This window comes from Candidatus Zixiibacteriota bacterium, assembly GCA_019038695.1.
In the GTDB taxonomy this organism is placed as follows: Bacteria; Zixibacteria; MSB-5A5; order GN15; family FEB-12; genus B120-G9.
The window spans coordinates 115,344-157,033 of sequence record JAHOYZ010000023.1 but is presented as its reverse complement, the minus strand read 5'-3'; the positions used below and the strand labels follow the sequence as shown (position 1 = coordinate 157,033).

The following is a 41,690-nucleotide window of genomic DNA, read 5'->3' as shown; positions in this document are numbered from 1 at the left end:
TTACGGAAATATTTCTATCCTTGAGACGGAGGAAAACAAAATCAAATGGGGGGGGGGAGGCTATAGATTGAGGGGCTGAGCTGGAGGAAACTATTTTGAGTAAGCTTTCATTACCCCTTGAACAACAGGAGCAGCGAACAGAGCGTAACTGTGACCGGGAGGGTTACAGAAAAAGAGTATGGTGTAACAAACGATACAACCGCCGCCACTCCAACGGCCGGGATGACTAGGTATTTGACGGCGGAAAAACCGATCTTGGCCACACGACTGATAACGAAAAGTACAATCACGCCCAGAGCGATATAGGCTGCAATAAGGCCATTTTCGCCAAAATGTTCGACGATCAACTCTCTAAAGGAACCTAACGACCCGGTGTACTCCTCGGCCTTGCTCGAAGCCTTATCGGCCATGTCATTGAGTTGATTCTGGAGTTCAGTACTGATCATACTGTTCCTCGTCGATGGGCTCGATAGTCAGAGATGATTCCCCGACCCGCATCAGACCCACCATGCGTCTGGTGAGAAAGTTCTTGGAAGTAATCCACTGGTGCGATAATTCCAAAATCTCGGATTGCTCCATATCGGATTCCCAGTCCAGAATCAAATGGTCAATATCCTGATCATCGACCAGTAAATCATCCATTGTCAATACAAACTTGACTCTCATGGTTTTCGGTCCTGCAACGGTGTTCGTGTTGTCATGGTCAGAACCATTTGCAATCATGATGCCAGTACTGAGCAGGCTTCGCCTGTCGATTTCTATATGTGTATGTGTCAATATGTTACCGGAATAAATGTTCAACATTTGATCAGGAATGACTGTGTTTTCGGCTTTGTACGGGTATGGATAAGAGGGGATCAGCCCCTACAGTGTCGGTCCAAATAGAGAAGCCCGACTGTCTTAAAGACAGTCGGGCCAATCGCATTACGGATGTCAAATTCCAGTATGAAACACATTGTGCGGCTTCTGATCGGAGCGGACCACGCGAATCCTATATTGGCAAGCGAGCGTGCGCCGGATTCTTGGCTGTCCGCCTAGCCTGGTCTTTCCTTGGCTGGATCTCTCCTTGACCAGCACCTTCCCTGACCGGTGTCTTTTCCGATCAAGCAGCCACTTCGAGTGTTTCAAGCTCCGCGAGAGTGTGGTGTGATCTCTCTTAGAACCTGCATCAGTTCGCCGGTGAAAACGACAATCACATCGCCGTCCGGCGAACTCACCTTTCCATGGGCAGTTCCTCCCTATGCTAAACGTTTCCCTCATAGCGGTAAACTGGTAAGGGGGGATAATCAACATCAACGGCACTCGTTTTGTGAGCGCTTATAACGTATACACTAGGTGGGAGGCGCCGTTTGTCATTCGTGGTGTGGCTCAGTCCGGCTAACCTACAATTAACATAACTTCTGCTCTCTGTGTTGTCAAGTCAAAACTTGATCGGAAGATCCATCGGATCACTATCCCCTTGATAACAGCATCTATGATGCTTACCTAAGTAGTATGCGAATAAGAACAAAGCGAGTTTGCTATGTTGCCCTGATCCCGGTTGCACTCTATCTCGGGTTGACCATGGTCGGTGGAGGATGGGGCGATAAGGAACCTTTGCCACTATCTTTTACAGATGCTCCCCGACCGTTGTTGCTTGCGCACCGGGGCGCAACAATTTGCTATCCTGATAATAGTTTGGGAGCCATCGAAGATGCTACCCGACTCGGATTCCCTGGCGTGGAACTTGATATCCAGTTCTCAGCCGACAGCCAATTCTTTCTTTACCATGACCTTCACTTGACAACCGGAACCGGTGAGCTTGTGCGAACATGCAGTCTGACCTCCGACGAACTTCAAAGCCAGAGCCTGAGTTTTGAAGGGATAGCCACAGATCAATCACCTCCCATGTTGGCAAGTATTATGGAGAAGTATGGCGATCGATCGTTGTTCTATCTCGATATGAAACGATACGGCCATGACAACATCCTCAAGTTGGCCCATGACATTGCTGCGTTTATTGAAAAACGTGACTTATACGACCGGGCTATTGTTGCCAGCGCACACGTTTGGTTCATAGCCTCCCTGGAATATTCCCATCCTCGTGTTCTGACTGTGCTGGAAGGATTCTCGACCGACAACCCATGGCTGCTGTCACTAATACCGCGAAAGTTCAAACCGGATTTTATTGCTTCACGTCAGGCGATGGTCAGCGATAATTTTGCATGTTGGCTCAGGGAGACTGGAATGCAGGAGCGGTACATTGTATACCATGCCGACGAATCAACGTTTGGTTCCACACTGGAACAGGGCATTGAAATATTCATCGTAGATTACGGTTCACACCTCGTCCCATATCTTTCGCCTCCGATTAACGAGGAAACGTCTGTGACACGTTGATGGCTCGAAACAATGCAGGAGAATTGGCTCACTTCATAGGAGAATGGCGAGCTTGCCAATCTGAGTCTGTCCGTCTTCGCTCTCGACAATCCAATAGTATAGCCCGGAGACTACCAGCTGTGTGTTGCGTGAGATCAAGTCCCATTCTGCGTAGGCAGAGTTGGGATCGTCGGCATCCTCGTTGTGCCATATCTCCTTGATAAGGTCACCGTCCAGTGAGAAAATACGAATCCAGCATCGGGCAGGAAGGTTGGCAAACGTAATGCGGCGTACTCGATCACGCGAACGATCCCATTCGCCCCGTCCTTCCATACCTCTCTGGCGATACTGGTCATCCTGGCGATATGGATTGGGGTAAACATAAATCTGTCCAATTTCGTTGGGACTCTCATCCCATTCTGTGTTGGGATATATCTCCGTTGCATTGAGCAGTACATCCGATTCCAGCGACTGCAAGCCGGTGCGCCGTGATCCGAAATCAAACGATGTTATGCTTACCCAATAGGGAACGGTCGGCAACAAGTCTTCAACGATATACTCGTACTCATAATACTTGGGGTACCCGTCTTCAGTAAGTTGCTCCGGCTCAAAGCCCTGATCCATTACTGGAACCGGTTCGTCAGGATAGAGTTTGCGAATACCGGTAGTAACGCCAAAATCGTATTGGTTATAATTATGTTTGGCGAAGAAGAAAAGAGAGTCTGGAAACTGGCTGTGGACGTACGGAGAGAGCCTGGTGAAGAGTAGCGGATCAAAGGCGCTGTCACTACACTTGTCCTCAGAGAAGGAGTATAGACAGCGTAGTTCTTCAAGGGTGAAGGGATCATCAACGATCAGGTACCTATCATCCTGGTTGGGAGCGACGTCGATTACATATACATACTTGTCGTAGTCGCGTCGATCGTACGAGGCTAACAGCGCGAAACTATCCTCCCGATCATCGCGGGCGATAAAGACATGGTATCCCTCGAAGTCGATCCTGGATGAGAAAATATCTGGTGTGGTTTCCGACTTCCAACCGTTGAAACGAATCCTCACACCATTGCGAACCGGGCTAACCCAGAGTTTCGGAGCTGGCGGTGGTGCCTCGGGATTTAGATCCGGGGTACCGTCCCCTCGGTAGTAGAAAGTATCGTCGTTGCAGACCATGAAATCCCCAGCGTAACCGTCACCATCAGAATCGAGGCCAGGGGTGTCATAGGCTCGACCGGCAGCCATGGCATTATGCATAAGATCCGAAAAATCCTGTTGCGCCAGATAATGATCAGGCCAATAGTAATATCCCACACCGATATCGTAATCCCACTTACTCTGGTGGATACCTTGTCCTCCGACATAGGCAAAGGGAATAGTCAGGGAAGCACCGGGCTGAAGATCGAATGGCCCATTCGACAGTACACCCTGGAAATCGAAACCTCGCGTAATGTCACGAGCGATATCGGAACGCGGCTGGACCCACTTCTGATCGATGGGCTGGATGGCAAAGGCATAGACAGGATCATAGTCGATATCACCACTGCTCAACATTGCATATTTATTGCGGTCACCATAGGGTGTTCCGGTACCGTTGCCCATCAGTCTATAATCCTGTTTAGTCTGAGGGCCTATGTCCCAGGTGGAGCTATAATTATAGCTCCACCAGTTAAAGGCGACATTCCAGTTTGGAGGGAATGAACCAAGAAACATCAAAGCCGTGACATCGTTCAGCAGGAAATTCTGGTCCGATGGTTTTCCGTTGGCATCGGCCGTCCAAATCATAGCTACGGTGTCGATGAAATCGCATCCACGGTACTCAAACGGAATCTCGGAAAGAAAGCCGCCCTGATCATCCTGCCCATTGTGAATTTGATTCTTTCGTCCATAGGGGTCCGGGGGACGGAGGAGGTTAGCTCCACCCTGGTAGACGTCAGGATCCCAATAGAGCCCCACATAAACATCTTTGAGGTACTTGGTTCCTATATTCTTGATCTTGTAGTCTATGAGAACGAAATCATCTGTATGAGCATAAGACCAGGCAAAAGAACGTTGGATCACCTCGATTCCCAGGGGCAAGTGTGGACGATAGTCGATAGGGTCAAATGACGAATTGGGAACACCGCTAGTGAAAGTATCGACGTAGATAGCTATGAACTCCTGCTCGGCGTTAGCGTTCTCGACCTCCGGTGAGTTTACATCAAGCGTTGATCGTCTGATCATGGGAACTACTGGATGAAACTCGCGTGCTTGATTGTTGAGTTCCGCTCCCACTGAGACCAGAGTGTCGTTGCCAACAACGGCGCCAACCCATAGCCCACCCTTATAGAAACAGGTATTACCACTCCCTCTGGGATATAGTCCCAAGCCTACACCCTTGCCAGTTAAGCAGTCGGCGGTGACGCCTTTGCCTTCACCGATACCGACCATGCCAAAATTGGTGATACCAAACTGAAGTCGTCCAATATCGTGTCGGACGATACAATAGGGCGGTGTGGTGGACTGAGTAGCAAAGGACCTCTCGTCCGTTTCCACTCTTTGCGAAAACACATTGGCGGTGCAAAAAATGATGGTGAGGAGAGCTAACGCCCAAGGTAATCTCATAGATGTCATCATGATCTCTGTATCTGTGCTAATCTAATTTGTATACGAGCACTCTCACTCCAAGTTGGAGGAAAATAGGCACAAACCGTCGATTCTGCAAGAGAGTTCTGAAGATAGACAAACATAGACAAAGGATGGCCGAGAAGCTTAGATCTGAGTCATCCGAGTTAGGTGCCTGATGAACCGCTACAGTAGTTGTGAGATTATTCTCGGAGAAACTCTTGATCGTCTATCTCAGGCAAAAAAGGAGGGGTGCGCAGCCCGAAGCGGAGTAAGCCGCGCACCCTTGGAAAGGAGTCTTTGAAAAAACTTGTCAATCAATATCGGCTGTAGGGATAAGAGACGATTGTCCGGCTAGCCGGTGACTCCATCCGCACAACTAATCAGTAATTCATCTCCGAAACCATGACAAGGCAATATGAGGTTCCCTTAGATAAACGCGGCGGCTGTTTTACCAGCCGCCGGATGTTTCCCCAGATGCGTATCGTACGCGTTGCCCGCCTTTTAATAGCGTCAGTCATCTTCTCAGGTTGGCCGACGCACTAAGCCCCCTTTTGTCAGCAAGCCCCTTTTATCATTGCGGGATTGCCCCCTTCAACCTTCAACCATACCCCCTCCTGATGGCCGAAAGCATCCCATGCACATCTCGCAACGAAAGTCCCCCAGTCCAGTGCAGCACCTCCGTTAGCCCCCTTAGTGTCGCCCTGGTATTCCTTTGCAATGACCTGTTGGTGGTCCCCTCTGCGCCTTAATCGACTCTCTACTGTCCTTGTGAACTTCACCAACATCGGTCTGCCCTTTCTAGTATCATTGAACGGATAAGACTTCCGTTGAGGGAAGTGTTTCCGTCTCTATTCTATTACTCGGACATCCGAGTGATAGACTGGAGGGGGTATAATGTGGGACAGAAGGAGTATATCGAGTACTCCCCCAACCTCGCTACAGCCACAGAGAATACTCAGAGATTGCCATAACCTGTCAACGTTTGCGACGGACGGCTCTCGTGATGACAGGTCTAACAGACAGGACTTATAGGCTCTGGAGAAATGAACTCAGGTTGGTGTTGCTATTGGTTAGATTCAGCTTGCGGCGGATATTCTGACGTTGCTTGCGAACTGTTTCCAGGGAGGTGTCGAAAGCGGCGGCGATGTCTTTGGAGGTCTGGCCGTTGCGGATCATGTTGCAGATCTCAATCTCTCGCGGTGATAGATGCGAATACATGGCCTGCATCTCATTTGCAAACGGTGAGGTTATGTCTTCAAGACTTGTACGTAGCATGTCAAGATATTCGCGTTCAGCAGGTTGGAGCTTCTCGTCAAATTTACGGACTAAGGGCATGATTATTCTATCAACGTTGGCTTGAATCTGGTGGGCAATCTGTCGCTTTTCTTCCTCGATCTGATTAAGCACCTGGGACAGGGCAATATTCTTTTCAGTTAGCAGTTTGTGACCAGTTTCCAGCCGCTCATTTGCATTGCGAAGCGCTTTCTCCTGGTCCTTGTGGTCAGTGATGTCCCGCGTGACGCCGACCAGTTTGGTGGGTTGTCCGGCCTCATCGTTGAACATCTGCGCTGCCGGTGTAATGACATACCGTAGCTCACCATCAGATCTAATGATGCAGTATTCAAGTGATACCGAATCCCCCCTGAGGGCTTGATCGAATGCTTCTCGGATACGATCCCGGTCGTCGGGATGAATCCGTTTAATTGCCTGATCGGTCGTGATAACATCAGAGTCGACACCGTAAATATCCATCATGGTAGGAGACATCTTCATCATGCGATCACGTATATCAATCTGCCAACTACCGGTTAAGGCCATTCGCTGTGCTTCGTTGAGAACATGCTCGTTCTCCCACAACTTCTTCTCGGCCACCTTACGTTGCGTAATGTCAACAGCGATATGACAAGCTACGAGCCTTCCATCCGGCCAGTAGACGATTTTGCTAATGTTTCGGAACCAGAGGCCTGAGCGATGATGTTCGAACTCGAAGACCTGTGAATGGCCAAGAGTCTCAGAGGCAGGCATCGGGCAGAAAGCACAGTGGGAATTCTGATTAAAGACTACTTCGTAGCATTTTCGTCCCGCGCTGTGTCCCCAGATCTTGTTGAAAGCCTCGTTGGACCAAATGATTGTGTGTTCCCTTGGACAGACCACGTAGATTGGTTCGCTAATGCTGTCCAGCACGGTGAGCTGATGTCGGCATAATGTATCGATAACGTGAGTCATCCGTTTTGAACTGGTAATATGGCTGAGTTCGTGGGCAGCAAACATGGCCACGCGGCGCATGGTTTCAATTCCTGGGTCGGGACATTTGGATAAAGTTGTGGGAAAATGCAATTCCAGTCGGCCTACTCCTTCGCCGGATACGACTATTTGGGCAATCTCGGGCTGACTGCATTCTGAGAAGTCCTTCGATTCGTATGTACACCCCTCAATAGCCAATCTGATCGCCGGAGCCGCCGGGGAATTTGAGAGAATCCTGATGGTTTCCGTATAGAACCACTTGGACCCGGTCCGGGGATCATCGGATATATCCGACAGAGCAAACATGGCATCAAAAGCCCACGCCTGCAAATCGGGATTGGTCCGTAATCTTTTCGCCAGACGCAACGTTTTTCGACTCTCGGAAGTAGATGGGGAAAGGGCGGGGAGCCGATCATCTCCCTGCAGTTGTTTCAATGCAGTTTTATCCGAACTCAAGGGTTGGGCAGTTCTACATTTGTCAATTGTCTTTCGTACCGGACACATAAGCTATTGTTCCGTCTGACTCGCAGACATCTTACTGTTGTTAAGAGACATCGGCAGAACTGTTCAAAAACTAAACAGCATAATCATTACCGGCCTGTTCGTCGACTTCGTGAGGGACATGACACAAATGCGATTGCTTTCCCTCGCAGGAGTCATATATTCGGGGCTGCATTATGAACCAACTATTGGAAAATCTCAATGAAGCCCAACGTGAGGCCGTGACCACTACTGAAGGTCCTCTGTTGGTTATCGCCGGTGCCGGTTCCGGCAAAACACGCGTCCTGACTCGTAGACTGGCTTACGTTCTTACGCAACAAATGGCCGCTCCACACCAAGTACTGGCGGTAACATTTACCAACAAAGCAGCCGGCGAGATGCGCGAACGCGTGGCAGCTCTTCTGGGCGGAAGTCTGCCCGCAATGTTCGTCAGTACCTTCCATTCCTTTTGTGCTCGGCTCCTTCGCCAGGAGGCGGAGGTGATAGGTTATGATAGTCGCTTCATCATTTATGATGCTGCTGATTCTCTGACCCTGATCAAGAACTGCCTCAAGAATCTGAGCCTGTCCACAACTCAGTTTACGCCCAAAGCGCAGGCGCGGAAGATATCGACGGCCAAGAATCAGATGGTCAGCGTGGAGGAGTTTGCCGCCCAGGCATCAGGGTACTTCGAGTCTGCGACCGCTGATATCTATTCCCTCTATCAGGAACGGTTGCGTGAGTGCGGGGCTATGGATTTTGATGATCTGCTGTTTAATAGTGTACAACTTCTCACCCGCCACGAAGCTATTGGCTCGTCATATCGTCAGCGTTTTCGCTACATAATGGTTGATGAATATCAGGACACAAACCGTGTTCAATATATGTTGCTAAAATGTCTGGTGGGCGAACACAACAACATCTGTGTTGTGGGTGATGAAGATCAATCCATATACGGCTGGCGAGGAGCCGACATTCGCAATATCCTCGATTTTGAGGAGGATTTTCCCGGAGCCAGACTGATCAAACTGGAAACGAACTACCGCTCGACAGACATCATTTTGAAGGCGGCCTCAGGAGTGATTGCCAACAATATGGCGCGCAAGGAAAAGGTGCTGCGCACTGACCGTACCGGTGGTGACAAAATCAAGCTGTTCCTGGTTGATTCCTCTCAAGATGAAGCCATCCACATAGTCGATGAGATAGAGAACTGTCACCCGGATATCGCCTTGAAGAACATGGCCATATTGTATCGGACGAATGCCCAGTCGAGGCCGTTTGAAGAAGAGTTGCGAAAGCGCAATCTGCCGTATCAGATTATCGGCGGCATTTCCTTCTATGCCCGCAGGGAGATCAAGGATGTCCTGGCCTATCTCAAGTTGATTTCCAGTCCCAAAGACGATGTATCGTTTGAACGGACGGTTAATTATCCGAAACGCGGCATAGGCCAACGGACGGTTGGAGTGATTTCAGCTATCGCGCAACGGGAGAGACTGTCGCGATATGAAGCAACCCTGCGAGCTGATGAGTGGCCTGAACTGGCCTCTCCTTCCAAACGACTGAGTGTTTTTACGGAAATCATCGAACGGTTTCGTTCCCTGCGGGAGACCACACCTGTCGATATTCTTACCCAGGACCTCATCAAAGAGCTTAAACTTGTTGAGGAACTTCAAAACGAAGACAAGATTACCGGCCAGACGCGGGTTGAGAATATAGCTGCCCTCATTGACGGTATGGCTGAATATGTCCGGGGTCAGGAAGTACCCACTCTGGATGACTACCTGTCAGAGATTTCGTTGTTTACCGATCTGGACAACTACACCGAGACCGACGATAAGCTCCCCCTGATGACCATTCATAGCGCCAAGGGACTTGAATACGATGCCGTATTTTTAGTCGGGTTGGAAGAGGGACTCTTTCCGCTTGGTCGAGCAATCGCTGAACCGATGCAACTGGAAGAAGAACGAAGGCTGTTTTATGTTGGTGCAACTCGAGCGGCATGGAAACTCTGTCTATCTGCGGCATCGGCTCGCTATCGATTTGGAAACGGCCCCTCGATTCCCTCCCGGTTTATCGACGAAGTACCCGAGGAATTGCTGGACAAGTACGACCGTCGTGTAGCCACAAAATACCAAACCCGATGGTCATCAATCTCAGATCGCCAAAAATCCGCCACTAAGGATGTCGCCATAGAGGGTGTCCATTATGAATACGAGGGGCATGAAGCTTACAAGGTTGGTCGCATTGTTCAACACTCAACCTTCGGTCGCGGTAAGATTATTGAGGTTGAGGGGTACGGCGAGTCGCTGACGCTAAGAATTATGTTTTCCGGTCTGGGGGCAAAGAAGATTATGGTCAAATACGCCAAGCTCACGGTAGTCGGCTAAAGATTGTACTTTAGGCCAACGGGATATAAAAAATGAGGCTTGCCTCTCGCCTCTACTCGTAGCGCAATGCAACAATCGGATCGACCTTAGCGGCTCGCCAGGCTGGATACATCCCGGCCAATATACCGGTACCGGCAGACATACACAGAGCGATTACAATCCACAGAGGTGACAGGAAGTATTTCCATTCCAGAAGCGATGTCACCAGCAGACCGATACCCGCCCCGAGAAGAATCCCCACAATTCCACCTAATCCGGTAAGGGTGGCGGCTTCGACCAGAAATTGAAAGAGAATATTCCCGCGCTTTGCTCCCACTGCTTTGCGAATACCGATTTCACGTGTGCGCTGTGTTACGGCTACGAGCATGATATTCATAACGCCAATTACGCCGACCATTAATCCCACGCAGGCAATTGCGGTGGCACCCAACTGAATATTGCCGGTGATTTCCCGAACCTGGCTCTTGAAACTATCTTGAGTACGAACTCCGAAGTTGTTAGGCTCGTCTGGTCTGACATGGCGCACTCGTCGCAGAGCATTGACCACCTGGTCAAGAGCTTCGCCAAACATCTCGCGCGAAACGGCGCTGACCACTAAATAGACGCGCTCCGTGTTCGGATAATAACGCTCGAATGTGGTCATGGGGATAAAGATAAAATCATTTTCACTGATATTGAACAGGTCTTCGATCTCTTCCTGAACGCCAATAACGGTGAACTTCCAACCGTTGATCTGGATTTCCTTACCAACCGCTTCGGAGCGATCATCGAACAACCCATCCGCAATATCGGGACCAATGACACAAACATGGGCACATCGCTGCAAGTCGTTGTCGTCGATAAAGCGTCCATACGAAACATCGCGGTTTGCCACTATTGTCTGGGATGGCCAGCAGCCACGCAGATCATCGGGATTGCGAATGGATTTGTCTTTGTACTTGGCGACATTGTTGTACGCCTTTTTTTCGGGCGACACAGCCTTTACCAGCGGGCACATTTCCTGAACCGCCAGTGCTTCGTTCATGCTGATATTTTTTCGCCGGCGTTCTTCATCGGTGAGATTGTCAAAATCGGTGCTCTCTTCCCATTTGGTGACGTACATCACATTGCTGCCGATTTTGTCGATCGAGGACTCTGCGTATTCGGAGAAACCATCCATGATTGTATTCACGAGGATCACCGCCCCGACACCGATCATCACGCCAACGATGGTCATCAGCGACCGAAACTTGTTGGCCCTAACGGCGTTCAACGCCAGACGTATACCTTCCCTGGTCTCCGCCAGAGATTTCATCCATTTACTCATAGCTTAGCGCCTTTATGGGATCGAGTCGGGCCGCTTTCATGGCCGGATAGATACCAAAGAACAGACCAACCGCGGTCGAGATTCCGAATCCGAGAATAACCGCCATAGTCGTGGGAGTAATATATATCTCCAGCAGGTCGGTAAGAATTTTCTCACCCAGGTACACTCCGAAGACAATCCCCAGTACACCGCCAACCAGCGACAGGATTATTGACTCCCATAGAAATTGCGTAAGAATGTGACGGCGACTGGCCCCTATCGATTTGCGAATACCAATCTCGCGCGTTCGTTCCGTGACCGAAATCATCATTATGTTCATTATGACAATACCGCCAATGACAATAGAGAGCAGTGGCAGCGCCACCAACAGCGCTCGGAAGGCGGCGGTGATGTCGTTGACAAAGCTCAGGATAGCATCAGGTGTAAAAATGGCAAAATCATCATCTTCCTCATACTCCAACCGTCGATTGGTACGGAGCACCGTGCGCACCTGATCGATAGCCCGTTCGCGTCGCTCCAGAGTAACGGAACTAATCACGAGATTCACTGGATTGCCCGGTTGCTGATACATTTTCTGATGCGTCGAGAGCGGAATAGCGGCGAACTCATCCATCCCCTCGACCATCGCCCCATCCATTTTCTCGGCCACACCAACAACGGTGAACTCCTTGCCACCAATCTTGATCTTCTTTCCTACCGGGTCCTCGTCGGGGAAGAAACGTTCCTTTATTTTGAATCCGACGAACGCAACCTGACGGCGACGATCTTCGTCCTCCCAGGTCAAGTAGCGTCCTTCCAACACATCAAAATCTTTAACGTACATTATGTTGGGTGTCTCACCCCGAATCTGCACCCAGCGCAGACGGGCACGACCATACTTCAGATGTTCTGAAGAATACCCTTCGGCGGCGACATGCTCGCAGTCGGGACAGCCTTGCTCAATAAGGGGAATTAACTCGCGAGTGAGTTTCTTGCGTTTCATTCGCTCAAGATATTGATTCCAGGTAAGATTGAATCCAAATCGAGACACGATAAACGTCTTTGCCCCCAAAGAAGCAAAGACATCCTCGATCTTCGATTGCATCCCCTCGACGGTCGAGACTATGGCGATCACTGATGTTACTCCCATGACCATGCCCAGAATCGTAAGGAAGGAGCGTAAGCGGTTGGCCCATAGAGCCGCCAATGATTCTTTGAGTAGCGAGAGTACAATCATATGCTTGTATCCAGTCTCATAGTTGGCAAGGGTTGCATTGGATGATCAATGGTCGCCCATTCTCAATGGTCGCCGTTCTCCATCTTCTCCAGCGACAGCTCGTCGATTTTCACTTCGTCGCTGTCGGATAGCTTACGCAACGTCTGGAACGTACCTGATATGATTGTGTCACCTTCATTGACACCACTCAGGGCTACGAGGTTGCGTTCATCGGCAATACCTGTCGTCACTTCCACGAACCGGGCGATACCGTCGCTAATCACAAACACACCGGTTTTCTTGACCTTCTCCGACTTCTTTTTCTTCTCGTCGGAGACCTCCTCTTCGGTCACGTCATCGGCTTCGGCAGCATTAACGGTTTGTACCAGCCCTCCACTGTCGTCGTCATCATCCTTAGCTTGGAGTGAATCAACATCTATCTCGCGTGTAACCACCGACGCGTATGGAATCAGCAACGCATCTTCGACTCTGTCAGTTGTCACATCGACAGTCGCCGACATACCTGGTCTGAGGACAGCATCTGTCTCGGCGAAACGAACCTTGACACGGAAACTGGTTGTGTAGTTCTCGGTTCCCTGTCCTGTAATAGTTGCCGAATTGCCGATCTCCACTACCTCGCCAACAAACGAAGTATCCCGGTAGGCATCGACACGTATTTCGGTTTCCTGTCCAACATTCAGCATGGCGATTTCGGTTTCGTCAACATCGACCTCGACTTCAAAGACTGACAGATCCGCCACAGTCATGAGTGTTTTTCCCTGGGTAAACGATGTCTGTGCCTGGGCGATTTCACCCACCTCGGCGTTCAGGTAAGTAATCACACCATCCATTGGAGCCATAATTCGTGTTTTGCTCAACCGATCGGCGGCCTGCTCCAGACGAGCACGCCCGGTCTTGGACTGGGCCACCATCGCTTCGAGGTTGGCCTTGGAGTTTTCAGAGGCGAACTTCACGTTGGTGTATACCGTCTCTGAAGTCAGCTCCTTATCGTACAGGCGAGACTGCCGTTCAAACTCCAGTTCACTCTGCTTAAATTGCGACCGCGCAGCTTCGGTGCGTGCCAGGATTTCTTCGAGACTGAAACGTGCCTGAGCCACATCGGCCCGAAGCTGAATTGTGTCCAGAAGAAGTAATGGCTGACCTTTGACAACGAGATCACCTTCACTAATGTAAATCTCTACGATCTGAGCCGAAACCTCGGCGGTAATATCAACCTTGGTTTGGGGCTGTATTCGTCCCGAAGCGGTGACAATTTCGGAGATGTCGTCAACATAGGCCAGGTCGGCCTGAACCGATGTTTCATTACCGTTCGAGGCGGTGAGATTGAGTATAACAATGGCCGCAACGACCACCACACCCAGGCCGATAAACAGAGTTTTCTTTGATTTGAGTTTCATAGTTATCCTTCAGATTCCATAAATGGCAGCATGTCGTTTGTCTTCCGTATTCAATGTCTTTTCAGGTTTCCAACCCAATACCAAAGTGGGCACAGCATTCTGCCAACCGGCAACACTATCTGACCGGGCGAAATCCTCTTGTTAATAGTATTTGACGGACCAGCGGAGAAAAGGTTGCGCGGCAGGATTGGAAGAATGGAATTGGGGGAAGTCGGTCAGGTTCTTTTCGGTCCTGACGAATGCGTCAGGTTGCAAGTAACCTGACCTGCAAGACTCAGTTGAACGGGTTCGGAAAGTTCTGATACAACTTATACTCGGTTGGCAATTCATCTTCCTCACTGGTTTGATCCGTGTTCTCAGTACTCATTCCCTCTCTCACATCTTTGTCACCACTTCTTTGAATGGCATCAGAACCGGGATTTGAGACGGATACACAATCCAATTCTACCGGAATCCAAGTGACGGTATAGACATTCTGTCCACTGGTCACCACTGAGTCGAAATACATATACTTCAATGGCCACGTGCTGGTATCGGTCAGGACAAAACGAACAGTGTCAAGGATGTCAAACGTGCCTGCCAACTCACCTATTTCACTCATTCTTGGTTGTGGTCCCAGGTCATAAGTGTTCGGAAAATACGGCCGATGGGTGGTTTCGAATACTCCGCTGGCGTTGGTGTAACCGATTGAGTCCCCAAGAATAGAAAATTTGTGGAGATATGCGTATTTGGTATCACTCCAATCAGAAGCTTCAACAGTGTACTTGTAGGCACCACTATGGAGACCATCGGCCGACCACTCAATCTCGTAGACACCAGCGTCTCCGGTGCCATTGAATGAATTTAGTTCGCTGTTATCAAGGTCGTGGATACCCAGCGCATAATCACTTGCAACAGGTAGCGCGAAACTGATCGTGGTAGTGCTCATTGGCACCATTGATTTTTGTGATACTCCAGATGTGGAGATATTATCGTTGTTTTCAATCCATGCGATGTGATTCCATGAACTGACACGCAGATTGGGCACAGCCACGCCAATGCTATCCAAGACATCAAGTCTGACAATGAAAGTCGTTAGGCCGTTCAATCCCGTTTCGGTTGTGTCTTCGTCGCAAGCAAGCACGGAAAGGGCAACGCCCAATAGAATAAGACTCACCAGATGCTTCATTACACTCCCTCCCACGCAATGAGTTTACCGACACCCTGTTTGGCAACCGCTTCGAATCTAATGGACGGACAGGAGAAACGCAATTATTATTCCCCGGCAAGCCCGTCTTCTGTGTTAACATTCAACTGGAAATTAGCTGTTGAATTGATCCGATAAACCGTACAATAGGGTGAAGAGGATCTTATGAAAGTACAGTTATTCACGTTAAAGAATAAAGGCAAGAAACTTCATGCCACTCTATTCATTGATGAAAGTAAGGTAAAATGTATTCTTGCGATTAAAAAAGAGCTGATGTCTGATGCCGAGTTTATTGCAAGATATGGAGATGATATAGAGGATGTTGATCCAACTACAGATCCAAAAAGGTTTTTGAAAGCTGTTTTGAAAAAGTATGACGGTACCTATTTCTGGGCAGAAGAAGTTAAATAGTAAGGAGCAAATGGTATGACTGATGAGAAAAGACCTCCAAGTGAAATGAAAGATCAAGGATAGTCAGTCTTGTCTCTGAATGTCAAAAGTCAGACCGCCGGATCAACTTCAATTATCTGGACAGGGTTCGGTGTCTTGTGATTTTGAGCTTGGACAACAATCTCGCATAAGACAATCAGGACAGTCAGGATTCTCCGGTCTGCACCATTTCCGACCAATCTCAAAACATGGGAAATCCAAAAGTCCCGGAAAACCAGGTGAAAGCGAACGGGCTCGAAAAATTATCTGCTCGCTGGTTGCACCGTCAGGGACTAATCCAAGTCTCTGAAACACGCGTCTTATGTGCCGGTCAACAGATATGTCAATGGAGTAATAATCACTCATGGGGATTTTTAGTTCCCGAGCTAGTATGTTTGTTGCCATGGTTGCTATCTTTGGTCCCATACCCTCAAACTCAAGAAACCGGTAGACAACTTCCGCACTGGACGGGGAACCTGTCCATATTAGAGATGCATCCCCCGCGTATTCACCTTCAATACGTCTGATCGCCCGAAAGGATCGTTGGGCAACGACGCGCCAGAACCGATGTCCAGAATCTTGCATCATATGTATGATGTCGCTCTCCGACTGCCGGGACAGCACTGAGAAATCAAAACTTCCAAGCTGGTGTTTCAAGTGATAAGGCACACCCCACGCTACTTCTGCTTTGACCTGAAAATCAGCCAAACAAGCCAGCACATAGGCATGAGGGAAGTGCTCAATATCGTTAACGAGCGCATTCGCATCAGGATCATGAGTAAACAGGTTGTCCTCTATTCGTTCCGATTGAAAAAGCACTCGGCCCTGCTCCACCAGCCTGTCTCCTATGTTCTCCTCCACATTCTTGCTTGTCGCGTTGATGGGTTGTGATAGGAACTGAAGCTGTCTTCCGATAGTGAGTCCCTCCATCGGCACAGAGAAGGTGGTGATATGTGGAAGAAGATGCTTTCGATATTTCTCGGAAGCCAGAAACGTGAAGTGATCGTGTTGAAGGTCCGCAACCTCTCCGAGCTGTGATAAAACCCAATTTCCCCACTCTCTTACATCCCTAGCAGACATCTTATTCAAGGTCAATTCATACGGGTCAATAACGGTATCAAGCTGTAGCAGACCGTGTTTGGCCGACAGAACAAGAATCTCGTCGGGTTTCATGTGACGAGCATAGTCGAGACTTTTCTTGAAGAGAGGGCTTATGTATAGCTCTCCTGCAGGCTTCGCGGTCGCTCTTTTCTTACTTACACACGATATCAGAACAATATGTCGCATGATCCTCCCCCTACATGTCCAATCCCAGGGTTCTGAATATGAAACACCAAGTGTCAACCTTGTCCTCTATCCGTTTACTGGTCGGTTTACCCTGACCATGACCAGCCTTGGTTTCCAGACGAAGCAGGATCGGATTGTCAGGACCTGTTTGTGCCTGCAACAGCGCGGTCATTTTGCGCGCGTGCATAGGATGAACGCGGCCATCTGATTCCGAGGCCTTAAACAAAATGGCGGGATAATCTGCGCTCTTCTTGACATTATGGTAGGGTGAGTAGGCATAAATGAACTCAAACTGGGTCGAATCTTCACTCGATCCATACTCCGGTATCCATAGCCGAGCAATCAGAAATTGATGGTAGCGAATCATATCCAAAAGCGGCACTGAGCAGACGACTGCCTTGCAAAGATCGGGTCGCTGGTTGACAACCGCTCCGACCAGAAGGCCACCGTTGGAACCACCAGACAGCAGGAGATGTTCGGGAGATGTGTACCCCTCGGCGATCAGATACTCGGCGGCGGCGATGAAATCATCGAAGCTATTCTGTTTGTTTTCAAGCATTCCCGCTTGATGCCATTCCTCACCATACTCTCCACCACCGCGCAGATTGGGTAGCGCATACACACCTCCACGATTAACCCAGAAAGCGATCAGGCGCGAGAAATACGGCGTCTCGTTGACATTGAATCCGCCATAGCCGCTCAGGTAGGTTGGGTTCTGACCATTCAATGCTACATCATCACGATGGACCACAAACATTGATACCGGTGTGCCATCGACTGACTTGTACCAGACCTGGGTCACTTCAATAGATGACACATCGATGCCAGCCGGAACCTGGTCAAAGGTGTCGATAGTGTCCCGATCAAAGTCATATCGCAATACCGTAGATGGATTGTTGAATGACGAGAAACGAAAAAACAGTTCATGACCGTCGTGTTCGCCGCTTAGTCGAGAGGCCGTTCCTATTGTTGGTAGTTGTAGTGTCTTTACTGGCCCACCATTAGTATCGAATATCTCAATCACCGTATGCGCTTTGCTTAGGGATCGCAGAACTATCAGACTATCAACCACCATGAAGGACTGCGCAATAGACTCGCGCTCGGGGATAATCACCTGCCAGTGCTCAGCCCCTGGCTGGTCATAGGTTCCTTTCAGCAGTCGGTAGCGGGGCGCCTCGTAGTTTGACCGGACAAAGAAACAATCATCGAGAGGATGTGCGCTCAGATTGCCCTCGTGCGAACCATTGATTTTCACCAACTTTGATTCCGGATCAGATAGGTCTTTGAAATAGAGATCACTCCGCGACCAGCCCTGAAAAACAGAGATTACCAGCTTGGTACCGTCCGGAGAAAGGCTCACTCCTGGCCAGGCTGTCTTGTCATCTTTGTTCTCATAGATCAGAGGATCATTCTCCCAGCGCTGCCCAATGGTATGCAGGAATACACGACGGTAATAATCGTTGTCCTCCTCGGGTACTTCGCCGATTGTCGCGAACCGTGTGTAGTAGAAACCACTGTTGTCCGGCAACCACGCCAGCGACACTCCCCGGGTAAAAGGAATTGTATCAATCAATAGTGATTGGTCATCGGTTCGCATCAGAAACAGCGTCGAACGTTCGGAGCCTGAGTTAGATTTCCCGTATGCCGTCAAAGAGCCGTCCGGAGATAAGTACAACCAGTCCAGCGCTACTGTGCCATCCTCGGAAAAAGTATTGGGGTCGATAATCACTTCCGGCTCGCCATTGAGGCCATGTTTCCGGTAAAGAATCGAATGGTTCTGGTCTCCATCACGACGGTAGTAAAAGTAGTTATCACCTCGCACAGACGGGGATGATACCGACCCCACTGTCATCAGTTCACTTATTCGCCCAGCCAGCTTGGCCCGGCCGGGATAGCTATCGACATATGAGCGAAAGTACTGGTTTTGTTTTTCGGTCCAGGCGATAACCTCGTCCGTCTGGCTATCCTCAAGCCAACGGTATGGGTCCTCAATCGCCACGCCGTGGATTGTATCCACAATCATTCCTACTCTAGTTGAGGGCGGACCAATATGCCCCTGGCTGAACAAATCGGGAGATGCTGTCAGAATCAGCAGAAGGACCAAAAGAATTGAAGTGAATCGCATTCGGATGTTCATCTTGATGCCACCGAGTTTCGTGTGTCTGTCTCTACTACGGTCAATATAGTGTATAAGGACGAGGAAGGAAAGTTAGACAAAAAAAGGGCCGACAAAATGTCGACCCTTGAGAAGCTCTCCACAGGGGAGATAGCTATTCCATGTGTTTGGATACCAGTTTGGTCATCTCAAACATCGAGACCTTCTTCTTGCCGCCGAAGAGCTTTTTCAGCTTTTCGTCAGCGTTGATCATCCGACGATTGATGTTGTCCTGAAGCTCGTTCTTCTTGATATAAGCCCAGAGCTTCTTGGTGACCTGCGTGCGAGGTATCGCCTTCTTGCCCACCACTGCACCCAGCGCATCAGAGAGAGTCATCGGACGCATGAAAGCTGCGTTCGGTTTCCGCTTCGTGGCTTTCTTCTTGGTCGTGGCCTTTTTCCTTGGGGCAGCCTTACGAGCAGCTGGCTTGCGCGTCGTGGCTTTCTTGCGCGTGGCTGTCTTCTTGGCAGCAGCTTTCTTCTTCGGGGCAGCCTTCTTGGCGGCTACCTTCTTCTTCGGTGCGGCTTTCTTCTTCGGGGCAGCCTTCTTGGCCACTCTCTTCTTCGCCGCTGGTTTCTTCTTCTTTGCTACTGGCATCTGTTGCTCCTTAAGCACTAAGGTTTATCAGTCAGCTTTGCGTATATCTTTCATTCCTCTATGAACGTCGCGGAACAAGACACTAAGATAAACCAACCCTACCGACGTCCTCACAAAAGTTCCAACTTTTGAAAAATCTTTGCAAGCTAAAAAGTGCACGCTTAGTAAAAAAAGAACATCAATTATTATGCAGTGTCATAGGGGAATCGGGGTTGATCGAAGGCCACTATCACGCTCGCCGAAGCTCAATAACAGGTGCCTCGGGTGGACAACCCAGTCGGAAGGGGAACCAGTGTCCTGCTCCTGCGGACGTATAGAGGTGGGTTGTCTCATGTTGATAATGTCCCCAGAGATAGCGCTCTGGCCAGAGTGGTTCAAAGACCGACCGTCCCAAAAAGCCGATCTGTCCGCCATGCGTATGACCGGCCAGGACAAGATTAATGCCTCTGGATGCTGCAACTTCGAGCACCTCGGGACGATGGCTCAATAGAAGAGTAAAATCGGCGGTGCGATTACTGATCCTGGACGCCTCAAGGCTGCGATCAAAGAAGGAATCATCAGCGACATTCAGGAAGCGGGGATCGTCAATTCCCACCAGCGCAAAGGTGCGACCATTCCTCTCGAGGTGGATCGTTTGGTTGACAAGAAGCGGTACTTGCGATGCCTCGTGGATGCGGCGAACCTGCGTAACACCGCGAAAATATTCGTGATTACCCAGGCAAGCATACGCCCCCAGGGGCGCTCCAAATCCGGAAAGAACATCCAGTGTCTCGGGTAGCAGAGTCAGATCGTCGGCAACATCACCGGTAATAACTATCAAATCAGGTTCAAGCTCCGATGCCCCAGCAAGGACTTCATTCATGATTAGTGTCGAGAAGGGGCGCAAATGCAGATCCGACAGGTGAAGGATTCTCAGCCCCTCAAGTTCTGATGGCAGGCTATTAATTAAAATTGGAACGAGGTGAATATTGATATTGCCCATTGCCCGCCCTATTCCGGTGGTTCCCAATCCCAGGGCTCCGACAGGGATAGTTGCCGCTACGGTTTTAAGGAAAAAACGTCGCTTTTGATTGGTACGTTCTGTTACCTGAGGCATATGTGTCGAGAAACAGCGATCGGTCAACCATCTGATAAAGTGCACCAGTCCTGTCACAGGCAGGGAGAGCATCAGGGATACCAGAAGCACTGCACCAATAAAAGCGGCAACAGCGGACACAAAGGCCAACAACTTCATACTATAGTATTCACCCAGTCCCCAACCGACAACCGCCAAAGCGCAGAAGACTGGTAATCCCATCGCAACCAGGCGAATGATACGAATTCGCCACCAGTCTCGATTTAGAAAACGCAGCAGGGCCAGTTCGATCAGACCCAGAACCAGCGCCAATCCGGCAGCAAAGATAACGGGCAAAAACACACGCATTGTTTCGTTCATATCTCCATGAGGATCACATTATTTATATATATACACCGATTGAGCAAGATTGGTAACATCGAATTTCAGACAATAACTCGACAGGTAGAATGGGCATTTAATAGCTGGCTACATCAGTAACTGGTTACTTCCGCCAGGTAGCCACGCGCAGGACGATCAAAACCGTGAATATCTCCAGACGCCCCAGCAGCATCGACACCACCAGGACCCACTTGCCGGGAGTAGGGATCCAGGCGTAGTTCTCCGTAGCTCCGATTCCCGCCAAGCCGGGACCGATATTACCTATTGTGGCAATCGAACAGGAAACAGCCGTGGTCAGGTCGGGCACGAACATCGAGATAAGACCGGCAGTGATCACAAACAGGCCTGAGAACAGAATGAAGAACGAGACAATATTGATGACTTTTTCTTCTTCCACGGAAATGCCATCAAGCTTGACGGTTGCCACCAGACGCGGTTGCACGAGTTTTCGCAACTCAAGAATAGCGGCCTTGAAGACAATCATTATCCGAATGATCTTCATTCCGCCCCCTGTCGAGCCTGCGCAGCCGCCGAAGAACATTAGAAACACGAGCATCAACCTCAGGAAATCCGGCCAAAGATCGAAGTCGGCTGTGACAAAGCCGGTTGTGGTGATGATCGCCAGCGCCTGGAATGACGCAATGCGGAAGCAGTCATAGAGTTGATCCAACTGGTCACTCTGCTGCACGTAGTGAGCGTGGAACTCTTCAGCCGTCGGATCCCCAGCCCGGTAATGCTGGGCCGCCAATTCTTCAGGAGCCGGTCCATTGACATAGAGTACGGTTGTAATCACCAGAATCGCCGTCAGGATCACACCACTGTAAAACAGGAATTCGCGGTTCTTAATGAGTGATTGCAGGTCTCCGCGGAGGGCTTTGAAATGCAGCACAAAATTAATTCCGGCAAAAAACATGAACAACGTGACGATCCACTCAATCAGGTCCGATTCATACCCGGCGATTGAGGCGTTGCGGGTTGAAAAACCACCGGTCGCCATCGTGGCGAATGAATGACACACAGCATCGAACCAATCCATACCGGCTACCATAAGCAAAATCATCTGTCCGGCGGTTAGAAGTCCGTACACGCCCCATAGTATCTGGGCCGTTTGAGACAGACGCGGACTAAGACGATCCTTGGATGGTCCCGGCACCTCGCCGCGAAACATTCCGTAGCCTGACACACCCATAGCTGGAAAAATCACAATTGCCAGAGTGATAATACCCATGCCACCCAGCCAGTGCGTAAGAGCACGTAAAAAAAGCAGGGATCGTGGAACAACTTCGATATCGGTGAGAATCGTTGCACCGGTGGTTGTAAATCCGGACATTATCTCAAAGTAGGCATCAGTGAAATTGAGCAACATCATGTCAAAGCCAGCCCCTCCGCGTACCTGACTGAAATATATGAAGAAAGGAATCGCCCCGATCAGGGCTAATCCGAGCCAGCCTAGAGTTACTATGGCATAGCCTTCCTTCAACCCCTGGCGATCACGACCCGACCGAAACAAAAGAACCAGCGCGGTCCCGCACAATATCGAAACAGCAAATGCCGTGAGAAAACCGGAAACATCAATCGCCGAAAGCAAGTCAGCATAGCCAAGGGCGCGACTATCCCACACGGCAATACCCAGAGGAGCCAGTAGAGTAACCCCCATCACTTGCAGCAGCTTACCGATTGCGTAGCCGACGGCGTTCTTACGCATCCACTTACTCCGTTAAGAGTGGCCTTTAAAAAGTTTGGCCAGTGATGGTAGATTCTTGTGACGCGTGATCATAATCACATGGTCGTCATCTTCAATAATCGTCTCTCCGTCGGGTAAGAGCATTTTGTCACCTCTTACCACGATGCCGAAGATCGAATCCCGTTTGAGCTTTCGGGCCAACTTTTTCACCGAGCTATGACCCACCTCACTACCCGGTTCGACCGTAAACCGCACCGCTTCAATATCAACATCCGACAGTTGCACCACGGCTCCGATATGACCACGCGAAATCATCTCCAGTATCCCACGAGCGGTGATAATCCGAGGATTGGTCACGTGATCAATCCCGATGGATTCGAACAACTGATCGTGCCGGGACTCTGTACTAATGGCGATTACTTCGCGGGCTCCCTCCGCCTTGGCCAGTAAAGAAGAAAACATATTGTACTCGGCGGCACTGGAGGTGGCAATAAAAAATGATGTGCTGTCGATGTTCTGCTCGCGAAGCAGGTCAATATCGGTGCAATCGCCGTGCAGCACCTGGATATTGGAGAACCTCTGGGCTGCCTTTTGGGCATGTTCAAGATCGGGATCAATCAGTGTGATATTGTTATCGGTGTCGTCAAGTGCCCCGGCCAATTCCAGGGTCGAAAAGTTATCCCCGGTGATAATGATCTTGCGCTGTTTCTTGTACTCCACATTCACCAGTTGTAAAAACCGTTCCAGCGATTCACGAGGGAACAGCGTGTAGACTACATCGCCGGGTAAAATAAGCGTGTCGCCACCGGGGATCATCCCCCTGCCGTCACGAACGATGGCCGCAAACAGGACCTGCTCGGAATCCATCCCCTGTCGAATTTCAAGCGGTGTTTTGTTGGCCAGTTCCATATCCTCGGTAATCCGATAGCCACGCATGAGAATACGGCCGTCCTCAAAATCAGCCACTTCGACTGCGTGAGGGGTAGCTAAAAACTGGAGAATATGGTTCACCTGGGCTTTCTCGGGGTGAATTACCGATGTAATCCCAAGTTGCTCCAGATCGACGATTTCACTCTCCTGAGAGAACTCCCTGTCACGCAGGCGGGCAATCCGCCTGGTTACTCCATGCTGCGCCGCCAGAGCACAAACAACAATGTTTATTTCATCGTTAGGCGTGACCGCCAATACCATGTCCGCATCCAATAGACCAGCTTCCCGAAGACACTCTGGCGATGAACCCGACCCGGTAATAATCTGGACATCGAGTTTCTCCGACAGTATCTGGCTCAGCCTCGCATCCGATTCGACCAGTGAGAGATGGTGCCCACTGGGAAGAAGATGCTCGGCCAGTGAACAACCAACTACTCCTCCACCCACGATAATAGTCCGCATATATTTGCTACCTCGGTTTTTCCGTCCCATTCAAACTGGGACAAACGTCTCCAGCTAACGTAATTTGGACGCAAACCTAGTTATAATCAAACATTAAATTATAGGGGTAAGAACCAAATCAGTTTCAGATAGGGCTTCGTTGTATCGGTCAGGTTTTACCCAATTGGGTCTTGACAGCCGGTACCAGGCCCCCGGTTTCGATGATTTGCCGGACAGACTTGGGGTATGGGGCAAAAGTTGTCTCCCCTCCAGCATAGGTAATTGTACCTTCAGCGAGATTGACGGCTATACTGTCTCCGTTGGACAATTGTCCCGCCAACAGGTCGGCCTCGACCAGAGCCAGGCCACCATTGATTCCCGTGCGGTAGAACCCTCGTTCAAAGTTGACCCCGATAACGCACTTAATACCGGCTGCAAGCAGCGCGCGCACGGGGACATCGCCGACCATGCCGCGACCGAAGCTATCCCCTACAATCAGAATGGAAGCCGGTGCAATCTTCTCGGGTACTCCGTTGTCCAGATTCTCAAAAAGATGTTCCGCCAGTCGTGCTGGATCATGCTCGTTCTGGTGTTTGGAAGAACAGATCATATCGGCAGTGACGGTGTCCTTGATTGCAATGAAAGAACCTTTGATGTCGTTCATAATGCCTCGGTTGTTGCGGCCAATGGCGCCGTCGTCGATCTACGGCCTGAGTCCTTAATCCCTGATTCTGAATCGAAGGGATTACTTGCCTGCCACCCTGTTTTGCCGGTAGCCCGGAATCGCAACAGGCGACGGATTGCTATTTCGGCCATAATGGGGTCGCTGTCGAAAGTGATACAGCGTCGGTTCTGCAGTTCGCAAGCCAGCAACGTAGTCCCCGAACCGGCAAAAAAGTCAGTGACCAGATCACCTTTGGCTGACGAAGCCGACACAATACGTTCGATTGCCGCCAGCGGTTTTTGGGCATAGCACCCACTGACATTCTCCGCCAGACGATAGAACACTTGTTGTAAATCTACCCAAACATTGCTCGCTCGAATATTTCCTGATCGACTGCGCTGGAAATTCTCAGTACGCTGGCCATCAATTTCCTTGTAATAGCCCCGCAGTACTTTTGGAATATCGGTGTACTGGACATCAAATGACGGACGGCCAAGCGTATAGTACAACAATTCCTGCCGCACAGCCATCCAATTGCTCTGGGTTCCGTAACCTCGCTGGTTCCGCATGGTAATGAACGATCGCGATTTGAATTCGCTGGACATCATCATTGCCATAAACTGCGGCAAAGGCTGAAAATGATCGTTCTGGTCCGCACCCAGCCAGACATAGAGCGACGAGTCGCCTGCCAGAACTGATCGACAGCAGTCTACCCAAACCAGGGACCAGGCGATATACTCCTCGATCGATTTGGTCTCGAATGCCACCAGATTATAGGGCGGGTCGTGGACTGCGAGCGATGCCCGGGAGCGGCCAAACAACTGCTGTACAAATGCTCGGTCAGTAGCATCCCCACAGGCGACCAGATGGGTTCCATCGGGATCTTCCCATACTTCCCCTTGCTTCAAACGACATAGGGGGAGAATCCGGCGTCGAAGGCCGGTAGTGTCATTGTCGAGACGCGGCAGTGAGTTTCGCAGCATGGAGATATGCTACAGTGCAGTCATGGACGGTTCAACAAAAATAGTAGAATACCACTTTCCACTTCCGATTCTTCAGAATGCCACCGCGCTCACAAGTACAGATATATGACTGTGGTTGTAGTCATCGGTCCGTTCCGAGGTCTTACCTGTAGACACATAGACTCCTACCTGAAAATGCCTTGCAAATTCGTATCCACCTCCGAGAAGCAGAGCAGCGCCAGGATCGTGTGCTTCGAATCCCCACCACTGTGACCACCCATCTTCAAAAACATAGAGTCCCAAACCAACGGCTGTGAAGAATGATCTCCCTTGCGGACCATAATAGTGATACCATGAGGCACCATAGAACCCTTGCATGACGGTTCGAAAAGGGAGCCAGATGTAAGTTTGATTCGAAGAATAACTTGCAATATTTCCTTCGCAGACGAGCATATTATGTTCATCCCAGGCATAACCAATCACCAGATTCAAGCCAAGACCTGATCCATTGTCCTCGGTATCTGGGCCGTCCCTGTCGATGGAGCTGGTCGCAGTGGGCGCAAAACCAAGTCCACCCCCGACTACGAACCCCTTGCGATTTCCATCAAATGCAAGAGAACTGCTGGCCAAGAGAACCATCATCATAAGAGAAACCGGTAACATCCGCTTCATAGGGACCTCCCATTTGATTGACCAACTTACATACGAAAGAATACGAACAGTCTATGATACGGATTTCTTGCGACAATGTCAAAGTTGCAGATTCAATCAAACGTACTGCCCATCAACGAGTTCACGAAAATTACTACAAAAAATATGGTGATCGCTTGGCAGAGCCGTGAAATCTGCGTATCATATAGCACTATGGTAGACAAGATGATATGGGCACCGTGGAGAGCAGAGTTTATTCTGAGTGAAAGAGAGAAGGGTTGTATCTTTTGCAACCGGCTAGAGAGCGAGGACTCTGTAGAAAATCTAATCCTGCATCGCGGCGATAAGTGTTTTGTTATTCTCAATAAGTTTCCCTACAACTCAGGTCACGCTATGGTCGTGCCCATCCGACATGTAGGCCAGCTTGAAAAATTGACCGAGGAAGAAGGAAATGAGTTTTTCTCCCTGACTCGTTTGACTGTCAGAATGATCAAGCAAGCGCTCAAGCCTCATTCGCTCAATATCGGCATGAATCTGGGTCGAGAATCCGGAGCGGGAATTCCCGAACATCTTCATATGCACATTGTTCCCCGCTGGACAGGCGACACCAATTTCATGCCGATCATCGGCAAGACCAACATCGTCTCGGTCGGTCTGGAGTTGGTCTACGAGGCAATCAGAAAGGAATTCGACAAACTGTGAGTCCCCGCCGCAAAATGCCTACCAAGGCCGAACTGATGCAGCTTCAGAAACTGTATCGGACCGACGAGAAAATCGGTGAACGGCTGGGAGGGGTGCCCGCCTACCTCGTCGCGTACTGGCGTCGCAAGAAGAACGTTCCCAAACACTCGCAGCCGAAGTTCTCTGATAGCGAAGTTCGCAACTTGTGGGAACGGTTTGGTGATGATGATCGGTGCGGACTCGAACTCGGCATTTCCAAAGCCGCTTTCTATAATTGGCGACGTCGTTATGGTATTAGGGAAAAACCGGCGTTCCTGAAGTTGGAACAACTCGAACTGAATCTTCCCGGCGTGGATCAGCGTAACCATGTTGCTCCCCTCTACGGAAAACAGACCGTCGCTCAAAAGATTCTCGCCCGGGCGGCTGGACTGGAGAAAATAAAAATTGGCGAACTAGTGGTTGTTGAACCGGACCAGGTCGTTGTGAATCGTGATATCGCCAGGGTCATTAGTACCTTTAAGGATATCGGCGTTGAATTTGTCTGGAATCCTGCACGAATAGCGGTGAGCCTGGATGGCACCGATCCATCACAGACTGAAGACCCTGCCAATCTCAAGCTGGCACGCGATTTTTGCCGACGACAGAAGATCACCAATTTCTATGATACGCACCAGGGAACATGCCATCAGTTATCAATCGAGAATGGCCATATACTGCCCGGACAGTTAGTTCTGGGGACTGACCGACAGACCGTGTCGCTGGGTGCCTTGAGCGCCTTCGCAGTCGGCATTGATGCTGTCGAAATGGCTACGGTTTTGGCCAGTGGACGGTTATGGCTGAAAGTACCGCCATCGATTCGAATAGATATCAGCGGCCGACGACCACGCGGGACTTATGCCAGGGATATCGCCATGACTATTATCAAACAATTGGGGACTTCCCGGGCTGAATACAGTGCTATCGAGTTTCATGGACAGGCGGTAGCCAACATGAGTATCAGCGAACGTGTAACACTGTGCCAGCTGACGGTTGACATGGGAGCCAAAGCAGCCATGTGTCCTTTCGAGGCAGTTACTCGTCGCTATTTGACCGGTCGCAACGACAGTAACTACCGGCCGGTCATTGCCGACAAGGATGCCGTCTATGACGAAGCCTACCAGTTCAACATCGATCGGCTAACACCACAGATAGCAGGACCGGAAGGGATCAGCACGATCAATCCAGTCAGGGAACACGATGGTCTCAGTATTCATCAGGTCATCATCGGTACTTTCAACAACGGACGGTTCGATGACCTTCGGATCGCGGCCAACATTCTCAAGGGGAACAAGGTGGATCCACAGTGCCGGCTGATAATTCTGCCCGGATCTCACCAGGTCTATCTGGAGGCTCTCAGGAAAGGGTTGATCAGAGTTCTGGCGGAAGCTGGAGCAATGATAATCAGCTCTTCGAGTACATTTCTCGCCGGACGGTTCCATCAGATGCTGGCCCCGGGTGAACGTGGCCTGACAACAGCTGACCCGACAACAGCCTACTCGGGACAATCCGACTCCGGTGAAATGTACCTTTGTTCTCCGGCCACAGCAGCTGCCTCAGCCCTCAACGGCCGTATCACCAACCCCGAACCATACGTCAAATAAACAGACAAGATTATTGTGGTTCAGACAGATGTCGGCTAGGATTCTCAATTTCTATGTAGTTCAGAAAATTGTACCTGTTGATTATGGAATATCCGTCGCTCTGGTCCAGAAGCTTGTCCGCGCTTATTCTTCCCCGACGATCAAAGTCGTTATAAATAATCTCATTGGTTTCTTCGTTGTATCCGACCAACAATATGAAGTGATCGCAATCCCAGAAAAAATGACGATCAGGATATATCTTCAGTCCCAAGATAATTGGCGTGCCCTGCTTGATTTTCTCAATCACAACATCATACAGGAACTCCCTGTATTCCTCTGAATGCGAAGAGAGATAATTAACCGGATTCAGGAATGATATTGCATAATCAAAATACGATCTGGTCATATGATCGACGTAGACAATATTATGTTTGTCGAGGGGTCTATGCAGTTCGTTGCTGTGCAATCCTCTTCCGGGATAACCGCCGTCATTGTTTATCTCAATCTGTGAAGTTACGAAACCGTTGGCATTGATTACGCTCCAAAGACAGGCTTCCCCACAACTGCCCTCGGGGATATCATACTTGAACTCGGGCGGAAGCAATCCGGGGATGATTTTGTCGCCATCATAGGCGATGCCATTCAATACATACTGCACCGAGTCGGCACCGATGGCCTCCCTGCTGTTCTGCGACTGTTCTGCCTCTCGGAAGAATCCTACAGCGTCATCGTAACTCGCCGCTACTCCAATGCCATTGGCATACATGTTTCCCAACCGGTGTTGGGCGGCACCATAACCTCGCTTCGCCGCCCGAGTGAACCAGTCTATTGCCTTACCATAATCTTTTTCATATCCCCAACCATGATAGTGTTTGTAGCCCAAAATGAACTGTGCACGGGGATAATTTGCTTTGGCTGCTTTTTCATACCATCTAAGCGCTTCCTGAAGGTCTGCATCAACACCGGCACCAATTTCCAACAAGTAGCCCAAATTTACCTGGGCTACGGGATCACCCTGGAGGGCCAGTTGAAGCATTGGTTCATACGCTTGAGCGTAGAGTGTATTGGCTAACGCGGTGTCTTTGCCAACGAATTTCCCAGATTCATACAATGCCGCCAGGTTGTACAGTCCAATCGGGTTACCATTATCAGATGATAGTTTCAGCCACTGATACGCTTTTTCATAATTAGTCTCACCTGTTTCTCCCCGGCGGTATATAGCCCCTAATACACCCTGGTAGTACGCGTCTCCACTCTCCGCTCTCCTAACGATAGGCTCCAAATCAATTGAATCAGCGACTGGGCAGGCTACAGGACATATTAGAGCTATGCTGATTATTATTAGTGCTCTTGTGGGTTTAGTCATGTGATCTCAGATTGTACTCTCTATTGTGAAACAAGATTAGCACCAGGTTACGACAGACCTAACATCAATGTTAACAACGGCGAACCATACGCATACGTCAAGTAGCAAGACACCAGTCGTCAAGCCGCAGACCGCTATTCGATTCGATCCATGAACGCCGGCATAGCATCGAAAAAAGCTGTCGACATCGCCACTACTGATTGACTGACCAAACCTTTGATCTTAAGCAAATCCCCCCCCACTATACCTATCCGATGGCAAGGCACATTGCCATCTTTGAACAACTTCTCAATACCTGATGCTTTGTCAGGTGCACAACTGATTATCACCCGTGATTGCGTCTCACCGAACAGGAGAGCATCGGGGCGCATGTCGTCATTCAGTTTGATATCTGCACCTATCTGATTATCCTTGTCTGACACACAGCACTCGGCCAGAGCAACAGCCAGACCACCGTCACTAGCATCATGGGCTGATTGAATCAGGCCTGTTTGAATAGCTTTGAGTAATGCAACCTGCAGTTTTTTCTCAAATGCCAGGTCCAACGGTGGTACCGCACCCCGGTTCTGCCCATAGACCGTGTGAAGATACTCCGATGCTCCCAGGTGTTCCGTGTTGTCACCCAGTAGAAAAACAATGTCTCCGGTCTCCTTAAACGACTGGGTAGTGACATGATCGATATCTTTAACCAGCCCGATCATGCCAATAGTAGGCGTGGGGAATACTGCTCGGTCGGGATCTTGATTGTAGAACGAAACATTGCCACCCGTTACCGGTGTATCGAATACCCGACAGGCCTCGCCCATACCAGCCACCGCCTCAGAGAAACCGTAGTAGATTTCAGGTTTATACGGATTCCCAAAATTGAGACAGTTGGTAATTGCCAACGGAAGTGCTCCGGAACAGACGATATTACGAGCGGACTCCGCCACAGCACTTTGTGCCCCAAGCCGCGGGTTGATGTAACAATAGCGACCATTGCAGTCGGTGACCATAGCCAGTGCTTTGCGTGTTTTTCGGATGCGGAGAATGGCAGCATCGGATCCCGGTCCTACGGCTGTATTGGTACGGACCATCGAATCATACTGATCATATACCCAGGCCTTGTTACATATATTCGGAGCCGCCAGCATAGTCAACAAATCGGCATTCCAGTCACGGTCGGTGGCATAGTCGGTCATGTTGAGCTTGACGATCTGATCCATATAAGCCGGTCGTTTGGTTTCGCGATGATAGATCGGTGCTCCGCCACCCAGCACAAGCACTTCCGATGGAATCTGTGATACGACTTCGCCATGCAGCTTCACGGTAAAAAGACCGTCCGAAGTTACTTTGCCGATAATCGTCGAATCCAATCCCCATTTGTCAAACACCTCGGTCACTGCCGCTTCTTTACCCTTTTTCACACAGACCAGCATACGCTCCTGCGATTCGGAGAGAAGCGTCTCATAAGGGATCATGCCCGGTTCACGCACGGGAACTTTGTCGATATCGATCTCAATACCGGACTCCCCCTTGGCGGACATTTCAGTGCAGGAGCATGTGATCCCAGCCGCGCCCATATCCTGAATACCAACAGCAAAATCTTTCTGAATAATCTCCAGTGTTGCCTCGACCAGCAACTTCTCGGTAAACGGGTCGCCCACCTGCACCGACGAGCGTTTTTCTTCGGATTCCTCGGTGAGTTCTTCGGAGGCAAACGTCGCCCCGTGGATTCCATCGCGTCCAGTGGTGGAACCAACGATCATGACCGGATTGCCCTCACCCTTGGCCACGGCGGAAATTATGCCATCGGATTTCACAAGTCCAACCGCCATAGCGTTGATTAAGGGATTGCCGGTGTAGGCTTCATCGAAGTAGACTTCTCCGGCCACCGTCGGAACGCCAAACGAGTTGCCGTAGTCACCAATGCCGCGTACGACGCCGTCCACAAGATATCGAACGCGAGGATTATCCGGTGAGCCAAAGCGCAGGGAGTTAATCGATGCTATCGGACGAGCGCCCATAGTGAAGATGTCACGCAGAATGCCACCGACACCGGTTGCCGCTCCCTGGTAGGGTTCCACGGCAGAGGGATGGTTGTGTGATTCTATCTTGAACACGACCGCTAACCCATCACCGATATCGACTGCTCCTGCGTTTTCCTCACCCGCTTCGGTGAGCAGGTTCTTCCCTTCGCGTGGGAAAGTCTTCAGCAAGGCAATCGAGTTCTTGTAGGAACAGTGTTCCGACCACATCACTGAGAATATACCCAGTTCAGTGTAGTTGGGTTCACGCCCAAGGATTTTCTTAATCCGAGCGTATTCTTCCTCGTTCAGTCCGTGTTCCGTCACCATCTCCGGTGTGACCGGCGGTTGCTTGTAGGCCGTTTCCAAAGCACCTCCTTCAGTTTAAGGAGATGAATATAGTGGGGAAGACACCTGCGGTCAACGTTGAGAAGTAGCTAAAAGGAAATGAGCCGGTTGTTTGTCTTCCAGAAGAATATCGAATGTACTTAGAAACAACGAGGGAAACGGAGGTTTGGCGGAAGATCGGTCTCATGCACTGTGATCTCATTCCCGTACCGATCACGGTCTGGAGTTTCCAGGTTACTCATACCAGCCAATGTCCAACCACCGGGATGGTTCCGAAAAAGAAGGAAAGTATGCCTGACCTGTGACTGCTGCCGCCCCAGATTAGTCCCCGGGCCTGACAGGGACAGGCGAATATAGTCACCGGAGGCTTTCAACTCTCGGTAATTGAGAGTGTCAAGATCGGGCCAGTTATGATAGTGCTGCCTGATGTACGAGGAGATCGAAACGTACCCGTGTTGGCGGGCAAGAATTTGCAGGTCAGCCGCTTCAGTTGGATCGAGTAATGCGAAAAATCGCTCCTCATTGTGCTCCATCGCAGCTTGTTTCAACTCTGAAAACGTTGCCTTGAGGCTATCGACTACCATTGGAACAGCAGGTAAATCCTGCTTCTGCTTGCACCCGCTGGTTATTAATAGCAACCCAAGAAAGATAAGTGTTCTTATTTTCACGCATCAGACTCCGTTTTCGGTTTTATCGACCCGGTCTGACGCTACCATTAGAGTGACAAAAGAGATGGAAGCCTTGCTCACAAAAAAAAGAAGCCTGCTAGTGGGCATAATCGGGGGCAGAGGGGGAAGTCCCAGACCATGTGGATCCAATAACAGACTTCGAAATGTCACCACATTATAAGAACCGATTTCCCGTTTGTCAATCTCTTTGGTTGTTATCAGGAAAGGGCGAGGGTGGACAGGACAAGTTTCGAGAGCATGGCGTCTTGAGGAACTAACGCACGCTTGTAATGCACTGTATCACAAAATGTTATAAACAGCGTTCAGTCTCGACATGGTCTTGATAAGATATTGTGAAGTTATCCTCTGATCAGCGCCTGTGGCATTGCTCCGGCTAAACGACACCAATTTCCGGCTAGATCGTCGGAAAAAAACGAAAAACAGAATTGAACAGACGTTTTGGCATAAGCGTTAAAAAAACAGAAAAGGACTTCTTTTGGGGTTGTGCATAACACTTCCCCCATATATATTCTTTGACTGAAACTGAGAATGTGAGGAGCAGATTGAATATGACGAAGATTGCTGTATGTGTTGTAGTAGTTGTTGTTGGTGCGTTGATTGCCAGTTGTGCATCGGACATAGTGTTGCCGAAGCCACCATCACTGGCTGGTAGCTACTACGGCTGGTATTCGAGAACAGACGAAGGTGGCAGTGGCGTAACTCAGGAACAGCGGATTCTCTGGATATTCACGGATCAGAAGTGGATTCTGGATGTTGATACCGATAACATGACGGATTTCTGTATCTGCGAATCTTCGGGTCGGTACGCACTCGAAGATAGAGTACGGCTGACAGTTGATGCCTCTGATCCGTTGGGAGCGTTGTGTGTAGCGTGTATTGAGAGTCAAAATCCGGTCGGTCTGTTTGAATTGGATCGTTCTACCGACACGCTCAAGCTGAGACAGTTGCTCGACGAAGGCGCCGGTTCGTCGATCCTTGTAGAAATCAAGCTTCTACCTGTAGCGAGTACCGAGTAAGAAGGTGCCCACACCTTAGCATAGTCATTCTTGATTATGCAAGAGTTTTTGGCAGGGATGATGTCCCTGCCTTTTTTTATTAAACACGATTGTGTCGTGTTTCAGAATTATCGGCGGCGCTATTTCCGGACCTTGTTGGCATATTCCCGAACAAAGGCCATGCGACCGTCCAGCGCAGGGTGATCGTAGAACCAGAACTCAATGATGGGGTGCGGGGAAGGATCGGACAGATTAAATACTGATAGCTTGTCAAAGGCGAGAGCCGCCGATTCACCATCGATATCCGTGATGTCAATACCATAAGTATCGCAGGTATGCTCCATGTAGCGGCTGGCCCCGTTTGTAATCGGTTGAAATACGAAGGTGATAATTGACATGAATATCAATACAAGCGGCAATGAGGCAATATCAGCCAGACGGTCGAATTTGAAACGCTGCTTGAAGCGCCCTATTACTATGTGAATAACCCGATCAGTCAACCAGAGCGCGAACATTATGAACACCACAGACAATGCCAATCCCCACCATATATGCTGTTTCACATAGTGGCCCATTTCGTGACCCATAACGAACATTATCTCATCATGAGTGAAATTGTCGATCATTGTGTCGTAGAGAACAATCCGTTTCGACCCGAACATACCGGTGACATAGGCATTGATCTTGGTTGATTGCTTTGAGCCGTTGACCTGAAAGACATCCGCTCCATCGATTCCAGCCTTAGAAGCCAGCGTTTGCAGCTTGATTTCGAGCTCCTTGTCTTTCACCGGTTCGAACTCATTGAACATGGGGGCGATTACAACCGGTACGAGAACAACCAATAGAATCAGGAATGGAATGGACCCGATGGAAAATGCCAACCACCATCTCTTCATACAACCCACGAGCCGATAGAAAAACCACATGGGGATAATGGTAATGACGGCCAGAATCAGGAGGCCGAGCAGATCTTCCCCCCACCACTCCATAAAGGTCTGGTTCATGAAGCCGTAATTTGATTCAACAACAAAACTACGGTAGATAGAAAACGGCAAATTCAGCAGGTAGTCAATAACCAGAACTAGAATTACATACAGCCACATGATAAAGAAACGGGCGCGAGCAATCTGCGCCAAGTTGCGAAGCCGGGCAGATAGCCCCGAGAACAAAATAACAGCCAAGATTCCAATACCGATAAAGAAATTAACAAAACGCCAGATGTTCTTGAACCGCGAATATTCAATCAGTCTCTGTTTGCGTTCCTGGGACATAGGATAAAGAGGAGTCTCGGACTCCATCTCTGTTGCAGTGACAGCTATCACCTCAGACGCAAGTGAGTCATTAGCCGGATTGGTCACACTGTCCTCTACTGTATTGATTGACATATCCTCTGCAGCCACTGTCCTTGAGATCAATGTTACCGATAGCAGTATTAGAGTCAGGAGGGCGAATTTTGACATGATATTCTCCAAGCTTGAGGCTGGGGATCTCGATCTGAAAGCAAGTATACGGAGAACTCTAGTCAGTTGCAACGGACAACATTTGACATCTGTGAGTTTATGGACAGAACATTGATATGAGCTTTTCTGGTCGAGGAGCTTGACGGTCTAGTTTTTCTATATATATTGTGACATAGGTTTTAGTGGAGAAAAGTATTCATACCGACTGTACCTCGCTTAGAAATCCAGCCGCCTGATGGAGCGACAAAATGAACATCGGAGGAGACATGAAACGGACCGTTCTGAATGTAATGGTATTCAGCTTGGTGCTGATGCTGTCAGGGATTCTGGTAGCCCAACCACCCAGCAGTTATGATCTGCGGGATGTTGGCGGTATCAACTACGTAACAACGGTGAAAAATCAGCAGGGCGGTACTTGCTGGGCTCACGGCGCCTTTGCCGCTATGGAAGGCAATATGCTAATGACTGGAGCCTGGGCGGCGGCTGGCGAAGCAGGCGAGCCGGCTCTGGCCGAATATCACATGGATTGGTGGAACGGGTTCAATGTACACAACAATGACGATGCGTCTCCGCCTACTGGAGGCGGCCTGGTGGTTCACGAAGGTGGTGACTACATGGTTACTCAAGCCTATCTGAGCCGGCGCGAGGGAGCAGTCCGGGAGATCGACGGACAGTCGTATAATGAACCCCCGTTGCGATTCGACACAAGCTATCACTACTTCTATGCCAACGATGTGGAATGGCTGGTGGCCGGACCCAATCTGGAGAATGCGGATGCCATCAAGGAAAAGATTATGTCCGATGGCGTGATAGGTACCTGCCTCTGTTACGACGGTTATTTCATGGATGGCACTGTTCATTATCAGCCGCCCAGTAATAGTCTTGATCCCAACCACGCTGTTGCAATAGTAGGGTGGGACGACAACAAGCCCACTCAGGCTCCGAACCCAGGCGCATGGTTAATCAAGAACAGTTGGGGATCGGGCTGGGGCGAGAGTGGTTATTTCTGGATATCATATTATGACAAACATTGCTGCCAACACCCTCAGATGGGGGCAATTTCCTATCAGGGTGTCGGCCCCATGCCGTACGACTACGTTTACTACCACGACTATCACGGTTGGCGCGAAACCAAGACCGATGCTGTCGAGGCGTTCAATGTATTTGTTGCCGGGGGAGGACAGAAGCTACAAGCCGTAAGTTTCTATACGGCCGACGACAGTGTCGATTATGTTGCTACGATCTATAGTAGCCATGAGGATGGCGAATTGGCGAATCCCCTGTCAACCATGTCTGGCAGAGCCGGATTAACCGGTTTCCATACGATTGATCTTGACGATCAATTCATTCTCAAGCAGAGTGATACTTTCTATGTCTACCTGCATCTGTCCCATGGCGGGCAAGCCTATGATTGTACTTCCGATATTCCGGTTCTGCTGGGTGCGAACTATCGAACAATTGTCGTTTCTTCGGCTAATCCGGGCGAGAGCTTTTACCGATCCGGCGGCGACTGGCTGGATTTATATGACTTCAATAATTCCGCCAATTTCTGCATCAAAGCATTGGCCGAAGTTGGGCTTGGATTCCAGACAGATACGCAGGTTGGATGGTTACCGCATAATGTCGATTTTACATCTACTTCCAAACTCAATCCTGATACCTGGACCTGGGCTTTTGGAGATGGCGATTCGTCTACCACCCAGAATCCCAGTCACACTTATACCGAACGTGGTCTCTATGATGTCACGCTGGAGATTAACGCGGCAGGTGACATTCGCTCTCTGACCAGGCACGGTTATATTGCGGCTGTAGCCGATACGATGGAAGCTGATACCGTCAACTGTTCGCCAGGACAGCAAGTTGTAGTGACCATCTCGACCTACAATTCTATACCGACTCGGATTACAAAGGTACCGATCGATTACTTCGGCGATCTCGACCTTACCCTGGACTCTGTCTCTACGGTTGGATGCAGGACTGACTATTTTGACACAATTGTAGTAAACCACAGTGACCCATGGGGGAAGCACGAAACATTCTCACTGATCAGTTCCGAGGATGGTTCTCAACCGGAGTTGCCTAGCGGCGAAGGGCCAATTCTCAAGGCCTACTTCACAGTGGATCCTGGCGCTGCCTGGGGTGAGTCTACGACAATTAACGTAGGCGGCTACAGTTCATACATACCAAGTTATTTAGGAACAATGGCCGAATACGATATCCCGGGAAAACCCGGACTGGTAATAATTGGCAGTTGCTGTGAAGTTCGTGGAAATGTGGACGATCTCATGGAAGGCGAAGGTCCAATTAATATTGGCGACCTCACGTATCTTGTGGGCTATCTATTTACTGGCGGTCCTCCTCCTCCGTGCGAGGATGCCGCCAATGTTGATGCGCTTAGTGATTCCGGTGGTCCTATCGATGTAGCCGATTTGACCTATCTGGTAGCCTATCTCTTCACCGGTGGACCACCACCGCCTGATTGTTAGCGATAAGCCTACGAAAAAGGCCGATCCCTTTGGGGACCGGCCTTTTTTATTTTATACCTGGATGCCTGGTTAGTCTAATGATTGCCTCCTGGGGATGTCCGGATTTCGAAGGTCGCATCGCTCTGATCAAACAACAGACCATCCTGAGTAATGACCTTCAGTAGAAAAGTCCCAGAAATAGCTCCCTCGGGATTTAGATACCAACTATAGGATGTACTGCTGACCCCGGAGACAAGCGGTACCCACTGTAATCCATCATTACTGGAGAGGAAGATGTCAAAGCTTCCCTCCCATCCATAAACAGTCCAGTCAATCAGCCGGGTTTCGCCCCAGTACCAAATCTCACCACCGTTAGGACTGGTAACAGTAAGTTCTGCAATCGAGAACCAACTATCCGAAACATCATTACAGGCTGTGTTCGAGGCTTGAGTGACTCTGAGCCGGGTTTCCAATCCGGCATAATCCGGCACTGCCCATGTATAAGAACCGGTATTGGGAACACCAACTGCAATCGACTGCCAACCTTCAGGTTCGATGTAGATATCGACCGCCTCAATTGACCCAATAGTCTCCCACTTGATATCTACACTGCTGCCGACTTCAAGAGTCTCCCCACCGTTTGGATAAGTCACCTTGAACCCGGCAATTGTAAAGGGTGCATCACTCTCATCGAGTAGCCCCAGTTCGGTCCCGTAGGCCCGGATGGCTCCATTGTTGGTAGGGATATTGGGAACGGTCCAGGTGTAAGAACTGCCATAATTGGATGAGGAGATCAGCGTCGAGTCCGCCCAATCAGTGCTTGAGAAGTAGAGATCGACATAGGGGGCGCCATAGGCATCGAATACAGCAAATTGGATTGTCTGCATGCTGCCAACCAGCCATTCTTCTCCACCATTGGGAGACAGTATCTGAACGCCTGTCATGGTCAAGCCACTAATTTCAGCGAGTGTCTGCTCATCATCGGCATCGCGGAAGCGCAGTTTGAAAATACCCGAGGGGATATTCTGCGGTACTGCCCAGCGGTAGGAACCAGTGTTGGGAACGATAGCAATATCGTGCCAGTTGGAGCCGCCATCCTGGCTATACTGGAGTAGCACACTGCCGGAATTACTGCCGCCAACAGTCCACGATATAGTAGTATCCGCGCCGCCGATAAGCTCATTCTCAACGCCCGGGAATACAGGGGTCAATGATTCATGCACTACCGAAATCTGCCAGCCAAGCGTGTCCATCGGACGGCCATCGGCATCAGCATCCATCACTCCGACTTTCACACTGTAATTGAACCCCAGGTCCCTCGGGTAGAAATCATATGATCCGGTATTGGGGACTGGGACCGAGGTGTAAGATATGGCAGACGAGGCTGTATGCTCACGCCACCAGATCTTGACCTCATCAATTCCCTCCGATTCCCAGGTAATTGGAATTGCCGTCGAATCGGTGCCGTCCAGATCGTATGCGATCTCGTAGGCCCAAACCATCGTGTCCGGTCCGGTTAGTTCGATACCACCCAACGTGAACGGTTCACTGAGCCAGATGCACCCGCCGCTTATGTTTTGCAGACCAATCCGGGCTTGGGTGGAGAACAGCGTATCGTAGAGTGAAGCTGCCTGCGAACCAGCAGTAACACTTGCGAATTCGTAAGCCGTGTCCACAAAAGTAGCGCCGTTGTCCAGCGAAAGGTAGTAGTTGAGAGTGCTGCCGTAATTGGTATTAGCTGGGTGAGCGTAAGTCCATATGACTGTCCCAAGGGGGCCTTCAAATCCACTCGTAGATTCATTGGGAGTTATGACATCAATATACGGCAGGAGACGAAGTGTGTCGTAGGCGGCGTTGCCGGAATTGTCACGAATCGTTACAACCAGGAGATCACCCGCGCCGCAGACACCAGCAGGGACTCTGATGAAAGCGCCGTTGTCATTGCGGTAATCGCTGTTCCAGGTCCAGTTCACCGATGACGCCGGCAACACGTAGTTTTCATCACCGCCCGCTTCAATGAAAGAGAAGACAGGGTTGCTGGTTGTCTGGCAGTATTCGAGCGTACGATCAAGGCTTATGGAATCATCAATGAACTCAGTTCCAGGGATGTTGTCGGCATCGCCATATGTGTGGACCATTTCGAATACGGGTGGAGTGGAATCGCTGAGGGAAACATACGGCGTGAAGAATGGTCCCATTCCAAAATTGTTGTATGCTCGAATGCTAAACTCTATAGCAGTTGAATTACAAAACGGTGTCTGAATGGCGTCGGATAGATCACTGTCGAACTGAGTCGGCAGTGTTACCCATGCCTGTTGAAACTGAAGATAGTCGGCATGGACTACATCAGCGACCTGGACAAAGTCAGTATTGAGTCCGTTGTCTCGTGCGTAGATATAATAACCAGTTGCCCCGTCCAGGTTTGACCATCGGAATGCTATCTGAGTATCATCCCAGTCGGCTTTCCAGCCAATCCCCATGCTGTCATAATCAATATCGAACTCAGCTATTCCGATCTGAGGGAAGAAATAGACCGAATCGATATTTGATATTGGCGACATGTTGCCGACCGTGTCACTGCTTCGAACGGCAAAGTAGTTCCAGCCATCCGGCAGATCGTACACCCAGAGAGATTCCGATGTGCCCGCCACATGTGGAGTTGGTTCGCCAGCCACCTGCAAAGCCGAAGTCCAATCAACAAGAATACTGTACTCGTGGGAGTACCGTATATCGTACTGATCTACCGTACCGATATCACCATCATCCCCCGGTGCCGTCCACGTCAATAGCACGGTACCGGTTGTGGAATCCGCGATCAGTAGATCTTCGATAGCAGTCGGTGACATGACGTCTCCCGTAGTAGTGAAACGCCAGTTGTCCGACCAATCCGCAGGTCCATAATCATTGTGAGCCTGTACTTGCCAATAGTATGTCGTAGCGTGGGTAAGATTGGTCAGCTGGTACGATGTTGTCGTCAGGTTGGTGGCGATGATCCACGTCGGGCTGAATGAGACATTGGTCGATACTGCGAGATCATACAAATCTGCGCGCTCGCTGGCCTGCCAGGTCAGGAGTACGCTCAGGTCGGTCTCAGTAGTCATGTCCGAAGGCGTAAGAAGAGCCACCACTGCTGGTAAAGTGTCCGCAACCCAGGTTGTGTCTTCCGTTATCCGTGCCAGACAACTGTCAAAGATAAACGGCTCCTCGATAACCGGCACTCCCCCATCAAGGGCATACATATTCACGGTATCAATTCTTAGATAAGTCGAGTCCACAACACCGACAATATCACGAGCCACAAACGAAAGCCCGGCCAGAGTAGCACTTCCGCTTGAGTCTACCAGCAACACACTGCCATCAATGTACGAAATGTTGATCTCTGCATAGGATGGATCTGCTTCAACGAGGGAATAGGAGAAATCAAGATGGCTTGCATTGAAGTGGGTATCCGGCTCAACACTTACCGATTTTAGTACAGTCGAATCATAGTATACGCGGAACGTCAGATCGTACAAATCCAACACATTGAAAATGCGAGCATCGACGCTAAACGCCTTCCCTTCATCAATCTCTACATAACGTGGCTGCAACTTGAGAAGGGAGACTTCCGGTTCCAGCATAACCTGCAC

Annotated in this window: 29 protein-coding genes (1 of these 29 only partly in view); 7 read left to right on the top strand and 22 right to left on the bottom strand. The window is 49.9% G+C overall.

All coding sequences use genetic code 11. From position 1 onward, the window contains the following. Positions 1-110: 110 nt before the first annotated feature. Together KOO62_08340 and KOO62_08335 are read right to left on the bottom strand one after the other, a co-directional pair. Positions 111-446 carry a hypothetical protein gene (locus tag KOO62_08340; protein ID MBU8934004.1) on the bottom strand — a complete coding sequence of 112 codons (336 nt, stop codon included), beginning with the start codon at positions 444-446 and terminating at the stop codon, positions 111-113. Continuing rightward, positions 433-666 carry a hypothetical protein gene (locus tag KOO62_08335; protein ID MBU8934003.1) on the bottom strand — a complete coding sequence of 78 codons (234 nt, stop codon included), beginning with the start codon at positions 664-666 and terminating at the stop codon, positions 433-435. The genes KOO62_08340 and KOO62_08335 overlap by 14 nt, the downstream gene beginning before the upstream one ends. 828 nt (positions 667-1,494) lie before the next feature. On the opposite strand from KOO62_08335, the gene KOO62_08330 reads away from it, so the two are divergent. Next, positions 1,495-2,379: a hypothetical protein gene (locus KOO62_08330; protein ID MBU8934002.1), complete on the top strand. Its 885-nt coding sequence runs from the start codon at positions 1,495-1,497 to the stop codon at positions 2,377-2,379. A gap of 33 nt (positions 2,380-2,412) precedes the next feature. Here the strand turns inward: KOO62_08330 and KOO62_08325 are convergent, their stop codons facing one another. Together KOO62_08325 and KOO62_08320 are read right to left on the bottom strand one after the other, a co-directional pair. Further along, entirely contained in the window at positions 2,413-4,956 is a 2,544-nt protein-coding gene (locus KOO62_08325; protein ID MBU8934001.1) for a hypothetical protein, read from the bottom strand. 1,029 nt (positions 4,957-5,985) lie between these two features. Then, the gene (locus KOO62_08320) at positions 5,986-7,638 is read right to left on the bottom strand and encodes a PAS domain-containing protein (GenBank protein ID MBU8934000.1); all 1,653 of its coding nucleotides are present in this window, start codon (positions 7,636-7,638) and stop codon (positions 5,986-5,988) included. 242 nt (positions 7,639-7,880) lie between these two features. On the opposite strand from KOO62_08320, the gene KOO62_08315 reads away from it, so the two are divergent. After that, entirely contained in the window at positions 7,881-10,070 is a 2,190-nt protein-coding gene (locus tag KOO62_08315) for a UvrD-helicase domain-containing protein (GenBank protein ID MBU8933999.1), read from the top strand. A gap of 52 nt (positions 10,071-10,122) precedes the next feature. Here the strand turns inward: KOO62_08315 and KOO62_08310 are convergent, their stop codons facing one another. The 4 genes from KOO62_08310 to KOO62_08295 all read right to left on the bottom strand — a co-directional run bounded on the left by KOO62_08310 (position 10,123) and on the right by KOO62_08295 (position 15,157). Next, complete coding sequence (locus KOO62_08310) at positions 10,123-11,376, bottom strand: ABC transporter permease (protein ID MBU8933998.1); 1,254 nt, start codon at positions 11,374-11,376, stop codon at positions 10,123-10,125. Next, a complete protein-coding gene (locus KOO62_08305) occupies positions 11,369-12,592 on the bottom strand; it encodes an ABC transporter permease (GenBank protein MBU8933997.1) in 1,224 nt (407 codons plus the stop codon). The genes KOO62_08310 and KOO62_08305 overlap by 8 nt, the downstream gene beginning before the upstream one ends. Before the next feature lie 62 nt (positions 12,593-12,654). After that, positions 12,655-13,989, bottom strand: a complete 1,335-nt coding sequence (locus tag KOO62_08300) for an efflux RND transporter periplasmic adaptor subunit (protein ID MBU8933996.1) — start codon at positions 13,987-13,989, stop codon at positions 12,655-12,657. A 274-nt stretch (positions 13,990-14,263) separates the two neighbouring features. Further along, positions 14,264-15,157 carry a hypothetical protein gene (locus KOO62_08295; protein MBU8933995.1) on the bottom strand — a complete coding sequence of 298 codons (894 nt, stop codon included), beginning with the start codon at positions 15,155-15,157 and terminating at the stop codon, positions 14,264-14,266. A 183-nt stretch (positions 15,158-15,340) separates the two neighbouring features. Between KOO62_08295 and KOO62_08290 the strand changes: the two genes are divergently transcribed. Then, the gene (locus KOO62_08290; GenBank protein ID MBU8933994.1) at positions 15,341-15,586 is read left to right on the top strand and encodes a hypothetical protein; all 246 of its coding nucleotides are present in this window, start codon (positions 15,341-15,343) and stop codon (positions 15,584-15,586) included. Between the two features lie 108 nt (positions 15,587-15,694). Here KOO62_08290 and KOO62_08285 read toward each other — a convergent pair whose 3' ends face one another. The 9 genes from KOO62_08285 to KOO62_08245 form a co-directional block, all read right to left on the bottom strand. Beyond that, positions 15,695-16,465, bottom strand: coding sequence for an iron-sulfur cluster loop (locus KOO62_08285; protein MBU8933993.1), 771 nt, complete (start codon positions 16,463-16,465; stop codon positions 15,695-15,697). A gap of 436 nt (positions 16,466-16,901) precedes the next feature. Next, complete coding sequence (locus tag KOO62_08280; protein ID MBU8933992.1) at positions 16,902-19,016, bottom strand: prolyl oligopeptidase family serine peptidase; 2,115 nt, start codon at positions 19,014-19,016, stop codon at positions 16,902-16,904. Between the two features lie 145 nt (positions 19,017-19,161). Further along, the gene (locus KOO62_08275; protein MBU8933991.1) at positions 19,162-19,644 is read right to left on the bottom strand and encodes an SWIB/MDM2 domain-containing protein; all 483 of its coding nucleotides are present in this window, start codon (positions 19,642-19,644) and stop codon (positions 19,162-19,164) included. A 229-nt stretch (positions 19,645-19,873) separates the two neighbouring features. Beyond that, the gene (locus KOO62_08270; protein ID MBU8933990.1) at positions 19,874-21,079 is read right to left on the bottom strand and encodes a metallophosphoesterase; all 1,206 of its coding nucleotides are present in this window, start codon (positions 21,077-21,079) and stop codon (positions 19,874-19,876) included. 124 nt (positions 21,080-21,203) lie between these two features. Beyond that, on the bottom strand, positions 21,204-22,805 hold the full coding sequence (locus KOO62_08265; protein ID MBU8933989.1) for a TrkH family potassium uptake protein: 1,602 nt from the start codon (positions 22,803-22,805) through the stop codon (positions 21,204-21,206). Positions 22,806-22,817: 12 nt separating this feature from the next. Next, positions 22,818-24,176: a Trk system potassium transporter TrkA gene (trkA, locus tag KOO62_08260; protein MBU8933988.1), complete on the bottom strand. Its 1,359-nt coding sequence runs from the start codon at positions 24,174-24,176 to the stop codon at positions 22,818-22,820. A gap of 148 nt (positions 24,177-24,324) precedes the next feature. Then, a complete protein-coding gene (locus KOO62_08255) occupies positions 24,325-24,819 on the bottom strand; it encodes a hypothetical protein (protein MBU8933987.1) in 495 nt (164 codons plus the stop codon). Further along, positions 24,816-25,802 carry a site-specific DNA-methyltransferase gene (locus KOO62_08250; protein ID MBU8933986.1) on the bottom strand — a complete coding sequence of 329 codons (987 nt, stop codon included), beginning with the start codon at positions 25,800-25,802 and terminating at the stop codon, positions 24,816-24,818. Before KOO62_08250 ends, KOO62_08255 begins: the two co-directional genes overlap by 4 nt. A gap of 72 nt (positions 25,803-25,874) precedes the next feature. Further along, positions 25,875-26,453: a hypothetical protein gene (locus KOO62_08245; GenBank protein ID MBU8933985.1), complete on the bottom strand. Its 579-nt coding sequence runs from the start codon at positions 26,451-26,453 to the stop codon at positions 25,875-25,877. A gap of 192 nt (positions 26,454-26,645) precedes the next feature. Between KOO62_08245 and KOO62_08240 the strand changes: the two genes are divergently transcribed. Together KOO62_08240 and KOO62_08235 are read left to right on the top strand one after the other, a co-directional pair. Next, positions 26,646-27,134, top strand: a complete 489-nt coding sequence (locus KOO62_08240; GenBank protein MBU8933984.1) for an HIT domain-containing protein — start codon at positions 26,646-26,648, stop codon at positions 27,132-27,134. 14 nt (positions 27,135-27,148) lie between these two features. After that, entirely contained in the window at positions 27,149-28,753 is a 1,605-nt protein-coding gene (locus KOO62_08235; GenBank protein MBU8933983.1) for a 3-isopropylmalate dehydratase large subunit, read from the top strand. Positions 28,754-28,763: 10 nt separating this feature from the next. Here KOO62_08235 and KOO62_08230 read toward each other — a convergent pair whose 3' ends face one another. The 3 genes from KOO62_08230 to KOO62_08220 all read right to left on the bottom strand — a co-directional run bounded on the left by KOO62_08230 (position 28,764) and on the right by KOO62_08220 (position 33,120). Further along, positions 28,764-30,098 carry an SEL1-like repeat protein gene (locus KOO62_08230; GenBank protein ID MBU8933982.1) on the bottom strand — a complete coding sequence of 445 codons (1,335 nt, stop codon included), beginning with the start codon at positions 30,096-30,098 and terminating at the stop codon, positions 28,764-28,766. A gap of 134 nt (positions 30,099-30,232) precedes the next feature. Beyond that, the gene (gene purL, locus KOO62_08225; GenBank protein MBU8933981.1) at positions 30,233-32,434 is read right to left on the bottom strand and encodes a phosphoribosylformylglycinamidine synthase subunit PurL; all 2,202 of its coding nucleotides are present in this window, start codon (positions 32,432-32,434) and stop codon (positions 30,233-30,235) included. Between the two features lie 158 nt (positions 32,435-32,592). After that, complete coding sequence (locus KOO62_08220) at positions 32,593-33,120, bottom strand: hypothetical protein (protein ID MBU8933980.1); 528 nt, start codon at positions 33,118-33,120, stop codon at positions 32,593-32,595. Positions 33,121-33,689: 569 nt separating this feature from the next. Here KOO62_08220 and KOO62_08215 point away from each other — a divergent pair. Continuing rightward, positions 33,690-34,157: a hypothetical protein gene (locus KOO62_08215; GenBank protein MBU8933979.1), complete on the top strand. Its 468-nt coding sequence runs from the start codon at positions 33,690-33,692 to the stop codon at positions 34,155-34,157. A gap of 119 nt (positions 34,158-34,276) precedes the next feature. On the opposite strand, the gene KOO62_08210 is transcribed toward KOO62_08215, so the two are convergent. Then, entirely contained in the window at positions 34,277-35,596 is a 1,320-nt protein-coding gene (locus tag KOO62_08210) for a M48 family metallopeptidase (GenBank protein ID MBU8933978.1), read from the bottom strand. A 266-nt stretch (positions 35,597-35,862) separates the two neighbouring features. Here KOO62_08210 and KOO62_08205 point away from each other — a divergent pair, with 266 nt between their 5' ends. After that, a complete protein-coding gene (locus KOO62_08205) occupies positions 35,863-38,082 on the top strand; it encodes a PKD domain-containing protein (GenBank protein ID MBU8933977.1) in 2,220 nt (739 codons plus the stop codon). Positions 38,083-38,156: 74 nt separating this feature from the next. On the opposite strand, the gene KOO62_08200 is transcribed toward KOO62_08205, so the two are convergent. Beyond that, positions 38,157-41,690, bottom strand: partial view of a hypothetical protein gene (locus KOO62_08200; protein ID MBU8933976.1) — the 3' portion only. It continues 384 nt past the right edge of the window; only the last 3,534 of its 3,918 coding nucleotides appear in the window; its start codon lies beyond the right edge, outside the window; it ends in the stop codon at positions 38,157-38,159.

Coding starts and splice junctions, on each gene's coding strand:
- KOO62_08215 (MBU8933979.1), top strand. CDS start 33,690: ATGACGAAGATTGCTGTATGTGTTGTAGTAGTTGTTGTTGGTGCGTTG.
- KOO62_08340 (MBU8934004.1), bottom strand. CDS start 446: ATGATCAGTACTGAACTCCAGAATCAACTCAATGACATGGCCGATAAG.
- KOO62_08335 (MBU8934003.1), bottom strand. CDS start 666: ATGAGAGTCAAGTTTGTATTGACAATGGATGATTTACTGGTCGATGAT.
- KOO62_08310 (MBU8933998.1), bottom strand. CDS start 11,376: ATGAGTAAATGGATGAAATCTCTGGCGGAGACCAGGGAAGGTATACGT.
- KOO62_08240 (MBU8933984.1), top strand. CDS start 26,646: ATGGTAGACAAGATGATATGGGCACCGTGGAGAGCAGAGTTTATTCTG.
- KOO62_08205 (MBU8933977.1), top strand. CDS start 35,863: ATGAAACGGACCGTTCTGAATGTAATGGTATTCAGCTTGGTGCTGATG.
- KOO62_08255 (MBU8933987.1), bottom strand. CDS start 24,819: ATGAACGACATCAAAGGTTCTTTCATTGCAATCAAGGACACCGTCACT.
- KOO62_08280 (MBU8933992.1), bottom strand. CDS start 19,016: ATGCGATTCACTTCAATTCTTTTGGTCCTTCTGCTGATTCTGACAGCA.
- KOO62_08250 (MBU8933986.1), bottom strand. CDS start 25,802: ATGCTGCGAAACTCACTGCCGCGTCTCGACAATGACACTACCGGCCTT.
- trkA (MBU8933988.1), bottom strand. CDS start 24,176: ATGCGGACTATTATCGTGGGTGGAGGAGTAGTTGGTTGTTCACTGGCC.
- KOO62_08230 (MBU8933982.1), bottom strand. CDS start 30,098: ATGACTAAACCCACAAGAGCACTAATAATAATCAGCATAGCTCTAATA.
- KOO62_08270 (MBU8933990.1), bottom strand. CDS start 21,079: ATGAACGAAACAATGCGTGTGTTTTTGCCCGTTATCTTTGCTGCCGGA.
- KOO62_08330 (MBU8934002.1), top strand. CDS start 1,495: ATGCGAATAAGAACAAAGCGAGTTTGCTATGTTGCCCTGATCCCGGTT.
- KOO62_08300 (MBU8933996.1), bottom strand. CDS start 13,989: ATGAAACTCAAATCAAAGAAAACTCTGTTTATCGGCCTGGGTGTGGTG.
- KOO62_08275 (MBU8933991.1), bottom strand. CDS start 19,644: ATGCCAGTAGCAAAGAAGAAGAAACCAGCGGCGAAGAAGAGAGTGGCC.
- purL (MBU8933981.1), bottom strand. CDS start 32,434: ATGGTGACGGAACACGGACTGAACGAGGAAGAATACGCTCGGATTAAG.
- KOO62_08245 (MBU8933985.1), bottom strand. CDS start 26,453: ATGAAGCGGATGTTACCGGTTTCTCTTATGATGATGGTTCTCTTGGCC.
- KOO62_08235 (MBU8933983.1), top strand. CDS start 27,149: ATGCCTACCAAGGCCGAACTGATGCAGCTTCAGAAACTGTATCGGACC.
- KOO62_08305 (MBU8933997.1), bottom strand. CDS start 12,592: ATGATTGTACTCTCGCTACTCAAAGAATCATTGGCGGCTCTATGGGCC.
- KOO62_08295 (MBU8933995.1), bottom strand. CDS start 15,157: ATGAAGCATCTGGTGAGTCTTATTCTATTGGGCGTTGCCCTTTCCGTG.
- KOO62_08315 (MBU8933999.1), top strand. CDS start 7,881: ATGAACCAACTATTGGAAAATCTCAATGAAGCCCAACGTGAGGCCGTG.
- KOO62_08210 (MBU8933978.1), bottom strand. CDS start 35,596: ATGTCAAAATTCGCCCTCCTGACTCTAATACTGCTATCGGTAACATTG.
- KOO62_08290 (MBU8933994.1), top strand. CDS start 15,341: ATGAAAGTACAGTTATTCACGTTAAAGAATAAAGGCAAGAAACTTCAT.
- KOO62_08265 (MBU8933989.1), bottom strand. CDS start 22,805: ATGCGTAAGAACGCCGTCGGCTACGCAATCGGTAAGCTGCTGCAAGTG.
- KOO62_08325 (MBU8934001.1), bottom strand. CDS start 4,956: ATGAGATTACCTTGGGCGTTAGCTCTCCTCACCATCATTTTTTGCACC.